Source organism: Thermotoga neapolitana DSM 4359, assembly GCF_000018945.1.
GTDB classification, from domain to species: Bacteria; Thermotogota; Thermotogae; order Thermotogales; family Thermotogaceae; genus Thermotoga; species Thermotoga neapolitana.
On sequence record NC_011978.1, the window covers coordinates 1780175 to 1837845 of the forward strand.

Below are 57671 nucleotides of genomic sequence, written 5' to 3' on the forward strand. Positions count from 1 at the left end.
GTGCAGAAAGGACAATCATGGTCATAGACGCAGCGATTCACAGGGTGAGCACGGCAAGGGCAGCACTCGGTGCTATCCAGAACAGGCTCGAACACACCATCTCCAACCTCGGTGTTGCCGCAGAAAACCTCACAGCCGCAGAATCCAGAATCAGAGATGCAGACATGGCAAAAGAGATGATGGAGTTCACCAAGCAGCAGATCCTGCTCCAGTCCAGTATGGCGATGCTTGCCCAGGCCAACACACTCCCGCAGAACGTCCTCCAGTTGATGAGATAAAGTCTGGAACTCTGACAAAAAGGGGGGCGCACGCCCCCTTTTGTTTTTGTTCAAGGACAAAACGTCGGATGTGTAGAAATATTCCGTTGAGGTGAGAGTGTGAGAAGATGCCTTCTTTCCGTTGCGATGATAGTGAAAGATGAAGAGCACAACATAAGAAGAGCTCTCGAGAGTGTCAAAGGTGTTGCAGACGAGATCGTGGTGGTCGACACTGGCTCCACAGACAGAACGCCCAAGATCGTAAAAGAGTACACCGACAGACTCTACTTCCACGAGTGGAAAAACGACTTTTCTGAAGCAAGGAACTTCTCTTTGAAATTTCCCACCTGTGAGTGGGTTCTCATACTGGACGCAGACGAAGAGGTCTCTGAAGAGTTCAGAAAGAACATAAGGGACTTTCTGAAAAATCTTCCAGACGATGTGAACACCATCTATCTTCCAACGGTGAGTTATCTGGACTGGGATTTCAAAAAAACAGAAGTGGCCTCCACTCCGAGGATATTCAGAAACGGGACGGTGTACTACAAAAACATCGTTCACAACCAGGCTGTCTACAAGCCGAAAGTGGTTCATGCCCCGTTCAAGGTGTACCACTACGGCTACATCTGGACCAGGAAACTGAAGAAGAAAAAATACGAGCGAACTGCAACGCTCATAAGAAAACATCTCGAAACGGTGAAAGATCCTGTGGAAAAGATATACTATTTGATACAGCTTTATAAGACAGAAAAGGTAGGTGGTAAAAAGCACGAAGAAAACAAAATCGCCTGGCAGATTTTACAGGAAATAAAAAAAATTGGAAAAGTACCGGCAATAGGTTTGGAATTTCTCTATATTTTTGGAATGGAACTGATAACAAGAGGATTTCTCGAAAAAGGTGAAGAATTGATAGATACCGCACTGAAGGCCTTCCCGGAGAATCCCGATCCTTACTTCGCAAAACTTGCCATCTACGAGAGGAAAAAAGACTGGGAGAACCTTTACCGATGGGGAAGCAGATTCTTTGAAGTTCTGAACAGGGCAATGTCACAGGTAGAAAAGTACGAGTTCACCATCATGAGTATAAGAGAGATCGGAACAGCACATCTTCTCACGTGTCATGCGTGTCTGAAACTGAAGAAATGGGAAGAAGCCGCTCTTCATCTTTCAAAAGCGATAGAAAGCAATGTTGATAGATCAAAACTTGCAGTCACACTCCGTCACGTCCTGGAAATAGAAGACAGAGAAGACTTTCAAAAAGCACTTGGCCTCGTGGAAAAAATAGCAGAACACTCCGAAAATCTCTTCTTCGACAACGTGGTAGAAAAGATAGCAGAATTTGAGATCGATGTTTCCGAAAATCTTCTGAAGAAACTTCCCGTCTCAAAGAAGATCTCCAGATTCATCGTGAAAAGACTGATTGAGAAAAAAGATTTCCTCTTCGAATACCTCACAGACGAAGACACAAACTCCTTTGTGGAGAGAACAGGCATCCCCGGTCTTCTTTTCATTTTCGATCTTCTGAAACGGAGAGAAACAGAAGGAAAACTCATCAGAATACTCTCAAAGATCGAAGGCGATGAAAAACTAAGCGGCATCATCCAGGCACTCATAGGAGATCTCTATCTGAAACTTGGAAACTTCTCCGAAGCCATTTCAAGATACAGAAAAGCGCTGGAATTGACACCAGAGATGGCAAACTTCATAAAGCCTGTGATCGAAGACCTGAAAACACGCCTTGATCCGGACACAGAAGGTGTCTACGAAGAACTCTACAGGTACTTCTCAGGCTACAGAGAGTTCCCGTTTGATCTTCTTGGCTTTGTAAAAGAAGACGCAGAAAAACTGTACCTCATCTCCGACCACCCGGTGGCACTCTATGCTTCTGCTGTGGCTACCAGAGACAGGGAAAAATCGAAGAAGTTGCTGATGAAAATAACAGACACCACAAAACTTCCGTTCTACTACTACCGGCTTGCAAAGATCCACGAAGAAGAAGACCCAAAAAGGGCCTTCGAACTTCACATGAAGGCAGTGGAGGAAAACGAAAACCTGGGAGACATTGCACTGGGAAGGTATAAATACGACGCTCTCTATCCGAACCAAGTCCTTCCTTTCATGAGAAAAGAAGACGAAACCATCTGGGCTGGAAACATCACGGAAAAGTTCTCAGGTCTTGGCGTGATCCATCCCGTCAGATCCTGGAAGAAAAAAGAAAACTTCTTTTACTCGTCCCCATTTCCATCAGATGAGGCTTTGAAGATTTACAGAGAAAGAGAAAAGGAGATCTACAAAGATCCTCCATTCAAGATCAAAAAAGAGTACGTCGTTGAAGCACTATCAGAGACCGACCTGACGGATTTGAAAGTCAGAGGAGATCTTCCCGGACTGGAATCTGTTCTGGAAGAACTCGGAATAGAGTTGAAAGAGAACTCGAAAAACCTCCTTGTTGTTTCTGGTGTAGAAGAGACTCTAGACCTTGAAAAACTCGTTGAAGATGCTGAAAGAGTCCTTCTTTTCTTCTTCGTTCCGGATTTGAGTGATAGAAACGATCTTGTATGGTACTATCCTCCTTTCAGGGTGCTCAGGACAACGTCTCAGATGAAAAACATCCTGGAGAAGGCAGGATTTTCCACTTTGAAAGTGAAAGCATTTGAGAAGAATTTGAGGTTCATAGAGTCCGCGAGGAGGTAAAGTATGGAAATTTTTGAAAAAATTCAAAAGGCGATAGAACAAAAAGATTTTTCAAAGGCAAAAGAAATGGCAGAAAAAATCGACGATGAAACAGAAAGATACAACACACTGGGGATGGTGCACTACTACGAAGGCAGAAAAGAAGAGGCTCAGGCCTTCTTTGAAAAAGCCTTGAAGATAAACCCTGTTCACGATGACGTACTGTTCAACTATTCGAAGGTTCTACTTGAAAAAGGAGAGTACTTCGAAGCCTGGAGGTATCTGACGAGAATCAATGAGAAAACGTGGGAAGTGTACGACATGCTCGGTGACACTCAACTGCAATTGAACAACCTCGCAATGGCCCTTCATTACTACAGAAAAGCATCAGAACTTTCTGACATTCCAGAGATGAAAGAAAAGTACGAATCACTCAAAAAGCAATTTAAAAAGGATACAAAAGTTGCTTTTCTCTGCCTTCCTGGTCTTGATCATTTCATCAAAGACATAGCAAATATTCTTTCCGAAATGTACGAAGTGAAACTCGTTGTAACAGCAGATGGAAAGCAGATCGTCGACGCTTACAATTGGGCAGATATCGTCTGGATCGAGTGGGCAAACGAACTGGCAGTGGAGATAACAAACAAACTGCCAAAAGGAAACAAAAAAATTCTCTGCAGGCTCCACAGTTATGAAGCCCTTGCAAACTATCCAGAAAAGATAAACTGGAACAACGTGGACACACTTATACTGGTTGCCGACCACATGAAAGATGTGCTGAAAAACTACCATCAGAGTGTCTACGAAAAAATAAAAGACAAAATCAAAGTGGTTCCAAACGGGGTAGATCTGAACAGGTTCAGATTCAAAGTTCGATCTCCTGGTTTCAACATAGCCGTGGTGGCACACATAAATCACAAGAAAGCTCCTGAGATGTGGCTTCAGGTGATCGGGTTTTTGAAGAACATCGATGAAAGATACATTCTCCACGTGGCAGGGGATTTTCAGGAGCTAAGATATGCAAATTACTTCAAGTATTTCATCAAAGAAGCTGACCTGGAGAAAAACGTCAAGCTGTATGGCTTTGTGCGTAACATAGAAGAATTCCTTGAAGACATGAACTACGTACTTTCCACAAGTGTTCATGAAGGTCATCCGTACAACATAATGGAAGCAATGGCAAGAGGTATAAAACCCTTGATACACAATTATCATGGAGCAAAAAAGCAGTGGCCTGAGGATCTCATCTTTAATTTCATCGATGAAATTCCTGATCTTATAAAGAGAAAGTACGAGAGTGAAAGATACAGACGATACATGGAAGACAACTACTCTCTGGAGTCGCAGATCAAAATTATCACAGGTGCGATAGGATCACCGCCTACAAAGATAAATGTGGAAAAAAAGAGCGTATGGGATAATTTATGGAGAAAATACACTGAATATGACATATTATCTCTTGTTAACAACCCTGAAGGAAAAGCTTTCAGATCGGAGTTTGTGAATTTGTTAAATCACTTTTTTGTACTGAAGGGTTCAAGGATACTGGAAGCTGGGTGTGGTTCTGGCACCATTTCCATAGATCTTTCAAAAAGAGGCGCCTATTACACAGGGATAGACATCAGCCAGGATAGCGTAGAACTCTCAAAGAAAGTAGCCAGTTTTTTCGAACTACGAAATGTGAGCTTCAAGAAAATGGATGGTTTCAAAACGATATTTTCCGATAAAGAATTCGATATTGTTTTCAACATCGGTGTAGTGGTACATTTCCAGGATGAGGACATCGTCAAAATGCTCAAAGAGATGGCTCGCGTGGGGAAATTCATTGTGGTAGGTGTCCCGTACAGTGGATCGCAGATTTATAAACTCTCAAAAGAGATATCACAGGAGACCGGAACTTGGGAATATGGTTTTGAAAGAGATTTTTACAGTTTAAAGGATCTGTTCGAAAAAGCTGGAGTAAAATTGCTTCACGAGGAAATCATAGGTTCATTTTCTGAGGCCTTTTATTTGAAAAGGATAAACCCCTCACTGATAAAAAACAACTGGCCCAAAACCTTGAAAGAATGCTTCAGGGTGCGAAAAACATTGGAAGCTGGCTTGTAGCGATAGGTACTAACGACAGGATATGCGAAGAGACCTTCAGAAGAGCAAAAGAAAAAAGTAGTAGAGTGAAATTTTCCCCTCAACTCGAAGTTGTAAAAAATCGGTACCCATCTGTATCCATAGTAATACCTTTCTTGAACGCCAGAAAGTACATCAGCAGAATTGTTGAAAATCTTTGCTTGTTGTCTTATCCCAACTTCGAAGTAGTGTTTGTGAATGATGGCTCCACAGATGGAAGTGATAAGGAAATCGGGAAGCTCTTGTCTAAGGACAAGAGGTTTCCATACAAAATCCTGAACCTTGAAAAGAACGAAGGACCGTTCCTTGCAAGATACAAAGGAACCTTGGCTGCTGATGGCGAGTACGTTGTTTTCCACGATATAGACGACAGGTTGCAGTTGAATGGCATCGACAGACTTGTTCTTGATACTGTAAACTTCGGCAACAATGTGCTCCTAGCTGTTTCCTTGGCTCTGATGAAAAACGCAAAATGCACCGGTGATGTGTGGTTCATTGACACAGAAAAAAAACCCATGGATTACTTTCATAAAACAGTGAAACATTTGAGTGGAAGGATTAACCCGGTAGATTCCTTGTTACCCAAAAAAGTTTTGTTAGAAAGCTACTCTTTGCTCGTTTCTTTGCTGGGAGATTTTGGTAAGAACTTCTCAGTGGGTGAAGACATGCTGCTGGTTTACCACATGTTACTGAATGGCGCTGTGGAGGAGATAGTACCTGTCTACTACATCTTCAGAGGTTATGAAACAGGAAACAATTTCTCTGTTTCGAAAAATCTCGAAAAGCGTGTTCAATCTTTACCTTTAGCTATCTCTTACATTGTTACATCCTTGACAAGAAGACAACTTGCGAACCTCGATCAGTTAGAAGAGATGGAGAACAATATAAGAAGCAGGGCAAAAGTACTTTACGGAGAGACTTTGGGAGAAAGATTCTGGAAAAATTTCTTGAAGTACAAAAATTATTTTGAAAAAACATTTGGAAAAACGTTATAACACAAATATTTCTATTGACGCAATTCCAGATGATTGCTATAATGATTTAGGAACCACTAATTTTCTCCTGGAGGTGTCCTGTATGCCGAAAGTCTGGACTGAAAAGGTCTTCGACGACCCAGAAATTTATATTTTAAGAATAGACGACGATCGGATAAAGTATTTCGAGGCAGTGTGGGAGATATCCGAAGGCATCAGCTACAACGCGTACCTTGTGAAACTGGGCAGTGCAAACGTTCTGATAGACGGCTGGAAGAGAAATTACACAGAGGAGTTCATAGAAACCCTCTCCAGTCTCATCGATCCGAAAAAGATCACCCACATCGTAGTCAACCACACCGAGCCAGATCACAGCGGAACACTGCCTGAAACACTGAAAGTTATAGGACACGATGCGGAGATCCTCGCATCGAACTTTGGAAAAAGACTCCTTGAAGGTTTCTATGGGATAAAGAACGTGTCGGTGGTATCGGACGGTGAAGAAAAAGAGATAGGCGGAAGGACGTTCAAATTCGTCATGGCCCCCTGGCTTCACTGGCCCGACACGATGGTGACCTATCTCGATGGGATCCTCTTTGGATGCGATGTGGGAGGGGGGATACTCCCTTCCTTCCACTCTGGACGACTCGAGCGAAGAAGTGGTGAAAGAATACCTTCCCTACGTCACAAAATACATCGTCACTGTAATAGGACACTACAAAAACTACATTCTGGAGGGAGCAGAGAAACTCTCCGCACTCGACATAAAAGCGATACTTCCGGGACACGGGCTGATATGGAAAAAGGATCCGGGAAAACTTCTTGAGCACTACGTGAACGTTGCGAAGGGTGTTCCAGAGAAAGGAAAAATCACGGTGATCTACGACTCCATGTACGGTTTTGTGGAGAACGTCATGAAGAAGGTGATTGACTCTCTCAAAGAAAAAGGACTAAAACCGGTTGTTTACAGGTTCTCCGACGAAGAAAATCCTGCAATGAGTGAGATCCTGAAGGATATTCCTGACAGCGAGGCGCTGATCTTTGGTATCTCCACCTATGAGGCGGATCTTCATCCACTCATGAGGTATGTCATCTACGAGATCACCGACAAAGCAAATTATGAAAAACCCGTTCTTGTCTTTGGTGTGCACGGCTGGGCTCCGTCTGTCGAGAGAAAGTCAGGAGAATTTCTGAAGGAGTCGAAGTACAGAGTGCTTTCTTTCACAGAGGTGAGGGGTGCTGGCGTGGACGAGAAGAAGGTCGAAGAGGCGATAGATCTTCTCATGAAAGAACTGGAGTGATGAACGTGAAGGTGCTGATAGTCGGAAATGGTCCCGGTGGGGTGGAACTGGCAAAACAACTCTCGGAAGATCACGAAGTCACCATCGTCGAAAAGGAAACGGTTCCCTATTACACAAAACCCATGCTCAGCCACTATGTGGCAGGGGACGTAAAAGAAGAGAACCTCTTTCCCTATTCCCTGGACTGGTACAGAAAAAAGGGCATTGAACTCCTTCTTGGCACGACCGCAAAGAAGATCGACACAAAGAAAAAGACTCTGGAAACAGACAGAGGAACCCTCGAATACGACATCCTCGTTCTTGCAACGGGGGCAGGCCCCAGAAAGCTTCAGATACCGGGTTCTGAAAAAATGCTCACCCTGAGAACAATCGACGACGCAAAAAAACTGAAAGAAGCCATAGAAAAAGAGAGGGAATTGGTCATCATCGGTGGAGGCTTTATCGGTCTGGAACTTGCAGGAAATCTCTCGAAGAAGGGCTTCAAGGTGAGAGTCGTCGAAAAGACAACGTCTCTCATGGGACTCGATGGGGACCTGACGGAGAGGATAAAAAAGGAACTGGAAAAGTACGGTGTGGAGTTCTATCTTGGAAGAGATGTTGAGAGGATAGAAAACGACGTTCTCGTTACAGACAAAGAGGAGATCCCTTCAAAGGTTATTCTATGCTCCATAGGGATAGTACCGGAGACAACTCTTGCAGAAGAGAGCGGTCTTGCAGTGAACAGGGGTGTCCTCGTGGACAGGACTTTCAAGACATCGGAGTCGAACGTCTACGCTATAGGGGACTGCGCAGAGCACAACGGTATCATCTGTGGAACGGCAAAGGCTGCCATGGCGCATGCGAAAGTTCTGGCGAACAACCTGAGAGGCATTCCGGATGAGTACGACTTCCAGTTCAGGTCTTCCTACTTCAAGTTTGGCGACTTTCCCATCGCCGTCCTGGGAACCCTCACGAAGGATGGAAACTGGCTGGACAGTGAAACCAAAGCCTTCTACAGGGATGGGAAGATCGTTGGAGTTGTGGTCTTCGAAGACATGAAAAAGGCAAGGGATTGGGAGGAAAGGCTCAGAAGTTCTCGATGAGACTCTTCGATGAAATAGCAGAAAGGTACGACCTTCTAAACAGGATCATCTCCTTTGGAATGGATCTGAAATGGAGAGAACAGATGGTGACCCTTGTCCTGGAAAAGCATCCGAACAAGGTCCTCGACCTTGCCACGGGAACAGGTGATGTCATCAAACTTTTGAAGGAAAAAGCACCACATCTTGAAGTTACAGGGCTTGATCTTTCGCTGGAGATGATGGAGATAGCAAAAAAGAAAGTGAAAGGTGCAGAGTTCATCACAGGAGACGCCCACGATCTTCCTTTCGAAGATGAAGAGTTCGATGTCATCACAGTGGCGTTTGGATTCAGGAACTTCTCCGACAGAAGAAGAGTTCTGAAAGAATGCCGCAGGGTGCTCAAAAAAGGTGGAAGACTTGTGATTCTTGAACTTCTTCCTCCAAACACCAGAAGGTTCACCGGGAAACTCTACTCTCTCTACCTGAAACTCTTTGTTCCTCTCCTTGGAGGAGTCTTCAGTGGGGATTTTCGTGCCTACAGGTACCTCTCCAGATCCGTTCTCAACTTTCTGACACCTGATCGGATAGTGAAGATGATGGAAGAAGAAGGCTTTGAGGTGAGTTTCAAGCCTCTTCTTTTTTCTGTGGCGGGGATCTTCGCTGGTGATAAAATTTCCTCAGGTAATTAATTCGTCTCAGAAACGAATTTAAAAAGAAGGGGGTAAAAACATGAAGATCTCCATCGTCGGAGCGGGCAGTGTGAGGTTTGCCCTCCAGCTTGTGGAAGACATCGCCCAGACAGATGAACTCTCAAGAGAAGACACACACATCTACCTGATGGACGTTCACGAAAGAAGACTCAACGCTTCCTACATCCTGGCAAGAAAGTACGTGGAAGAACTGAACTCACCCGTGAAAGTGGTGAAAACGGAAAGTCTCGATGAAGCGATAGAGGGTGCGGACTTCATCATAAACACCGCCTACCCTTATGATCCGAGGTATCACGACAGCGGATCTCAAAGGTGGGACGAGGTCACAAAGGTAGGAGAAAAACACGGCTACTACAGAGGAATAGACAGTCAGGAACTGAACATGGTCTCCACCTACACCTACGTCCTCTCCTCCTATCCCGATGTGAAACTCGCCCTTGAGATCGCTGAGAAGATGAAGAAGATGGCGCCAAAAGCATATCTGATGCAGACGGCCAATCCCGTTTTTGAGATCACACAGGCGGTGAGAAGATGGACAGGTGCGAACATTATCGGGTTCTGCCATGGAGTTGCCGGTGTCTACGAGGTCTTTGAAAGACTCGGTCTTGATCCAGAGGAAGTGGACTGGCAGGTTGCCGGGGTGAACCACGGAATCTGGCTGAACAGGTTCAGATACAGAGGAAAGGATGCATACCCACTTCTCGACGAGTGGATAGAAAAAGAACTTTCAAAGTGGGAACCGAAGAACCCCTGGGACACACAGATGTCCCCTGCTGCGATGGACATGTACAGGTTCTACGGGATGCTCCCGATAGGGGACACGGTGAGGAACGGCACCTGGAAGTACCATTACAACCTTGAGACGAAGAAGAAGTGGTTCAGAAGGTTCGGCGGAATAGACAACGAGGTGGAAAGACCGAAGTTCCATGAACACCTCAGAAGGGCAAGAGAGCGCCTCATAAAACTCGCAGAGGAAGTCCAGGAAAATCCACACCTGAAGATCACAGAGAAACACCCCGAGATCTTTCCAAAGGGAAGACTCAGTGGGGAACAGCACATTCCCTTCATAAACGCGATAGCAAACAACAAGCGTGTGAGGCTCTTCTTGAACGTGGAAAATCAGGGAGCACTCAAAGATTTCCCCGACGATCTGGTGATGGAACTTCCGGTCTGGGTGGACAGCAGCGGAATACACAGAGAGAAGGTAGAACCCGATCTCACACACCGAATCAAGATCTTCTATCTCTGGCCAAGGATCTTGAGGATGGAATGGAATCTGGAGGCGTTCATCTCAAGAGACAGAAAGGTACTGGAGGAGATCCTCATCAGAGATCCGAGGACGAAATCTTACGAACAGGTTGTGAAGGTGCTGGACGAGATACTCAGCCTTCCTTTCAACGAAGAGATAAGAAGATACTATGAAAATTGATGATTCAAAACAAGCCCCCTCTTCGGGGGCTTTTTCTCTGGCTGGGGCGGGTGGATTCGAACCACCGATCGCGGATCCAAAGTCCGCCGCCTTACCACTTGGCCACGCCCCAACCTTTTCCGTGCTATAATTTTACCACTGTGGGTGAGCCTTTTCAAGGAGGGAGCAAGCGTGCGAAAAGTCGTTCTTCGCTCCAGACTGGACAACAGAGAGATCGTCCTTGAAGAGGGGGAAGATCTCTTTCATCTGGCCGAAGAATATCAAAAGTACTTCAAATACAGAATACTCGCAGCGAAAGTGAACAACCGCATAGTGGAACTCTTCAGAACACCGGACAGAAGCGGTGAACTGGACTTCATAGATCTCACCGACCCGGACGGACTCAGGATATACCAGAGAGGCCTCGTCTTTCTGGCGAGTCTGGCTGTGAGAAAACTGAACCCAGACTGGAGGTTGAAGGTCCTTCACTCCCTCGGAAAGGGCATCTACTGCGAAATTTACGAAAAGGACAGACTGATCGTTCCTGACTCTCAACAGGTCATCTCCATAAAAGAAAAGATGGAAGAACTCGTGCAGAAGGACCTCCCTATAGAGAAGAGGACGTTCTACAAGGATGAGGCAAGAGAGATTCTTTTAAGGGAAGGACTCGAAAAAACCGTAAGGCTTTTCAAGTACAGAAAGAAGAGAACCGTGAAGCTCTACCACTGCGATGGATTCTGGGCTTACTTCTACGGGTACCTTCCACCCAGCACCGGCAGGATAAACGTCTTCGATGTTCAACCATACAACCAGGGAATCGTCCTCGTTCATCCGGACCCAAAGACGGGAGATCTACCGACGATTCACATGCCAAAACTTTCCCGGGTGTTTCTCGAATACGCACGCTGGCTCAGTGTTCTGGAGATCGAGTACGTCTCGGATCTCAACGATCTCATCGCCCACAGTGAAAGAAAGGTAGCCGAACTCATGCTCCTTTCCGAAGCGCTTCACGAGAAGAAAATATCGGACATAGCAGATGAAATAACGAAAGACAGAAGAAGGCGTCTTGTCCTGATAGCGGGACCATCGTCCTCTGGAAAGACCACCTTCGCAAAGAGACTCTCACTGCAGCTCAGGGTGAACGGGCTGAAACCTGTTGCCATATCCCTCGACGACTATTTCGTGGACAGGGAGAAAACACCCCGTGATGAAAACGGAAACTACGACTTCGACTCGATTGAAGCCCTCGACGTAGATCTCTTCAACAGGCACCTTCAGGATCTTCTCGCAGGGAAAGAGGTGGTGCTTCCGAAGTTCAACTTCAAAACCGGAAAGAGGATGAGGGGCCAGTTCTCAAACTCGAAAAGGACAACATCATAATCGTCGAAGGAATACACGGCCTGAACGAGCGGCTGACGGCTTCGATACCGAAGGAACAGAAGTTCAAGATATACGTGAGTGCCCTGACACAGCTGAACATCGACGATCACAACAGAGTCACAACAACGGACACCCGTCTTCTCAGAAGGATCGTGAGGGACTACAAGTTCCGTGGACACACGGCGTACGACACCCTGAAGATGTGGCCAAATGTCAGAAAAGGGGAAGAAAGAAACATCTTTCCCTATCAGGAAGAGGCAGATGCGATGTTCAACTCGGCTCTGGTGTACGAAATTCCTGTGCTCAGAATCTTTGCTGAACCTCTTCTTGTTCAGGTTCCGGAGGACACCCCAGAGTACTCGGAGGCACTGAGACTTTTGAAACTTCTGGACTTCTTCTTGCCGATCACGAACATAGAGGATATTCCTGACAAATCGATCTTGAGAGAGTTCATAGGAAGGAGTATCTTCAAATACTGATGATGAGGGTGCTCTGGTTGATATCAATCCTTTTTGTCACCGTTTCTCTGGCGGATACTTTAACGCTGGATGCAACCCTGCTGAACTTTGATGAGACTCTGCAGATCCTTCTGGAACACTCAAAGATCTTCGAAATCACACCACCGTCCACGGGAACGGTGGGAAGTCTCAAGTACCTGGAGTACAACGGCCACGTTCTTGCCAATGTGGAAGACCTCTACATCCTCGACAACAACAAGTTGCCAAATCCAGGCGTTCCAGTGGAGACCCTGAAACTGTTCGGTGTGGATTATGTTCAGGCAGATGGAAACATCAAGATAATCACATGCAGAGTGAACTCCATAGAGGAGATCGGAAGAACAATCGTTGTAAACTACGAAGGTGAGAGAAACTTCGATATCGAACAGGCGGAAGACTCTATGAAGATTGTCGCAAAAGACTGGCTCGTCTTCAGGGGAAAACCGGCCGCACCCGGAGATGTGCTCTTTGAAAAAAGAGAAGTTGTGGTAGAAAAAACTGCAGAGAGCGATGGTCAGTTCAGAGTCTTGCTGAAACTCAAAGAATCGGCTGGTTACATCGTGAAACCACTGGGAGAGCGGATCGATCCCTTCGAAAAAGACACGGTCTTCCTGGTGGGATACGGTGATGGAAGGGTGATCGTGAGGAGTTTCTCCAAGGACCTGAACGGGCTCGATCTTCCCGCCTACTCGAATTCTTTGAAGATCGCAAAAAGAATTGCAGATGAGATGAACTACAGAATTGAGATATGTCCCATATACGATATTCCCGTTGGGGTCACGGGGGTTGTGGTTCTTCTGAGAGAAGAGGAAGATATGCCAGAACTTCTGGATGTCATTGAGAGGTTGATGAAGGAATGAAAAGATACGCTTCTTTTATAATCCTTCTGGTGACAGTTGCTGTCTTTTCAACGGAGTTGAAGATATGCTATCTGAGCGAAGACCTTTTGCCTGTTGTCAAGGTGATAGAGGCAAAGGAAAATCCTGTCCTTGAGATCTTCGAGGCGCTCTCATCCCCTCCTTCGGGGTTGAAGAGTTTTGTGCCTCAGGATGTGCTCAGGGCCTACTTCTTCGTTGGAGACTATTTGATTCTTGACCTCTACAGTGAAAGGCTGAAGGGAATGGATTTTGAAGCGGAAAGATACTTTCTACACCAGATGCTCTACACGGTCTTTTTGAACGTGAAGGGGTGAACAACGTGTACATTCTTGTGGATGGAAAAAGACGCAACGTGCTCGTCAAGCACGTGGACATCAGATTCAGTTTTCCAAGAGAGGTGTGGGAGAAGTGGCCGATACACTGAAACCAGGAGACAGAGTGCTTCTTTTGTTCGAGGACGGGAGTGAATTTCTGATCGATCTGGAAAAAGACAAAAAAATGCATACACACCTTGGTGTGATCGATCTCAACGAGGTCCTTGAAAAAGAAACCGGGGACATCATAAGAACGTCATCTGGAAAAAAGGGCTACATCCTGAAACCCCGGCTGATCGATGAAATCATGAACATGAAACGAAGAACTCAGATTGTCTATCCAAAGGATTCTTCCTTCATCGTTATGATGCTCGATGTGAAGGAAGGTGACAGGGTCATCGATACAGGTGTGGGAAGTGGGGCGATGTGTGCAGTTCTCGCACGGGCCGCTGGAAGCTCTGGAAAGGTCTTCGCCTACGAAAGAAGAGAAGAGTTCGCAAAACTTGCACAGAGCAACCTGACGAAGTGGGGACTGGTTGAAAGAGTTACAATAAAGGTGAGGGATATATCCGAAGGGTTCGACGAGAAAGATGTGGATGCGCTGTTTCTGGACGTGCCCGATCCCTGGAACTACCTGGATCGATGCTGGGAAGCCCTGAAAGGTGGTGGAAGGTTCGCAACCGTCTGTCCAACTACGAATCAAGTTCAAGAGACACTGAAGAGATTATACGAACTTCCCTTCGTGAAGGTGGAGGTATGGGAAAGTCTCTTCAGACCTTACAAGCCCGTTCCAGAGAGACTGAGACCGGTGGATAGAATGGTTGCTCACACAACTTACATGATATTCGCCACAAAAGTCTGTAGAAAGGAGGAAATATGATGAAACTCAATCAACTCTCCAGGTTTGTCATCATCAGCGTTCTGGTGCTGGTTTTAACTCTCATCCTCGGTGGTTCATCAAGGACAGACCTCACCATAGAAGAAGTGAACAAGGCGCTGGAGCCGTTCTTCGATTCTCTCTCTTACATACTGAATTACTACTACGAGGCAGACAAACTGGACATCAACAAGCTCATAGATCATGCCATAGATGGACTTGTGAAGGGAACAGGGGATGACTTTTCCTACTATCAGGATCCAGAAACCTACCGTGAAAACCAGATAGAAATGAAGGGAGAGTACGGCGGTCTTGGAATAGAAGTGACTTACGATACAGAACACAGTGCCATAAAGGTGGTAGCACCCATGTATGGAACACCGGCATGGCGAGCTGGATTGAAGGCGGGAGATCTCATCATAACAATAGACGGAACACCGGTCTCCAAGATGACGTACATGGAGGCGGTGAACAATCTGAGAGGTGAGCCGGGAACGTCTGTGACGATAGAGGTTTTGAGAGATGGAGAAAAACTCACTTTCACCATCGTCAGAGAAAAGATAGAGATAAAGATGGTACTCTACTCGTTCATAGAGACGGAGAAGGGAAGAATCGGATACGTGAGAATAACCCGATTCGGTGAGAAGGCCGACTCGGATATGAAGAACGCGCTGGACAAGATCTTCGAAAAGGGTGTCAAGGGATTGATCATCGACGTGAGGGACAACCCTGGAGGATACCTCGATGTTGCGCTGAAGATCGTCAGTATGTTCGTCGACAAGGGCGTGATCCTGAAGGTGAGAAACGGCTTTGGAGAAGAGGACGTTTACGAGTCTTACGGAAACAACTATCCAAACGTTCCGATAGTCGTTCTGGCGAACGAAGGCTCGGCCTCTGCATCCGAGATCCTAACGGGTGCGCTGAAAGATCTTGGTATCGCCACCGTGGTCGGCAGAAAAACCTTCGGCAAAGGTTCTGTCCAGACAGGATTTCCTCTGAGCAACGGCGGAGTACTCTTTTTGACCACGGCACACTATCTCACACCTTCAGGAAAGGACATACACAGAATAGGCATAGAACCAGACGTTGTGGTTGAAGAAGAGGTGGAAGAAGAACTGCACGCAGAGACAAGAGAACAGATAGAGATAGACCCGGAAAAGGATCCGTTCATAAAGAAAGGTCTGGAAGTTCTGCTCGAGAAGATAAAATGACGAGAAACGGCTTTCTTCTGATCCTTCTGGTGGTGGCGCTTTTCTTGTTTCTGACAGATCTGTCCTTCAAATCAGAGAGGAGGGAGTTCACACGGCTTCCTTCCTTTGGTGTTAGCGTGCACACCCCTTGGAAATCCACTGTTGAGCGTATCAAAAATGAACTCAATGGATCTATTCTGGTGAACGAAATCCTAAAGGAAGTGACGGATGTCGATTATTACCCGGAATGGAAGTCGTTCGTCTTCAAAGATCTAGAAAGTTTTGAGAAAGCAATGAAGGTGGTGAAGAGAGAAACAGGAAGGAGCGTATCCGTTGAAAAGACGGAAGAGAACGTTGAGTACTTCTCCGAAGAGGGTATGTACTTCATTCTGAAGGTGAAATGATGTCTGTGAAGCTGGATGAGTCCATGAAGAAGTTCTCCTTTGTGGTACCGATCACGGTGTTCTTTGTGAACGTTCTTGGTTTCTGGAACGAAATAGTGGTGGTGTACAACTCTTTGAGAGTTCCGTTAAAGGTGGCAGAGCTTTTTCTCTGTTTCATGATCTACTCTCTGGTTGTGTCTGGTGTCTACAAAATGACGACCGGCAGATCTCCGGATGAGATGATGGTTTCGTTTTCCCCCTACATATTCTTGCCCCTTCTTTCTGTGTTTTTTGACCCAAGAAAGGCCGTTTTGATACTGTTTCTTGTCTCTGTTTTTTTCTTTCATAGAATGGATAAAAAAACGATCTTCGTCGTTCTGATCAGGGTTTCTGCTCTTTTCTTCTTCATATGGAAGATTTCTTCGTGGATGAGGTGAATGGAGTATGAACATCGGGATGTTCAGCGATACTTACGCACCTCAGGTGAACGGAGTGGCAACGTCCATAAGACTTTACAAGAAAAAGCTCACAGAGCGGGGACACAGGGTGTTTGTGGTTGCACCCTCTGCACCGGAAAATGAAAAAGATGTCCTTGTAGTGAAAAGCATCCCCTTTCCCTCAGAAAGACAGCACAGGATTTCCATTGCCTCAACCAGAAAGATTCTGGATTTTGTGAGAAAAGAAGAAATTCAGGTGGTGCACAGTCATTCACCTTTTTTCATGGGATTCAAAGCGCTCAAGGTTCAGGAGGAACTGAAACTTCCGCATGTTCACACGTACCACACACTCCTTCCTGAGTACAGGCACTACATCCCCAAGCCTTTCACACCCTCGAAAAGGATGGTTGAACACTTCAGTGCGTGGTTCTGCAATCTGGTGAACGTGGTGATTGCACCGACAGAGGACATAAAGGCAGAACTGGAAAGTTACGGGGTGAAGAGGCCCATCAGGGTCCTTCCAACGGGGATAGAGGTCGAAAGGTTCGAATCGGCTGAGGCTGGAGATCTCAGGAAAAAACTGGGACTGGAAGGAAAAAAGGTGCTGCTGTACGTCGGAAGGATAGCGAAGGAAAAGAACGTGGATTTCCTTCTGAGAATCTTCGAGAAATTGAACTCCCCGGATCTGTTTTTCGTGATGGTGGGGGATGGTCCCGAGAGAAAAGAGGTCGAAGAGATCGCAAAAGAAAAAAAACTGAACCTCATCGTGACCGGATACGTTGACCACGAGGAAATACCAGAGTATTACAAACTGGGAGATGTCTTTGTGTTTGCTTCGAAGACGGAAACACAGGGGCTGGTGCTTCTGGAGGCCCTGGCTTCCGGCCTTCCGGTTGTGGCCTTGAAGTGGAAGGGTGTGAAAGATGTCCTCAAGGGTTGCGAGGGAGCGATACTTCTGGACGAAGAGAATGAAGAAGTCTTTGCTAAAACCCTGAGAGAGATCCTCACGAACACCCGCCTCAAAAACGAACTTTCCAGAAAAGGAAGAGAGTTCGTGAAAAGAGAATGGTCTGTGGAGCGCTTTGTAGGAAAACTGGAGGAGATATACATGGAGGCGATAGAAGAGGGACCTCTTGAGATCAACGCCTCCCTTATGATAAAGGAATTTGTGAAGTTCGAGAAGTTGAAAAACTTCTTCTCCAAACTGGAAGAGAGGATCTGGAGGTGATCTGGTTGTTTCCGTTTCATCTTTTTCTCGGTCACGTCGTGGCAGATCATGGTTTCACGAACAACGCGAAGATAAGAGAGTACACTGGTTGGAAATTGATAGGTCATATGATCTGGTCTGTCTTTGCGATTCTGGCTTTCACCTTCGACGTTGTGTTCGAGTCAGTGAGCGGTACGGTTGTCTTCTTTGTGGCAGTGGCGGTTCATCTGATGGGGGATGTCCTCAGGGTGTATCTGCACAGAAGAGGAAAGAAACGGGCGATAGATCTGCTGGAGATTTCTCTTCTTGCCGTGTTTCTGATCCTGAATCTTTACATCAAGGATCTCTTCGCAAACTCCTATCTCACGTCGGAGTTCGTTTTCTATCTTCTCGGGATGAACGCTGTTTCTGTGGCTATAACGTATCTTTTCCGCAACTTCGTGCCCGGTGATCCAAAGATCTCCGATATAGAGGGAATCTCTGAAAGACTTGCTTTCTTCGTTTTTCTCCTTGCTGGAAAGGAGGTTTTCGCTTTTCTTTCTCTTGCCCTCGGTTTTCTCTATAGACTCTGGAAATTCAGAAAACCCGACGTGAGGTGGTGGTTGAGTCCTGCTCTTGGTGTGGCCGTGTCTTTCATCTGGAACTGGATGATGTACGGGAGGATCATCTGATGACGTACGCTGTGGGCGACATACATGGTTGCTTCTTCGCTTTAAAGGCCCTCCTTGAAAAACTCCCACTGGGAAAGGAAGACGAACTCGTTTTCCTCGGAGACTACGTGGACAGAGGACCGAACTCGAAAGAAGTGGTGGAATTCTTGATGGAACTTTCCAAACACCACAGATGTATCTTTTTGAGGGGAAATCATGAGGAGATGCTCCTGAACTGTGTGAAAAATCACTCCGGATGCGATCTATGGTATTTCAACGGAGCAAGAAGCACGGTGGAAAGTTTTGGAGGCATTGATGAGATCAGAAAGTACCTGGATTTTTTCGAAAGCACCGTTTACTATTACGAAAAGGGAAATTTCGTATTCGTCCACGGTGGTGTGAAGCCGGGAATTCCTCTTGAGGAGCAGGATCCTTTCGATCTTGTGTGGATAAGGGAAGAGTTCATCTACAGCGAAAACCCCCTCCCCGGGAAAACGGTGGTGTTCGGCCATACTCCCCTTGAGAAGCCTTACGTTTCGTCGGATAAAATAGGTATAGACACAGGATGCGTCTATGGAGGAAAACTCACAGCCTTCAGGGTAGAGGACAGAACGTTCTTTCAGGTGGAATGCATAGGCAGGAGATGGTAGGATGGTAGCCGTGTATCCCGGTTCCTTCGATCCCATAACACTGGGGCATGTGGACATAATAAAGAGGGCACTGAGCATATTCGACGAACTGGTGGTTCTCATAACCGAAAACCCGCGAAAGAGATGCCTCTTCAGTCTTGAGGAGAGAAGAAAACTTGTAGAATCCGCATTGAAAAACGTGGACAGGGTGAGAATAGACGTTCACAGAGGTTTGCTCGTGAATTATTTGAAGGAACATGGTATAAAAGTTCTGGTGAGGGGCCTCAGGGCTGTGACAGATTACGAGTACGAACTTCAGATGGCCCTTGCCAACAAGAAACTGTACGGTGAACTGGAAACGGTTTTTCTGACGGCGAGTGAAGAGTTCTCCTTCGTTTCATCGAGCCTTGTTAAAGAAGTGGCCATGTACGGAGGCGATGTGACGGAGTGGGTAACCCCCGAAGTCGCCAGGGCACTGTACGAAAAATTGAAGGAGGGAAAGCGATGAAGATAAAAGTGGTCCTTCCGGATGGAAGTGAAAGGGAATACGAAAAGGGAACAAAACCGATGGAAATCGCTCGGGAAGTCGGTATCAAAAAGGTGATAGGTGCTGTCGTGGACGAAGAACTCTGGGATCTCAAAAGGCCCCTGGAGAGGGATTGCAGAATACGTTTTGTAACACTCGAAGACCCCGAAGCACCCGAGTTCTACAGACACACGATGGCACACATCCTCGCCCAGGCCGTCATGAGACTGTACGGAAAAGAAAACGTGAAACTGGGCATAGGTCCCACCATAGAGAACGGTTTCTACTACGACTTCGACATCAGAAACGGAAAGCTCACAGAGGAAGATCTTCCAAGGATAGAACAGGAGATGAAAAAGATAATCAAGGAAAATCTTCCCATAGAGAGAGAAGAGATCAGCAAAGACGAGGCAAAAGAAATCTTCAAAGATCAGCCGTACAAGTTAGAACTGATAGAGGAAATAGAAGGAGACACGGTGACGATCTATCGTCAAGGAGAATTCGTGGACCTGTGTAGAGGACCACATCTTCCTTCGACCGGTGTTGTGAAACACTTCAAGTTGCTTTCGGTGTCCGGAGCTTACTGGAGAGGCAGTGAGAAAAACCCCATGCTCACAAGGGTTTATGGAACCGCTTTTGCGAAAAAAGAAGATCTCGAAAATTATCTGAAGTTCCTCGAAGAGGCCCAGAAAAGAGATCACAGAAAACTGGGACCTCAGCTGGAGCTCTTCATGCTGAACACCGACTACGCTCCCGGAATGCCGTTCTTCCTCCCCAGGGGAGTCATCGTGCTCAACGAACTGATGAACTTTTCAAGGGAACTGCACCGGGAGAGGGGTTACCAGGAGATATTCACCCCGCTCATAATGAATGAACAACTCTGGAGAATCTCAGGACACTGGGATCACTACGCCGAGAACATGTATTTCATTGAAAAAGGTGAGGAAAGGTACGCTGTAAAGCCCATGAACTGTCCCGGACACATCCTCGTGTACAAAAGCAGAGCCGTGTCCTACAGGGATCTTCCTCTGAGATTCTTCGAGTTTGGCCGGGTGCACAGATACGAAAGGAGCGGGGTTCTCCATGGCCTCATGAGGGTGAGATCCTTCACTCAGGATGACGCACACATATTCTGCACACCGGATCAGATCGAAGACGAGATACTCGGTGTTCTGGAACTGATAAACACCATATACAGCCAGTTCGGTTTCACCTACAGGGTCGAACTCAGTACGATGCCAGAAGACCACATGGGCGATGAGGCGATCTGGGAAAAAGCTACGAACGCATTGAAAAAAGCATTGGACAGAGCTGGCCTTCCCTACAGGGTGAACGAGGGAGAGGGTGCTTTCTACGGTCCAAAGATAGACTTTCACATAAAGGACTCTCTGGGAAGAGAATGGCAGTGCGCAACAATACAACTTGATTTCATGATGCCAGAAAAGTTCAACGTAACGTACATCGGACCCGACAACAGAGAACATACAGCGGTGATGATACACAGGGCGATATACGGCTCTTTAGAGAGATTCTTTGGGATCCTCATAGAGCATTTCGCAGGAGCGTTTCCGACCTGGATTGCACCGGTCCAGGTGGCGGTGATTCCGATTTCGGACAAACACAGCGAAGGAGCAAAGAAAGTAGCAACGATGCTTTCCAGGGAGGGATTCAGGGTCTTCCTGGACGACCGAAGAGAAACGCTGGGATACCGAATAAGACAGGCACAGATTCAGAAGATACCCTACATGGTCGTGCTGGGAGACAGAGAGCTGGAAAGCGGAAAACTCTCTGTGAGAACACGCTCAGGAAAAGAGATAAAGGACGTGGAAATGGATCATTTCATAGACACGCTGAAAAAAGAAGTGAGGGATAGAAAGCTGGAGCTCACACTGGAGGGATGAGAATGAAGTGCTTTTTCGAGGAAGAAGACTTTGAAAAAATCGTGGAGAAGATAGACAGGCTTTACACGAGAGTGGATGATCTGGAGGAATCAGATATAGCCTTCTTAAAGAAGAAGATTCCCTTCTCCGGTGTTTCGGTTGTGAGAGAAAAAGATGGTTACGCAATCTACAGGGGAGAGGAAAAACTTCTGGAGACTCCTGGAGACAACAGAGAACTCCCGGCTGTCGTGGCTTATGTTCTTTCAGGTGAGAAAATGCTCGCTGGAAGCTGGGTTCGGAGAATGGTGAGTGGTCTTCTTCAGGCGATGGTGGTTCTGATGGAGATAGAGGATGAGAACGGCTGGAGTCATTCTCAGAGGGTGGCAAGGCTTGCTGAACGCGTTGGGAAAAAACTGGGACTCTCCGAAGAGCGGCTTTCTCTTTTGAAGGAATACGCCATGCTCCACGACGTTGGAAAGATAGGTATCGAACAACTAATGCTCTACACACCAACGAGGATCCGGATATTCGAGCAATACCCCCAGGATCACACGATCATGGGTTCTGTTTTTCTGGCGTCTCTTGAAGTACTCTGGGATGCCGTTCCCATCGTAAGACACCACCACGAAAACTGGGATGGAACGGGTTATCCGGATGGTCTCAAGGGTGAGGAGATACCTCTTGAAGCACGCATCATAGCCGTTTGTGACTATTACGACGTTCTCACCAATTTCGTCTCGTCCGAGTGGGAAGGGCGCGCGAAGACCCACGACGAGGCTGTAGAGATCATCAAAAAGGAATCGGGGAAAAAATTTGATCCGTCGGTGGTGGATGCTTTCCTGAAGGTATTCTCAGACGAGGCTGTCGAGTAACACTCCTACAAGAAGTTCCGGTGTCCTGAGACCTGCTTTCAACACGCTGAGTGCCAGTTTCAGCCTTTCTATATCTTCTTTCAATCTTTCTCTTTCAACTGGATCGGTTTCTTGACTGAGACGCCTTTGAAGTTCCAGGATCTTTCTTTCTATTTCATCCTGTCTGTCCTGAAAATCATTCACTTTCTCTCCATTCTGGGACACCGGAGTGTATATGTAAACCTGCGTTCGCCCTGCGATCGCCGCAAGGAAGGATCCACGCTTTCTCATATCGAGGGCTATGTTGCTGTATACGACGTACCCGCCCTCTCTGAGGGCTTCTTTCTTGAACGCCAGCAGATTCGATATCTCCTGGGAAAGTACCCTGAGCACACTACGACTTGCGGGAGCCGAATACGGAATTCCCGGTTCTCCCGGATCCAGCCTGTAACCAAGAACAGGGTTAGAGATCATGGTCTCCCCCTCAAATCTTTCCAATCATGTTCGTAATCGACGCCTTCACCTCAACCCTGCCGTTCGAAAAGTCCATCGTTATCTTCGGAAGCTCTGCCTTTTTGTGAAAGCCGTGTTTTCTCTTCATCCCGATCTTTTCCAGAACGGGCCTCCAGCTACCACAGTTCACGTACAGTTTTTTTCCATCAGGTGCTGGAACTATCCTGTAGGTGAAGTGGTGAACGTGTCCCATTACAAGTATATCGACTCTGTCAATTTTGTCCAAATCTTCGGCGTAGCCCACCATGAATCTCTTCCACTTTTGACTTCCCTTCAGTACAATCCTGGCCCACTTCTGAAGGTAGTCCACCCTGCGAAGTTTTCTGAACGTGTAGACCGTCCTCACAAGAATTCTGCCCATTTCCAGACCACCGAACCTGTTCACGAACAACCTGGAGATCCAGTGAGTCCTTGGAAAGTTGTTTCTCATCCATCTCTTTGCTTCACTCGTTTTCAACATGGTGAGAAAGCTTTTCAACCAGAGTTCCACCAGGTCGACACCGATGTCGTAGATCTCCGTTACATACTCGAACCAGTGAAAAACATCGAGAAGAGGTCTCACGTTGTCATAGTCTCGTACCACCTCTTCTGGAGCAAAGTTTATGACGTTTTCGTCGAAGTTCACCATCATGTACCTCGCTATGAAATCGCCAAGCGGTGGTATTACTTTTCCGCTTTTTCTGTCCAGTGAGAAGCGATTTATAACGTCGAACTGGTTACCGTGAAGAACTAGGAGCTTTGTTTTTTCATCGTAGTAGTAGGGCAGGATCTCAAGGTGCTCGAATCTTTCCTTCAAAGCCTTTTGCAGGTTTTTGTTTTTGAGAATATGATAATCGTGATTTCCCACCACGTAGTAGATGGTGTGTCTTTTTGCGAACTTCTTGAGTGTTTCGAAGATCTTTTCATGCTTTTTCTCTATCTCGTTTATTACGGTGTCATCGAGGCTCTTCAGTACTTCATCGAAGGAGACAAGCCCCAGTTCTTTCACAACACGGCTTTCGAGAATCTCAAAGCCGTCTCCTACGATGAAGAGTTCCACTTCTTTTTCATTCAGTATGTCTTCCAGAAAATCTGAAAGTTCGCTATCGAAAAAGAAATCATCCTTGGCGGACCCATCTCCTATGTGAAGATCGCTTATGAAGACTCTCTTTATGTTCTCTCACCCCATCCTTCGAAGAAACTGCCAAGTTTTATTTCAAGAGCGAGTGCGTTCAAATAGGCACTCTCTCCCTCTGGAACGATGAACGTTTCAAAGGGTTCTACCCTTCTTCCATCGAGCTCTCCTCTTTCAAGAACAACGATTGCACAAAACCCCTTCAGAGTTTCCTCGCGCGTCTTTCTGATCCTGAAGTATTCACACTCGAACTTTTCGAAGTTCTTTATCAGAAGATCTTCAATCTTTCTTTTTTTCATCACCTTGAAAGCCTTTTCCACGTGGAGCTCTCTGCCCCGGTCCCAGTCGTAGACTCTGTAGGTGAGATCTGAAGACTGCTGAACTTCCACAAGAAAGCCGCTGGGCCCCAGTGCGTGCACCGTTCCTGCGGGAAGAAAGACAAAAGTTCCGGGCTGGACATTCACCTTTTTCAACGCTTCATCCCAGTTTCCACTCGAAAATGCTTCTTTGATTTTTTCAGGATCTTCCCCAATGGCTATCTGTCCGTTTTCCACGAAGTACCATGCTTCCGTCTTCCCCCAGGGTTCCTTTTCCAGTTTCTGTGCTTCTTCGTCGTCTGGATGCACCTGTACCGAGAGCCAGTCTTCGGCGGAGATGAGTTTCACAAGGAGTGGAAAGCGAGGAAAGACCTTCCCCAAGATCTTCTCCATGTCTTTGTTGAGATCCAGGCCTTCCGATGTTTCGGTGATGAACAGAGGATGTCCTGAGAGAAGCCAAACCTCACCTATCTTCTCTTCCGATCCAAACATTCTTCCAAGGCGATGGCTGCCCCAGATCTGTTTCCTCAATTTTGGAAGAACCTTGATCGTCATTCCGAATAACCTCCCACCCTTATTTCGCCGTCTCTGTAGTAGAAAACCGCTTTTGTGAGTTCTTTCTCCACACGAAACACTTTGTTGAACATGACGACCTCAACACCCGGATAAACGACTTCCTTCACAATGACCGCGGCGTTCTTTGCCATCTCCTCAGCTATCTCGTTCAACCTTTTTAGCTCCTGCTCGTTCTTCTGTATGGAATCTCTGAGATTTATCAGTGTGTTGCTCACCTTGTTCAGGAGAGCTTCCTTGTCGGGGGGAAATTTGTCCTTGAGAGTGCTCTGCATCTTTCTGAGCTCAACCAGAACCTTGGTGAGTTTTTGAACGTTTGCCTTATCGAGCGAAACCTGAGCAGAGATGATCTTTATCTTCTCGTTCACTTCCGGATCGACACCCACTTCCACTCTCGTTTTGACTCCTATGGGAGAGCCAAGCTGAAAGGTTTCAACCCTGACTCGAGCGATTGTCACACCACCCCTTATGCTGCCTTTACTTCCCGTCACCGTTACACTACTGGCTTTGACAGTGGAATTTTCTATGTTCTTTTCCACCACCACTTCCTCGGCTTCCACCTCTGCGTTCTCTACGAAGACCGTTTTGATCGTTTTCTTTGCCTTCACGAAAGCCTTTCCTCTTCCCTTTATACCACCTGCTGTGATGCTGCCGTTGAAGGAAACGACCGTTGCCGCTTCTATGACCCCCTTCACTTCGATGTCTTCCTGGGCCCTCACAACGAAATCCGGCTTCACATCACCCTTCACGATCACCCTGCCCGGAAAATCTATGTTCCCGGTGGAATAGTCAACTGATTCCACTTCCAGAGTATCGTTCACATGTATCGTTCCGTTCGGTTCGATGATCAGTATGCCGCTCTTTGTGGCGATGATCTCGTTGTCCTTCATCGTCACGTTGTATCCAAGGTGGTACTCTGGCATCCTTCCCGGTTTTGGTTTTACGGGATTTCCAAAAACATCCCTTCCCTCTTTGCCGGAAGTGGGTGGTATGATGCGAGCAATGGTCTCTCCCCTTTTAACGATGACCCTTTGCTTTGCAGGGATTTCCCTGAGATCGACTCTACCGTCACTCTGAGAAACGCCCTCCACTTTCTTCAGAAGCTCCACTCTTCCATCTTCGCCATCGACGGGTGGAGTGCCCTCTGCGATCAGAACGGGTGTGTTGTAAACTGGAGATTTTATAAGATCATCAATCATCTCCTCCTTTATTCCGTACTTTATCCTGGCAGACTGCAGAGCACTCATGAACTCTTCCTTCGACAGGGGAGGTTCGTCAGGTCTTTCTTTCCTCACGATAGCGTAAGCCTGCATTCTGTCTTCCGATACAGTGAACTCCACCTTCACCCCTACCCCCTCGCTTCACCAGGGATTTTTCTCCAGAAACTCTCTCATCGCCTTCATAGCCCGTTCTGCGAGGCGTTTTCTGCGCTCGAACTTGTTTCGAACCCGGACAGAAAGAGGAGGAAGCAGTCCAAAGTTTGCGTACATCGGCTTCAGATCTCCTTCGACCTTTTCTATTATATAACTGAAGAGCGCTCCCATCATGGTTTCCTCAGGAAGACGAAGCGGAGAAAGACCCCTCAGGATCCTGTACACGTTGTACGCCACGTAGATCCCGGACGCTGCCGATTCCATGTAACCTTCCACACCGGTGATCTGGCCGGCGAAGAAAACGCTGGGATGTTTCTTCAAACGAAAGAAGGGATCGAGAACCCTGGGAGAATTGATGTATATGTTTCTGTGCATCACACCGTAGCGGACGATCTCCGCGTTTCTCAAGCAGGGAATCTTCTGGATGACCTTCTTCTGTTCTCCCCATTTTAACCTGGTCTGAAATCCAACGAGGCTGTAAAATTTTCCTTCTTTGTCTTCACGACGAAGTTGAACCACGGCGTACGGTTCTTTACCGGTTCGAGGATCCACCAGCCCTGTCGGTCTCAAAGGACCGTATCTCAGAGCGTCTTTTCCGCTTCGAGCGATCTCCTCAACGGGCTGGCATCGTTCGAAGAGAAGACTCCTGTCGAAATCCTCCATTTCAATGACCTCTGCCTCAACGAGTGCTTTCCAGAGTTCCTCGTACTCTTCCTGGGTGAGAGGACAGTTTATGTAATCGTTTCCCTTTCCGAATCTATCTCCCCAGAAAGCCCGACTCATGTCTATGGACTCAAAGCTCACAATCGGAGAGACAGCATCGAAGAAGAACAGAAAGTCTTCTCCCAGAAGCTCCTTCAGAAAAGAAAGAAGCCCTTCCGAGGTAGCCGGTCCCGTTGCCACTATCCAGATACCCTCATCGGGATTGAAACTGGTCACTTCCTCCCTCACGATTTCAACGTTTTCCATATCCTCTATGATTTCTGTAACCTTCCTTGCGAAGGCGTTTCTATCCACAGCCAGCGCTTTTCCTGAAGGAACGCGCGTTCTTTCTGCCACTTCGAGCACCACAGATCCCATCATCTTCATCTCGGCCTTCAGAAGACCCTCGGCGTTTGTGACCTCTTCTGATTTGAAAGAATTGCTACAGACAAGTTCTGCAAAGTACCCGGTTTTGTGTACTTCTGTCATCTTTTTTGGACGCATTTCGTAGAGGCGTACCTTCACTCCGCGTTTTCCGAGGTTGTAAACAACTTCCGACCCTGCAAGCCCTGCTCCGATGACGTTCACAACCATCGTGTCACCTCAAATCTTTCCTGACCACGGTGAGATTTCCCCGTTTCAGGGGTCGTATTCTGAACTCGTCAGCGACCTGATGGATTATGTAAAGACCGTACCCTCCCTCTCTGGGGTTTTTCAAATCGGGAGGAATGGGTTTCAACCTGGAGGGATCCACAGGCTCACCAAAATCCCTCACAAGTATGTAGAAGGTTTTATCTTTCACCACATAACTTACAACGATCTTTTTCGTCTCATCCTTCTTGTAGGTGTGCTTGATCACATTGGCGAGGATCTCTCCAAGGACGATCTCCATGTCCACAACCACGCTGTTTGGAAAGTCGTTGAGCAACAAAAAATCACGCATGGCAGAGCGTGCAATCTTTATGTATGAACGCCTGGAAGGAACAATGAGAAACATCAGGTTCTGCAACTTCAGCCCTCCCTTAGCAATAAGAAGGCTTCCAGGGGAATCCTTGGAGAAATGAGAAAATTTCGTTCGAACTCGAGAATTTCCCTGAACACCTCTTCTTCACTTTTTTTCATCGTGTCGGCTGTCTTCGAAACGTCTCCCGTCATCAGGAAAATTCTCACAGCGTCCGAGACGGGTACCTTCATCGTGAAGGTGTACTCGTAGAGTCTCTCGTAAAAGGACACGCTCTGTTCAACATATCTGATCATCATCAGGGCCTTTCTTACTGCTTCCCGGAGTTCTTTTTCCGGATCTGAAAATGCGATCTTTCCCCCCGAAATTGCCTCATGAAAAGAAACGTTCGAAGGAGAAATTCCAGCGTCGAAATCTCCAGCGTTGTAAACAGCATCCACAAACGAAGAAATCTCTTCTCTGAGATGAAGGCGCTTTTCGAAACTTTCTGCCTGTGCCACAAAGACCCTTTTTCCAGGGCGCCAGTTTTCAGAAAGGACCTCCACCACCTTCTCCACTTCTTCATTGTACCACCTTGTTTTGAGGAATTCATGGTTCAAAAGATCGACGATCAGATCACGGGGCTCGATTCTTGTTTCAACAAAAACTGCCATTTTCCCAAGAACCGTCTTTGCAGGAAAACAGTAGACCTTCCCTTTCACGGGAACATTCGACTCCAGAACGGTCTTTGCGGTCTCGAGGATGGAGGAGTCGGAGAGTCCAAGACCGTTCCACAGGATTTTTTCACCGTCACAAACTGTTATTCTCTCTGGAAGCTTCAACATGTGGCTTCCTCCTTTTTCTTTCCAGGAGACTGAACACGCATCCACAGTAGTTCTGTCTGTAAATCCCCAGTTCTCTGGAAAGTCTCACACCTTCCTGATATGCTCCTTTCTTTCTGAAATTCTTGAAATAGAACACCACACCGTACTTTTTCTCCAGAACCCTTCCTATCTCCTCGATCATGGAAAGATCTTTTTTTGGACTTGCAAGGAGGGTGGTGGAAAAGAAATTGTATCCTCTCTTCAAAGCCTCCTGAGCGGTTCGTTCCAGAAGGAAACTGATACATCTTCTGCATCTTTCACTGCCTTCGCCGAGATCTCTGTAATCTCGAACGATGGAATACCACCTTTTCACCTCGTCCACCGAGTATTCCCCGAAAATCACCTTCAGAGAAAAGTAAGACGCCACGATCCTCACGGCGTCTTCTCTCTTTCTGTACTCTAGAGGAGGCTGGATGTTCGGATTGTAAAAGAAGAACTCCGCATCTTTCACATGAAAAAGCGTTGTGAGAAGATCCGGTGCACAGCAAACGTGTATCAGCACCCTCTCACCTCAAAAGAGCCTGGAGGAATCCAGAAGGAGTGTGACGGGTCCATCGTTTACCAGATGAACATGCATGTGTGCTCTGAAGATACCCTTTTCCACTTTCAACCCTTTCTTTTCCAGAAGGTCTACGAACTTCTCGTAAAGTTCCTTTCCTTTCTCGGGAGGAGCGGCTTCTGTGAATGAAGGCCTCTTCCCTCTTCGGCAGTCTCCGTAGAGTGTGAACTGAGAGACGACGAGCACTTCTCCCCCAACATCCATGATCGAGAGGTTCATCTTTCCTTCTTCATCTTCGAATATCCGAAGTCCAGATACCTTCTCGGCGAGCCATTCACAGTCTTTCTCCGTATCGTCCTTTCCAACACCGACAAAAACAAGGAGCCCCTTCCCAATGGCTCCCACCACCTTTTCATCTACGATCACCTTCGCCTCGTTCACTCTCTGAACAACTGCTCTCACTGTATCACCCTTTCTGCGTCCAGAACGTACCTGTAAGCCTTCAACCTGCTCAAAAATTCGTTCAATTCACCGGTGTTGGAGATCCTTATATGGAGCTGGACGAGGATGGGATTTCTGTCTTTCAAAGTCTTCACACCGACAAACTCGGCTCCGAGGTTCGTCACACGGTCTATAAGACTGGGAAGGCTTTTTTCAGAATCGAGAACAACCCTTACATAGGCATCGAACATCTCCGACGCTTCAAGATTCCATTCCGCCGGGAATATCTTCTCCTGAGAAATACCCTTCAGGTTTTTGCAATCACTTCTGTGAATGCTCATTCCCCTTTTGCTCACAACAGCCACAATCGGATCTCCCTTTATTGGATGGCAGCACCTGGCTATATGAAACTCTATGCTTTCTATTCCGTCGACTGTCACGATATTCTGAGATTGCGCCTTTTTCTTCTTTGTTTTTCTCTTTACGACAATTTTCTTTCCCAGGATGGCCTCTATCAGATCCTGCGTCGTGATACTGCCTTCTCCAATTTTCATGAAGAAGTCTCTCTCTGGGTAAGAGTTCAGGTACCTTTTTATTCCATCTGACTGCATCACTTCCTCAAAGGATTTTCCCAGTTTTCTGCATATCCTTCTGAGGGTTTCCTTTCCCTTTTCAACAAGTTCTGGAGCGAGTTTTTCTTTCAGAAACCTTCTGATCTTTGCCCGTGCGTTGTGCGTTCTGGCGTATTTCAACCAGTCGACGCTGGGACCGGAAGAATTCTTGTTCACGATGATCTCCACAACGTCTCCGTTCTTCAACTGATAGTCGATGGGAACGATCTTTCCGTTCACCTTTGCACCGCTGTAGTGATGCCCTACTTCCGTGTGTATAGCGTAAGCAAAGTCAATGGGGGTGGCACCTTTGGGAAGGTGGATGATATCACCCTTGGGTGTGAAGACGAAAACCTCGTCCATTTGGAGTTCCTTCTTTATGTCCTCAAACTCTGTAAACCCCTGAGCGAGTTCTTTTCTCCAGTCAAGGAGCCTTTCTATCCATTCTTTTGCCGTCTTCACGTCGGGCTTTTCTTTGTATATCCAGTGAGCAATGAGACCGTACTCAGCCTCTCTGTGCATCTCCTCGTCTCTGATCTGTATCTCCAGAGGTTCACCATATCCAGTGATGACCGTTGTGTGGAGAGACCTGTAACCGTTCGATTTTGGAGCAGCGATGTAGTCTTTGAACCTACCAGGAAGGGGTTTCCAGATGTTGTGTACTATTCCAAGTACAGTGTAACAGGTGGTAACATCCTTCACCACCACTCTGAGGGCTATGAGATCGTAGATCTCCTCGAACTTTTTTCCCTTTTCTTTCATCTTCCTCCAGATGCTGTAGTAGTGCTTGTACCTTCCTTCAACGGTGGCCTTTATTCTGTGTTCCTCGAGGGCGCTTTTCAGGATTGAGATGTACTCGTTCGTTCTCTTTTCCCTTTCTTTCTTTTTCTCTGCAACGAGTTCTTTTATCCTGTAGTACTCCTCTGGATACAGAACCTTGAAAGCAAGATCCTCGAGTTCCGATTTTATGGAATATATGCCCAGTTTGTGAGCCAGTGGTGCGTACACCTCTAGGGTCTCATAGGCCTTGTATTTTTTCTTCTCCGGGTCCTGAACGTACTGTATGGTACGCATGTTGTGGAGTCTGTCGGCGAGTTTCACGAAGATCACACGCATATCCTCGGCCATCGCGAGAAACATCTTCTGTATGGTCTCCATTCTTTTTCTGGAATCCTGATCCGGTCCGACGGGAGCGTTTATGCTGCTCACCTTGGTGACCCCATCCACTATCCTTGCGATCTCATTTCCAAAGAGTTCCTTTATTTGATCGAGACTGACACCTTCACCGTCCTCGATCGTATCGTGAAGAAGGGCCGCAGCCAGCGTGGTGGAGTCGACCCCAAGTTCGGCCAGGATCTTTGCAACCTCTACAGGATGTGAAATGAACGGATCTCCAGAGAACCTTTTCTGTCCCTCATGAACGATCCATGCGAACTCGTAGGCTTTCATAAGAAGCCTTTTTTCTTCCCTGGAAAAGTTCTTTTTTCTCAGCGATTCCAGTTCTCTGACCACCGCTCTGGCTTCCGATTCGAGTTCAATTCTGTTCAGCATCGTTTCACCACCGATTGAGACCTTGTGAAAAAATTATAGCACGGGAGAGGGGTATAAGCCGGATTCTGTCGTGGGTGGTCATCAATCTGGGGTGTGCGTTACCGCACACCTCAAGCGGCCAACCCGGGGGAATAGGGGGAGCAACCCAACCCCCTGCTTGGCCTTGCTCCAGGTGGGGGTTGCCAAGCCGCCGGGTTGCCCCGACGCTGGTGGGCTCTTACCCCACCGTTCCACCCTTGCCCTCATCGGGCGGTCTTCTTCTCTATGGCCCTGTCCGAGGGTCACCCCTCCCGGGCGTTACCCGGCACCCCGCTCCAGAGTCCGGACTTTCCTCGGGGAACGCGAGTGTGCGTCCCCGCGACCACCTACCCCTCTCCCTATTTATGTAGACCTTTTCTTCCTCACACATGTTCCGGTGAAAAAAGCAAAAGCTGTGATCAGTCCTCCCACAAACTGCAAGACACTCATTTTCTCCCCAAGCAGCAAAATCGAAAGCACCAGGGAGATGAAGGGTTGAGTCATGTAAACCAGGGCAGTTGTGTTGCTTCCAACCTCTTTTTGATAGCGCATCTGCCAGAGTATCCCAAAAGCCGTGGCGAAGACACCACTGTACAGACCAACAGCCAGAGCATCGACTGGAAGATGAAAACTGCCTGCTCCAAATACAAAGTTGATCATCGCAACGACCAGAAACTGCCAGAACATCATATCCTTTTCTCTTTCCACTTTTGAAAATCTGGTGATCAACACCACGTGGAGCGCAAAAAGCACAGCACAGATCAACTGGAAAAGATCTCCGGAGGAAAAACTCCCCATTCCTCCTGTGAGCAGGTAGATTCCGAAAAAACCGAGTGCAAAAGAAAGAAGGTGCATCTTTCTGAGTCTTTCACCTTCCAGAAGGAAAGAAAAGATCGGAACGAAGAAGACAAAACTTGAGACGATGAAGCCACTCTTTGCTGCACTGGTGAACCTCAGTCCCCATATCTGGAAAATGTACGCCCCACAGAGTACAAGTCCCAGCAGAAATCCCCTCTTGAACCTTCCTGGACCGAACATCCACAGAGAAAGCAGTGCGGCGATCCCAAACCTGACCGCGTTGTAGACGAAGGGTGAAATATCACTCACCACGAGTTTTTGCAGTGGAAACGTTGAGCCCTGCAGAGTGGCGGTCAAAAGAAGAAAGATGAGAGCTTTACTTTCCCGCCACATCCAGTACCTCCACCAGGACACTGGGCGCTATCGTGCGGTAGGACACCTTCACGTCGTTTCCAATCAGAACAATCTTCTTCAAAAAGTCAAGGAAGTTCCCTGAAATGGTGAACTCCTCCAGGCCGTGCATGATCTCTCCGTTTTCTGCCCAGTATCCCTTTGCAAAAAGGGAAAATTCACCGGATATGGAGTTTGCACCTGCGTGCATTCCTTCAACTTCCGTTATGACCACGCCCTTTCCCATCTCTTTCAAAAGATCGTTGAAGGATGAATTTCCCGGAACCATCATCAGGTTGACGGGCTGTATTCCGTTTTCAAAACCGTTTCCAGTTGGGTTCACACCCTCTTTCTTCGCTGTCTTCAGGTTGTGAAGGAAGGTTTTCAATACACCGCTTTCCAGAACGTACTTTTCGGTCGTAGGAACTCCCTCATCATCGAAGGGAGTACTCGCAAGTCCTCTGGAATGGTAAGGAAGATCCTTTATGGACACAACAGCGTTTCCCACCTGGTTTCCAAGTTTGCCTTTCAAGGGTGACAGGTTTTTCTGCACGTTCTCTGCCGAAATCATCGGAATGAACATCTCCATGAGATCAAGAAGGGCCGTGTTTCTCACAACAGCAGGGTATTTCCCGGATTCTATCGATTTTGACCCTATGAGGGAAACGGCCTCCTTTGACGCCCGGTTTCCTACCTCTTCGGGGTTGAGATCTTCCGGAACTCTTGCAATTTCGAACCAGAAACCCGATCTTGGGTTTTGGTCCTTTGCAACCGCCATCACGAAGATGTACCCTCCATCTGCCGTTATGCTTGCGTTGAGACCCAGGGTGTTCGAAAGATGCTTTCTTGTGACAAAGTCCCGATACATCACTGTCGGAACCATGATGATCCTCTCATCACTTGAGGCACTTTCATGGGCCCGTTTTGCCATTTCCATCTTTTCTTTCACAGAGAGCCTTTCAAACTTGCCGGCATAGGTTTCCATGGGCTTGTACTCGCCGCCTTCGAAGAAGAACTCTTCTTCCTCACTGTCTTTGACCCGAAGGTTGCCCAGGGCTTCCTCGAGGCAGCGTTCGGGATCTTCGAGAACCTGCGTTCGAAACACACCGGTTTTTCCTTCTTTCAGAACCTTTACCTCGATGCTGGACTTTCCGGCGTCCGTGTACTGATCGAGTTCACCGTTTGCAAGCCGAAGTGAAAATTCCCTTGTTTCCACAAAACTTACCTGTGCCTCCACTCCTTTTCTCTTTGCGATCGCAAACAGTTTATCTTTGAACTCTTCGAGTGTCATCTGTTTCGCCCCCCTACCACTATCTCTTTGACTCTTATGGTGGGTTGTCCCACATCGGCAGGAATCGACCCGGAGAACGAACCGCACATTCCCTGATCGCGTGCCAGATCGTTCCCCACCATGTCTATCTTCTGTATAATCTCATGACCCTTTCCTATCAACGTGGCTCCGCGCACGGGTTTTGTGATCCTTCCTTTTTCTATGAGATAGGCTTCAGAGACAGCGAAATTGAACTCTCCCGTTGCGGGATTCACGGAACCTCCACCCATCGTCTTGGCGTAGAGTCCATATTCTGTGGCGGAGATGATTTCCTCTGGATGGTAATCACCGGGAAGGATGAAGGTGTTACTCATTCTTGAAGTGGGCGGGAAGGTGTAATCCTGTCTTCTACCACTTCCCGTGCTTTTCATCCCCATTCTCCTTGCACCGAGTCTGTCCACGAGGTATCCTACGAGAATCCCTTTGTCTATCAGTAAGGTTCTCTGTGTGGGAGTTCCCTCATCGTCCACGTTCGCAGAACCCCATCCATTTGGAATAGTGGCATCGTCCACTGCAGAAACACATTCTGCCGCCACTTTCTGACCAAGTTTTCCAGCAAAAACAGAGGCCCCTTTGGCCACAGATGTTGCTTCCAGGCCGTGTCCCACCGCCTCGTGGAAGATCACTCCACCGAACCCGTTTGCTATCACGACCGTCATCTTCCCGGCAGGAGCAGGTTCTGCCTCAACCATCCTAGCAGCGATCCTTGCAGCCTTTCTTGCAGCTTCCTCCACGTCTATTCGTTCGAAGAACTCAAAGCCCATCCCGGCCCCAGGACCGTAGAAACCTCTTTCGAGAACCCCATCTTTCTCGGCAACGGCGTTTATCATAAGGCGTGTCCTCACACGCCTGTCTTCGGCCCACACTCCCTCGGAGTTTGCCACCAAGATCTCCTGATCGTAGTCCCAGTACCAGACGACCACCTGCTTTATGAGACTCGAATAGTCTTTCGCCGCCTGGTAGGCCCTTTTCATGACAGCAACTTTCTCTGTTTTTTCCACCCGATCAGGAGGTACGATCACAACGTGCCTTTCCTTTCTCTTTGTCCTGTTGAAGTTGAAGGTGAGATCCTCGATTTTCGTCTCTTCCAGGGCTTCTCCCACTTTCTTTGCCACGTTCAGCAGGTTGTCTCTTGAGAGGTCGTTCGTGTAAGCGTAGACAGCCTTTGTTCCCAGAAATCCCCTGATTCCCACACCGACGATCTCCCCGCTCGTTGCACGCTCCACCTTTCCATCCTTCAGCTCAAAGCGGTTTTCGTATTTTCTCTCGAAAAACACCTCGGCAAAATCTCCTCCGTTTTTCAAAACAGCCGAAAGAACATCTCTGACGACACTTTCACTGAGCACTTTGATCCCTCCTTCCCTGGTTTCCATTATACTACGCTCCAAGTTCGTTTTCCGAACCACATTTGTCTTTTATTTTCAGTGTAAAATAGAGACAGGAGGTGAAATTATGAGAAAACTCCTGCCGATCTTTCTTGTTCTGGCGGCCACCGTGATGGCGGGCAATTACGTTCTCGTAGTGTACTCAGAACCCCTTTCACAGGTCTTCATAAACGGAAACTACGTGGGAACGGTGGACGTGACCGGTCAGATGGTTTTGACGTTGAATTCTTCAGGAAAGTTCGTCATAACTGTGAAGAAGGCCTGGTACGTTCCCTTCGAAGGTGAAGTCATCATCACAAGTCCAGGAGAGTTCGTGGTCTTTGCCAATCTGAGAGAGGCCGGTGCACTGAGGGTCTTTTCGAACGTCTATCCTGTGGAAGTTTTCGCAGAGGGAAGGTACATTGGAAAGGTCTACAGTGTGAAAGACGTTCTTTACGTACCAGCCGGGACGGTGACACTCACCTTTAAAGCAGAGGGATACAGAGAAAAAACTGTGACGGTCCAGATATCTCCACGTGGAGAGAGAACCCTGAATATATATCTGGAAGAGAAGGTGCTTGAGTTGAACCTGAAGATAGAACCACAGAAGTTCTCTCCAAACGGTGACTGGTACGAAGATCAGACGACCTTTTACGTGTACCTGTCCAAACCAGCGAACCTGAGTATAGAGGTACTGGATGATCAGGGAAGAGTTGTCTGGTCGAAAAGACTGATGGGCTCTGAAGGAACAAACAAAATCATCTGGAACGGGAAAGGGGTTCCAGACGGAAGGTACAGGGTCAGAGTCACCGCAACGACGGAAAGCGAAGTTCAGTCTGTGGAACAGGAAGTGATCATCGACAGAAGCGAGTACACCTACTTCAAAGAACTCTTCATAGGTTCCACTCTGCTGGTGGTGCTACTGCTGCTGCTTGTTCACTAACCTCTGCTTACAACAAGGTAGATGTAAAAGGAATAAACGAGCAGAAGAGATACTCCTTCAAGACGAGATATCCTTTTCCTTGAAACCGAAAACACGAACACAAGAATTGATGTGACGAGCAGAAACACCAGGTCCATGGTGTAGTTTGACACGTCCACAGTCAGTCTGTTAAAGAAAGAACTCACACCGAGTATGAGCAGGATGTTGAAGATGTTGCTTCCCACTATGTTGCCAACGAGTATGTCGCTCTCTTTCTTCACCGTCGAAACTACGCTGACCACAAGTTCTGGAAGAGAAGTTCCCACGGCGACGATGGTGAGTCCAACGAACGCCTGAGAAAGGCCGAAATTTCTTGCTATCTTAACGGCGTTTTCAATGGCAAGGTTTCCACCGAACCAGAGTGCCAGAATGCCTCCCGATATCATCGCAACACTCAAAGGAACACTCTTTTGTTCCTTTATCTCTTCCATTTCCTCTTCCACCACATCCCTTGCAGAGGTGACCAGATAGTACATGAAGATCGCCATGAAAGAGAGGAAAACCACTCCATCGTTCCATGAGAGGTAGTTGTTTTTCAAAAAAAGACTGATGAAAGAGAGCGTCGAAAGGATCATGAAAGGTATCTCCGATCTGATCGTGCTTTTCTTGACAGGAATTGCCCTGAAGAGGGCTGCAAGACCAAGACAAAGTCCCACGTTCGCTATGTTGCTTCCGACCACGTTCGAGATGGCGATGCTCGTGTAACCCTTTGAGGCGGAAACGATCGAGGAAACAAGTTCTGGAAGAGAGGTCCCGAAGGCCACAACCGAAAGACCGACTACCAGTTTGGAAATTCCAAGTCTCAAAGCGAGCGAAGATGCGCCCTCTATGAGCCAGTTTGCACCAAGAACCAGTATGGTGATTCCAAGGCCGGTCAGCAAAAATTCCACGATTCCATCACTCTCCGATGATCTTGACCAGAACTCTTTTCGGCCTCATTCCGTCGAATTCTCCGTAGAAGACCTGTTCCCATGGCCCCAGATCCAGTTTCCCATCCGTGATCGCTATGACCACTTCTCTTCCCATGATCGTTCGTTTCAGATGGGCGTCTGCGTTGTCTTCACCGGTGTCGTTGTGCCTGTACTGGGAATAGGGTTTCTCCGGTGCGAGCTTTTCAAGCCATACCTCGAAATCATGGTGAAGACCCGGTTCATCGTCGTTTATGAAAACACTCGCTGTGATGTGCATGGCGTTGCACAGAAGAAGACCTTCCTTTATACCACTCTCCTTCACGCACTCTTCCAGAAGGGGTGTTATGTTGATGAATTCTCTCCTCTTCTTCGTGTGAAACCAGAGCTCTTTCCTGTAGGATTTCATCCTTCTTTCTCCTCCTTCTCTACGAGTTCGAAGTCTATTTCCCCTCTGATCTTGTCTGCCCTCACAACCTTTGCTTTGAGGACATCTCCAAGTCTGAAGATGCGCCCTTTCCTTCTTCCGATCAGCATGTTCTTCGATTCATCGTAGTAATAGTAGTCGTCGAGCGTCGATATGTGTACGAGACCTGAGATGCTCTTTTCTGGAATCTCCACGAAAAGACCGAATTTTGTGATGTTTGTCACCACCACATCGAACACTTCACCTATGTGGCGGGAGATGTACTCGACTTTCTTCATGGCGATGAGGTCCCATTCTGCTTCATCCGCTACTCTTTCTCTCCTACTGCAGTGTTTTGCGATCTTTGGAAGCACTTTGGAGAACTTGTCGATCTGTTCAGGTGTGAAGTATCCATTTTGCTCAAGATACAGTTTCAAAAGCCGGTGAACAACAAGGTCTGGATACCTTCTTATGGGAGAGGTGAAGTGTGTGTAAGCGTAAGAGGCAAGCCCAAAGTGTCCGATGTTCACAGCGGAATACATTGCCCTCTTCATCGATCGGACAAGGAGTCTCTCCACACTGCTTCTTAGGGGATGGTCCTTCACCTTCTCGAGGAGTTTCTGAAGCATGCCGGGATGTATGTTGTGTGAGAACTTTGCCCTTATTCCCATCGCTTCGAGGTAGTTCTTCAACTGAAAGATCGTCTCGGGATCGGGTTCTTCGTGGACCCGGTACATGAAGGGAAGTCCGGCGTGGTCGAAGATCTCCGCGATCGTTTCGTTTGCCCTTATCATGAACTCCTCTATCAACCTCTCTGCGATGCCTCTTTTTCTGGGAACGATGTCCACCACCTGGCCGTTTTCGTCGAGTACAACCTTCACTTCGTCGCTTTCTATGTCTATTATGGCACCTCTTTTCCTCCTTGCCTCTCTCAGGATCTCGGCAAGTTCCACGGCGTTGTGTATCAGTTCACTGAAGGGTTCGTATTCTTTCACCGAAGAGGGATCTTCCAGGAACTCGTTAACCCTTTCGTAGATCATTCTCTTTTTGCTTCTTATCACGCTGGGAAAGACATCGTACTTCACAACGCGGCCTTCCCGGTCTATCTCCATCTCCACACTCATCGTGAGCCTGTCTTTTCCCTCTACAAGGCTGCATATTCCATTGGAGAGTCTGAACGGAAGCATCGGTATGACGGTGTCTATGAGGTAGACACTCGTTCCTCTTCTGAAAGCCTCCTGATCCAGAGCGGATCCTTCTTTCACGTAGTGGGAAACGTCCGCTATGTGAACACCGAGAAGGTAATTCCCGTTCGGTAGTTTTTCCACCGAGATGGCATCGTCGAAATCTTTGGCGTCTTCTCCATCTATGGTGACGATGACCCTGTCCCTCATGTCTTTTCTTCCCACAAGATCTTTTTTTCTCACCCTTGATGGTATCGCATTTGCCTCCTTCAGCACTTCTTCGGGAAACTCTCCTGGTTCTGGAAGGTCGTGCTTCACTATCACACTGGGCAGGTCAATGGATGGGTCGTCCAGATCTCCAAGAACTTTCACAACCCTTGCTTCCGGATTTCTTCCCGGAGAGGGGTACTTCAATATCTCTGCTATCACCTTCTGATTCGGCTTTGCTCCGTCGATGTTTTCAGGGGCAACGTAGAAGTCGTAGGCGATCTTTGGATCGTCAGGCACGACAAATCCGAAGGTCCCCTTGTGATCGAAGACACCAACAACTCTCTTCAAGCCTCTCTCGAGGACCCTCACAACACGTCCCCTTGGAAGTCCTCGCCAGGTACCCACTATTTCGACTACCACTCTGTCCTTGTGCATGGCATATTTTGTATCCTCAACGGGTACTGCTATCTCTTCGAATTCGTCCGTGATGACGAAGGCAACGTATCCACTGCGGGTGAATTCTATGGTCCCAACCTTCAGATCTTCCCCGAGCTTTCTGTACCTTCCCTTGCTGTCCCTGAATATCTTTCCTTCTTTCTCAAGTTTCTTCACAACTTCTCTGATTTTCCTTCTTTTCTCCCTCGTCTTTGCTTTGAATCTTTTGTAGATCTCCTTCAAAACCATCGGTTTGTAATCCTCTGACAAAATGAACCTTTCCACTTCTTTCTTCAAACTCATGCGTTCACCTTCTCCTTCATTTTGTTCTGAAAAGTCTGTCCCCCGCATCCCCAAGCCCCGGTATGATGTAACCATGGTCGTTCAGTCTTTCGTCCAGAGCAGCAACGTATATCTTAACATCACTGTGTTTTTCTTCCACCGCTTCCACTCCCTCCGGTGCAGCGATCAGGGCAACCAGGGTGATCTTCCTGGCACCGTTTTCCTTCAGGATATCGAGTGCTTTTACAGAGGAAACACCGGTTGCAAGCATCGGGTCCAGAAGGAAGACTTCCTTATCACCGTCTAGAGGAGGCAACTTGGCGTAATACTCCACAGCACGAAGCGTCTCAGGATCTCTGTATATTCCGATATGCCCCACCGAAGCGTTCGGAAGCAGTTCCAGTATACCATCTGCCATCACAAGTCCTGCCCTGAGTATGGGAACCACCACGATGTCCTTGTCGTTTATGCGGTATCCTGTGGTCTTTGTGATAGGAGTTTCCACCTCAACCTCTTCGCACTTCAGATGCCTTGTTGCCTCGTAAGCGAGAAGGAGTGTGATCTCCTTCAAAAGCTCTCTGAATTCTTTCGGACCGGTGTTTTTGTCCCTCATGATCGTCAGTTTGTGTTTTATGAGCGGATGGTCCACCACGACCAGGTTCTTCATATTTCCACCCCTTCGATCTTGTCCCTATAGAGCGGGAACATCTCACAAAGCTTTCTCACTCTCCTCGTTACCTCTTCCCGGACCTCTGGTCTCACCGTTCCTTTTTCGTCTGTGATGCTGGAAAGAACATAATCTATCAGTTCCACTATTTCTTCCATCTCTTTTTCCTTCATACCACGTGTGGTGACGGCAGGAGTTCCGATCCTTATACCGCTCGCAACGAAGGGAGATCTCTTCTCGTTCGGAATGGTGTTCTTGTTCACTGTGATGCCGCAGCTTTCGAGGGCCTTTTCTGCGGCTTTTCCTGTTATGTCTTTCGGGGTGAGATCCACGAGGAACAGGTGTGTATCGGTTCCACCGGAGACGATTCTGTATCCTCTTTTCTTCATCTCCTCCGCCATCTTCTTCGCGTTCTTCACGACCTGTTTCTGGTACTCTCTGAACTCTTCGCTCATCGCTTCTTTAAAACACACAGCCTTGGCCGCTATAACGTGCATGAGAGGCCCACCCTGAATTCCAGGAAAGATTGTTTTGTCCACAGCCTTGGCGATCTCCGGATCGTTGGTGAGGATCAGACCTCCCCTTGGCCCCCTGAGGGTTTTGTGTGTGGTGGAAGTCACCACGTGAGCGTACTCAACGGGATTAGGATGAATCCCTGCCGCAACCAGCCCTGCAAAGTGCGCCATATCCACCATCAGGTAGGCTCCCACCTCGTCAGCGATCTCTCTGAACCTTTTGAAATCAATCGTTCGGGCATAAGCACTACCACCCGCGACGATGATCTTTGGTCTGTGTTCCAGGGCCAGTTTTCTCACCTCATCGTAATCTATCGTTTCTGTTTCCAGATTGACTCCGTAGTGGACCACTTTGAAGATCCTGCCGGAGAAGTTCACGGGTGCTCCATGTGTTAAATGACCTCCGTGCGACAGAGACATTCCCATGATCGTATCCCCAGGCTGTGCGAGAGCCAGATAGACCGCCATGTTTGCCTGTGAACCGGAGTGAGGTTGAACGTTTGCAAACTCTGCACCGAACAGTTTCTTTGCCCTCTCTATGGCAAGTTCTTCTGCTCTGTCCACCCATTCACATCCGCCGTAGTATCTCCTTCCAGGGTATCCCTCTGCGTACTTGTTGGTGAGCACACTTCCCATGGTTTCTATGACGGCAAGGGATGCGAAGTTCTCTGAGGCGATCAGCTCAAGACCGTACTCCTGTCTTCTGAGTTCGTTCACCAGTACCTCGTAGATTTCTGGATCCACCTTCTTCACGTGTTCCCACACAAAGGATCACCTCACTCGACACTGTATTCTGTTCCCGAAGGGGTATCCCTCAGGATGATTCCATTCTCTCTCAGACGATCTCTGATCCAGTCGGAAAGGTCGTACCTTTTCTCTTTTCTCAAAGTCTCTCTCACTTCTATCAATATTCCAAGGAGAGACTCACCTGCAACTTCTCTTCTTTCTTCGTTCAGATCGAACAGACCAAGAACGGGACCAAACTCTCTTCTGATGAGGTGATAGAAGAGGAGGGCATTTTCCTGATCGCCTTCTTCCATGGATTTGCTAAGATTTTTTGCAAGTTCAAAGAGAATGGACACGGCCACCGGCGTGTTGAAGTCATCGTCGAGTGCCTCCACAAATCTGTTCACGTACTCTTCATAAACGGTGTTTCTCTTTGGAATGCCGGTCACGCCGTTGCTTTCGTATCTTCTGAGAATCTCCCAGACACGGCGAACTGCCTTCGAGTAATCACTCAGAAGATCCTCCGAGAAATCCATCGGAGAGCGATAGTGTTTTGAGAGGATCATGTACCTCAGACCGTCTCTTCCGTACTTTTTCACAGCCTCACGAACGGTGAATATATTCCCCGTCGACTTGCTCATCTTGTCACCGAGGAATCTCACCATTCCGTTGTGCATCCAGTACTTCGCAAAAATTTTCCCCGTCAGAGCCTCAGCCTGGGCCTTTTCATTCTCGTGGTGGGGAAATACCAGGTCCTCTCCTCCTGCGTGGATGTCGAAACTTTCACCCAGAATTTTCACCGACATGACGGTACACTCTATGTGCCAGCCCGGCCTTCCCTCACCCCATGGAGAATTCCAGCACGGTTCTCCCGGTTTGGCCCTCTTCCACAGCGAAAAGTCGAGTGGAAAATTCTTCGTCTCGTCCACCTCAACCCTGGCACCGGCGATGAGGTCTTCGATCCTCTTCTTTGAGAGTTCGCCGTACTTTTTGAATTTTCTCACGTCGAAGTAAACACCTGTTTTTGTCTGATAGGCGTATCCTCTTTCGACGAGTTTTTCTATGATTTCAACGATGTCATCGACAAAATCGGTGGTTCTGGGGTGAAAGTTCGCAGGTCTTATTCCAAGTGCGTGGGCATCCCTCCAGTACTCCGCTATGAACGTATCTGCCACCATCTTTGGATCAACGCCGAGTTGATTTGCCTTGTTTATGATCTTGTCGTCTATGTCCGTGAAGTTCTGAACCATGATCACCCTGTAACCTCTGTATTCGAGGTACCTTCTGAACACGTCGAATACGACTGCAGGTCGTGCGTTTCCCACGTGTATCAGATCGTAAACGGTGGGACCACACACATACATCCTTACAACACCGGGTTGTAACGGTACAAACTCCTCCTTCTTCCCGGTCAGAGTATTCGTTATCCTCATTCACACACCTCCGGGTTTCACACGTTGATGTTGCTGATCTCCACCAGTTCTTCCGATGTGAGAACCTCCTCTATGTTCAGAATGATCACAATATCGTCTCTCACCTTTGCAAGACCGAGGATATACTCTCTTCCCCTTCCGGCAAGGTTCTGGGGAGGCTGCTCTACATCTTCCTCCGTGAGGGTCAAAACCTCACTCACGTCATCCACCAGAAATCCAACCTGCGTGTCCTTCACCATGGCAACGATGATCTTCGCCCTGGTCTTGTCTTCCATATCCGGCATTTTGAATTTCTTCCTGAGGTTCACCACCGGAATGATCTTTCCTCTCAAGTTCATCACACCTTCAATGAACTCTGCTGTCTCGGGAACAGGCACGATCTTTTCCACCTCAACGATGCTTTCGACCTTCATGATGTCCACACCGAACACCTGATTCCCCAGCTTGAAGGTCACTACCTTCAGCTCCATTTCCTTCCCCCCTTCACACTATCTTCATGAGTACCTGACCGGTTTCTATGTTCTCTCCTTCCTTCACGAGTATCTCCTTCACCGTCCCGGAGAACTCCGACTGGAGTTCGTTTTCCATCTTCATGGCTTCAAAGACGAGCAGTTTGTCTCCCACCTTCACTTGCTGTCCTTCTTTCACCAGAATCTTCAGAACGATTCCTGCCATTGGGGCTTTAACGAGCTTTTCTTCACCACCCGGAATTTCTTCTCTTTCAACGATTTCTGGTTTTGGTTCCTGTACCTGTTTTTTCTCTTCCACTGCAGTGGAAGGAACGGAACTTACAGGATTTGTTTTCGGCTTTTCTTGAACTTTCTGGGGGTTTCCGATCTCTTCTACTTCAACTACGTATTCTTTTCCATTCACCACCACCCGGAATTTTCTGACCATCTTCTCCTCCTCCATCCGCTCTTTTTCCACACCTCAAATCCACGTTCGTTCGTTTTTCGCTTTATGGAAACGATTCTGTACTCTCCTTCGAGAACCTGCGCGATGACCGCCGATATCACCGCAACGACCTCTTCCTCTACCCCACGGGGCCTTTCTTCCACAACAGCGGGGCGATCACGTTTTGAGAAGTATCTCAAAAGCACAGAGAAGAAAAACAGTATCAGAAAGATCAGAAAAACTGCTGTGATGCCGAAAACGAATATCTGAACCATCGGTTCACCTCACAATGGGATGTTCCCGTGTTTTTTCTTCGGTCTGTACTCGACCTTTGTTTCACACACTTCGAGGGCTTTTGCTATGTACTTTCTCGTATCCCGCGGATCTATCACCATGTCCACGTATCCTCTGCTCGCCGCTATGTAGGGATTTGCAAACTGCCCTTTGTACTCCTCGATGAGTTTCCTCCTTGTTTCTTCTGGATTCGAAGAGGACTCGATTTCTTTCTTGAAAATGATGTTCGCCGCTCCCTCTGGCCCCATGACGGCAATCTCGGCGGTGGGCCAGGCGAGTACCATATCGGCTCCGAGGTGTTTGCTACCCATGGCGATGTATGCTCCACCGTAGGCCTTCCTCAGGATCAACGTGATCTTTGGAGACGTTGCCTCACTGTAGGCATAAAGCAGTTTTGCTCCATGTCTGATGATTCCACCGTGTTCCTGTGCAACACCGGGAAGGTACCCGGGTGTATCCACGAAGGTCAATATCGGAATGTTGAAGGCATCGAGAAACCTTATGAAACGTGCAGCCTTATCCGAAGAATCTATGTCCAGAACACCGGCAAGGACCGAAGGCTGATTTGCCACTATCCCCACCACTCTCCCCTGGACTCTTCCAAAACCGATCACGATGTTTCTTGCAAAGTACGGCTGGACCTCGAAGAATTCACCGTGATCGACCACCCTCCTGATGATCTCCCTTACGTCGTAGCCCTTGTTCGGGTTGTCGGGTAGAACATCCAGAATATCATCGGACATGTCGAGTTCTGGATCGGGGTTTTCAATGGGAGGCTCCTCTGCGTTGTTGGAGGGAAGATAAGAAAGGAGCTTTCTTACAAGTTCCATTGCCCTCTCGTCGTCGTTTGCCAGAAAGTGGGCGTTCCCGCTCTTCTGGTTGTGAACCATGGCACCTCCGAGGTCTTCCTGGGAGATCTCTTCACCTGTCACTGCCTTTATCACGTTTGGGCCCGTTATGAACATCCTCGCTGTCTGATCAACCATCACGATGAAATCGGTGAGTGCGGGAGAGTAGACGGCACCTCCGGCACAGGGTCCTGCTATCACGGTGATCTGCGGGATCACTCCCGAGGCGAGGGTGTTCCTGAAGAATATCTCACCGTATCCGGCGAGTGCGTCCACACCTTCCTGTATACGGGCACCACCCGAATCGTTTATTCCCACAACGGGAATTCCCATCTTCAAAGCAAGATCTAGCAGTTTCACTATCTTCTTCGCGTGCATCTCTCCCAGAGATCCACCCATCACGGTGAAGTCCTGTGAGAAAACGGCCACCTTTCTCCCGTTTATTTCTCCTATCCCTGTTATAACCCCGTCCCTTGGAAGTTTCATCTTATCCAGGCCGAAGTAGGTGTTTCTGTGCTCGACGAATTTGTCCATCTCCACGAAGGTTCCAGGATCAAGGAGTAATTCCAGTCTCTCCCACGCGGTGAGTTTTCCCGCTCGATGCTGTTTTTCGACCTTCTCTGGTCCTCCACCCTGTTCTATCTCTTTTTCTCTTCTCTTCAGATCTTCCAGTTTCTCCTTCAAACCCATTCTATCCCTCCGTTTCCAGTGATGCGAGGATTTCTTCCAGTATCTCTTCCTCGTCTCTTGTGTCACCATCGAGTTTTTTCATGAGAATTTTCTCAAGCACCTCTCCAATTATTTTACCGGATTTGATACCCTTTTCGATGAGATAGTTCCCATCTATCTTCTCGAGTTTTGTGTCTCTGATCTTGAGCAGGTGGGCCTTGAATTTCTCTTCTTCCTCACCCTCAAGATAAGCCAGAAAATGGCATATCGTCTCGTTGCTGACGCCTTTCACAAGAGGATATATAAAAGACGTCGGTACACCCTCTTTGAGCATTTCCAAAAGGGCTTGAGCGCTCTTTTCCACATGTTTCACTTCGTTTATCAGGTTTTTCTTGAGAGAGTACCTCTTTTTCACACCCTCCCAACTTTCCTCATCGTAGAACTCAAGAAAAACATGAAGAACCGCATAGAATTTGTTGACTTCACCGAAGTTTTCTTCCACCCAGGGTATGTTCCTGAAGAGGTTTTCCATCTTCCTGTCCATGACGGGTGTGTAGTAGGTTTTCGGAAAAAGGTGCTTTATTACGTCAAATTCAGCCATTCTTCTGATGGATTTCAACGGATTTTTCTCCTCTAGTATCTTCTCTATCTCCTGTCTTATGCGGGCACCCGTTGTCTTTTCGAGGTATCCTTCTTCGACCGCCTGTCTTAACAACCTTTCCGTTGTCTCCTCTATGTGAAAATCGAATCTCTGTTCGAACCTGATGGCACGGAGGATCCTCGTGGGATCATCCACAAAACTGAGGGTGTGCAGAACTCTTATGATGCCTTCTTTCAGATCCCTGTATCCGCCGAAGAAGTCCACGAGCAAACCGAAGTCACCGGGATTGAGTTTTATGGCCATAGCGTTTATCGTAAAATCACGCCTGTAGAGATCTTTTTTTATCGTGCTCATCTCAACGTCCGGCAGTCTGGCGGGAGATTCGTAGTACTCCATTCTGGCGGTGGCGATGTCTATTCTCAGGCCTCCTTTCAAAAAGAGGGAGGCGGTCATGAATTTTTCGTGTTTCACCAGTTTTGCAGGCAAAAACTTTTTTGCGTACTCTGCAAATTCCATGGCGTTTCCTTCCACCACGATGTCTATGTCCAGGTTCTCTATCCCAAGGAGCAGATCCCTCACAAATCCTCCTACGACGTAAACCGGCATGTTCACCTCGTCCCCGAACTTTCCCAGGAGCCTGAAGAGATTGAGCAGCCGTGGCTTTACATGTTTAATCAGAAGATCTGTTACGTTTCTGAAGATCTGACCGTTTTCCCTGAAGACGGGTTTCACGTACTTCTTGAAGGGTTTTCCGAATATTGCTCTCAACACATCACTTCTGGTCACGATACCAACGAGGATCCCATTTTCCAGTATTGGTATTCTGCCTATGGCGTTCTCCACCATGAGTTCTCTCAATTTCGTCACAGGGGTGTCGGGTGTTGCCACCACGAGGTTCGGCGTCATGATGGATTTCACGGGTCTGTCTCCCAGGTTGTGGTTCATCGCCTTGTCAACCGCTTTTTTCGTCACGATTCCCACCAGTTTGTTTCCTTCCACAACGGGAAAACCGTTGTGACCTGTCTGCTCCATCAATCTGTTCACTTCTTTGATTGTCATGTCCGCAAGGACAACCTTCACAGGAGATGACATGATGTCCCTCGCTCTGAGAACGGGCACTACATGATCGTGCAATCTGTTCAAAATTTCACTGAGGACCTCTTCTGGTTCTCTTCCTACGATCGTCGCCGACGCGGCCCTTGTATGACCTCCTCCCCCAAGGCTTCTCATCAACGAACCAAGGTCTACGTCCGGAGAGGACGTCCTTCCAACAACGTACACCTTTTTCCCCATCTTCACTATCGCAATGAACGTCTCGCTACCGCTCATTTCCCAGGCCTTGCTCACAACCAGCCCCAGTCCACCAACGAAACCTTCGTATTCGGCCATCGAGATGGTCACGGGAACACCGTTCACTTCATACTCCCGTGCGTTTTCGAGCAACCTGTCCAGTATCTCCATCTGTTGAGGTGTGAGTTCTTCTTTCGTGTAGAGTGCCACCTCATCAAGTTTTGCTCCGCTTTCCAGCAAAAACTTTGCAACTTCAAGATCGCGAGGAGTGGTCGAGGAAAAAAGGAGGTTTCCCGTGTCATCATAGAGAGCTATCATGAAAAGGGTGGCCTCGGTGGCATCTATGGAGATTCCCTCTTTTCTGAGGCGCTCGACTAGAAGAGTGATGGTGGCACCAACTCTGTCCACCACGCCGTCGAGAGATTTTTCATCGACGTGATGATCGAAGACCGTTATCTTCGCATCCCGGATTCTCTCTCTGATCCTTTCTGGAATTCGATCGAGGGAGGAAGTATCAACGATGACAAGATCCGAAACCTCACCATCGAACTCGTGTTCCCAGAGAAATTCAAATCTATCTGAGTAGATCTTCAGAAACTCGGAAAGGTTCCTTGCGGGATTTCCCGGCAACACGATGAGGTGTTCGGGAAAAAGTTTCTTCGCCGCCACACATGAGGCAAAGGCGTCGAAGTCGGGTGATCTGTGCGTGGTGATGACCTTCATCATTCCACCTCTAGAGTAACGGCAACGGAACTCGCTTCCATCGTGTCGGCTTCAAGGTCCATAACTACCCTGTCAGCCTTCATCTTGAGGTTCTTTTCGGTGTCGTTCAGATCGACGTCTTCGGCAAGTTCTATGATTCCATCACCTCTTCTGTAAACGAACTTTCCACAGGATGCCTCCACCGCTCCCTTTTTTATCTGAACGCTTCCAGAGCCGATGAAGGTGTCCTCTTCCAGGTCGAATACGATCTCATCACAACTGACGAGGATGGTTTCCGTACTGGATCTGTCCAGAAAGTCACCTGTCACGTTTCCAGTGATGGTCCCCTCTCTTGTCTCCACGTCGTACACGAGATGGTCTCCAGAGATTTCACCATTTTCAAGTGTTACAGTCACGGAAGAACTCGCCTCTGTGATTCTCCATTTTCCAGAAAGTTTCCTCACAACAAGACTTTCCGCCTTCAACGTGAATTTTTCCTCTTCTATCTCTAAAAAAACGTTTCCGGAGTACTCTATCTTTTCCTCAAAAGGTCTCACAAAATCTGCCTTTATGTGTATCGTTTTCGAAAACACAAAAAGCCCCACAAAGACCAGAAGCATCACCATAACCTTCTTCATTTCTTCACCCCCCAAAGAGTTCCAGGGCTCTCTCGTAGGCTCGCCGTGCGGTGAACGCAGGTGAGTGAGAAGAACACTCCACTCTCAGAACCTGTTTTGCCCTTTCCATCCTTGTCTTTTCGATCTTCTTTGTTCGTGCAATCGTTGAAAGAAAGAGATAATCAAGGGCGTTCCGGGGAGACTGTGCTTCTTCTTTCAGTTCAAAAGACACGATCACGTCTCCCTCCGGCACACCGGTGACCCATGAGAGTGGAACGTACCTGTCCCTGTATGGTCTATAGAGAATGGGAAAAGAAAGAGATGCCTTCACCGCCTCTCTCAGGTCGTTTCCTTCCCCAAATACTACTTCTTTCCCCTCCAGAAGATCGAAAACCCAGATTTCAAGACCAGCCGGAATCTTCTGTGCAGGAAAGAGTCTGTCCACGTACCTGTAGAGGCGTTCGTGGTTTCGTACCCCGTTCAGGCTGTCTCCCACCCTCATCAGAATCCTGAGGGCATCGAACATGGAGAACCTGTCGATTCCCCTTGAGAAGAACGGGTTCAGAAGCTTTTCCAGATTCCTCCACTCCCTCACCAGAATGGAGTATGTCCTGTTGGGAGAGCGAGTGAGAAAAAACAGCCCACATGGAACTGCGGATAAACCACAGCATCTCACCATCACGTCGTCTTTTCCCATCTCTTTCAGGGCCTTCAACACACCGATGCTTCCAAGGTACGCTCCGTTCTCTCCACCGAAAGAGATCACCAGGGCCATTTCACTCCTTTCAAATCTTCAAGGGCTTTTCTGTAGATTTCATGGTACTTTTCGAACTCGTTCCACGACTCGCTCACGTTGTGCACCACCACAAAATCTGCTCGGGAGAGTTCCTCCTGTTCCAGTATGATCTCCTTCCACCTGTCCATCACAAAAAACATCTCAAAATGATTTTTGAACTTTCCATCCTTTTTCCTGTTAAAGGTGGACGCAACGACAAAGTCTGCTCCCAGTTCCCTGGCCTGTGACACGGGAGTTGGAGAAAGTACACCTCCGTCCAGGACGGGATCTCCTCCCAGCCAGATTGGCTCAAAGTAACCCGGAACGGAACTGCTTGCAACAACGGCGTCTATGAGGAAACCCTCTGTCACCAGGAGAGACTCCATATTCTCCGTGTCGAAGACCACAACCCCTAGTTTTTTCCTGCAATCGGAGAATTTCTTTTTGCCAAACACCTCTTTGAGGACAGAGAACAGAAGATCCGCTTTGAAAAGCGACCGTTGAAACATTCCTCTCCACGTACCTTCGCTTTCGGTCTTTTTCAAATCTTGAAGGTGCCTTTTCATGATGGAGAAGGTGATCTCCCTGACCATGCGAGGATCGCTGTACAGGGCGTACAGGGCTCCAACGATCGAGCCGATGGAAGACCCTGTCACCACATCGAAGACGTCCCCTGTTTTTTCAAGGAGCGCAAGATGAGCCGCCCCTTTGACACCTCCAGCAGCAAGGGCAATTCCCCTCATCATCCTCTCACCTTGACAGCAGTAAAATTCCCAGCACGATCGCAAGTGCTCCCACACCGATCATCAGCAGCAAGTTTGTGTCGACAGGAATTTTCTGGACTTCCTCCTTTTCTGCGAGTTTCTGAGCCAGCGCCTTCACATCAGACGAAACACTCTGCAATCTGTCCGAAAGAGCGGCAACCTGCCGTTTGAGATCCTTCACTTCTCTTTCCAGATTGGATTCCGCCGACTGGTAGTCTATCTGTGCCCTTTCCAGGTTTGAGGTGCGAGAAGACAGCGTTTCCAGATCTTTTTCAACCTCTGTTATTTTGCCTTCAAGATCGAGTATTTTCCCAGAAACTTGAGAGATCTTGTTTTCAAGATCGGTCAATTTTGTTTCCAGACTGGATGCTTTGCCAGAAACATTTGAGATGTCTTGAAGAAGTTCCTCTCTCAGTTTCACAAGATCAGAGGAAAGTGATTTCACATTCTCTGTAGTCTCGTTAAGGCGCTCCGTCAGGCTTTCTACCTTTCCTTTCAGAAGAAGAATGTCACCACCTGCGTCCTTCTTCCAAGCAAGAAGATTCTGCGTTTCAGTCCCGAGTTTTGTGACCGTCTCTTCCAGATTCGAGAGTCTGTCCTCTGCGTTTTTCAGATTGCTTTCCACAACTTCCAGTCTGGAAGAATGTTCACCGGTGATTTTCTCCAGTTCCTGCAACTTCTTTTCGACGGTGTCTATCCTCCTCAATATCTCCGTGTCGAATCCTCCCGTTTCCTGCTTGAAACTGGCAAAAGCAAGAGAAAGGTTCCTGTAGGCATCTTCGAGGGAACTGACCTTTGTTCCAAGTTCAGAAATGTCACTTGCCGCAGATGTTAACTTCGATATCACATCTTCAATTCTGGAGTTCAGCGATTTATGATCTTCTTCCAGTTTCGTTGTTCTTTCGTCCAGCGCGATGGTCGCCGCCTTGATGATGTCGAGTTCGTCTAGAAGGGAGATCTTTTCTCTGATCTTTTCCAGTTCAAACCTCATCACGAGTCTGTATATGTACTGTGCTATATCGTACCTTGTGACCAGAAGAGCCCCCCGAAAGTTCCCGTTTTCATCGAGTTCCATGAGTTTTGAATCCACAACGTATTTCACGGCTTCAAAAAACGGTGAGTCTGGTTCCACATCCTTTATGTTCTGTCCAATTAAGGAAAGGGCGATGATCAACAACCCTGCAAAAAAGATCCTTTTCAACATCTTCACCTCCCTCTTCAACCTTAAAGCATCCTTGAAAACACCGCATGAAGATAGAGTTTACTGTTTGGAAAAATTCTTTTCCATGATGTCTTTCAGTTCTTTGAGAATCTTCAGAATGTTTTCAGCTTTTTCCTGGCCGAGTTCACTCGTGATCTTTTCTATGAAGCTTTCTCTTCTTTCTATGACCTTTTCTATGACACTTTCTCCTTTTCTGGTTATGGCAAGAAGGTAAGCCCTTCCATCCGCAGCATCCGGTCTTCTCGTGAGATAGCCATCCGTTTCCAGTCTTTTGACAAGACCGCTTATGGTGCTTTTTGCAACTCCCAGAAGGAGGCTGAGTTCTCCCGGCCTTTTCGGGCCTTCGAAGTATATCTTCTGTAAGATGTCAAACTGTGCAGGGGTGATTCCAAAATCCCTCAGCACCTTTCTTCCTTCCACCTTCACCATAAAACAGATCTCCCTCAGCACTCTCTCGAACGGTTGTTTCATTCTTTCACCTCTTTCCAGAGAGTATCACCGTGATCTCCCCGAGGATTTCCTTCTTTCCAAAGTGCTCGAGTGCCTCGCTCACTTTCCCCCTGAAAAACTCCTGGTGCATCTTGGTCATTTCCCTGGCGATGAATACTTCTCTGTCTCCCAGTATCTCCAGAATATCCTTCAGGGTAGAGATGAGTCTTTCTGGAGATTCAAAAAAGACGATGGGTCTTTTCTCCTCCTTCAGCGCTCTGAGAAGTCTCCTTCGGTTCTTCCCGCGTGGAAGAAAACCCTCAAAGATGAATTTGGATCCGGGAAAACCACTCACGGCAACGGCACTGGTCAGCGCACTGGGACCCGGCACCACGTCCACTTCTATCCCGTTTTTCCAGCACTCCTCTATGAGATTGTACCCGGGATCCGAGATCACCGGCATACCTGCATCACTCACAAGTGCCACGATCTTTCCTTCTTTCAGAAGTGGAAGGACTTCTTTTATCCTTCTTTTCGAGTTCTTCTCTGTGAAGGAAAGAAGGGGTTTTTTTATTCGATACTTGTTCAAAAGAACCATTGTTCTTCTGGTATCTTCTGCGAGTATCAGATCCACACTCCTGAGTGTTTTCAAAGCCCTGATGGTGATGTCCTCCAGATTCCCTATGGGTGTTCCCACAACGATGAGTTTTCCCAAACTATCTCCTCCTCAACTCGAAGAATCTGGAAAGATCTTTTGCTTCTTTCAGCATATCATCATTCAACTGTGTTCGAACGAAAGAACCAAACACTTTCTCGAATCTTCTCAGCAGTGTTTCTTCCAGAAGTTTCACGTCCACGTCGTAGAGCTCCAGAAGACCCTTCACCTGGGGAACGTCCTCTCCAAAGATCTCTCTCAAAAGTTCTCTGTTTTGTCTCAGAACGATCGAGCCGTGTTCAACGATGGCACCCTTTGTTCTGAACTGGGCACTTCCCACGATCTTCATCCCATCGACCACAACCTCGTACTTCGAAGACGCATCGAAACAGAAGGCGGTGTTTCCACGTCTTCCATCCGAAAGCTCGGCGGGAACGCCCACCTCACACAGAGCCTCCTTTATCACGTTGTGAACCAGTCTGTGAAACTCAAGAACGGATAGGTCACCAAAAGAACTTTCTCTTGGAACGGCAAGACAGTAGGTGATTTCCATATGGTGAAGTACTGCACGACCACCAGATGGCCTCCTCACAAAATCCACACCTTTTGGTATCTTCAAGTTGTTTTCTTTCTGAAACCTTCCCAGAGAGACCGTCGGATTTTCCCAGCCATACAGTCTGAAAAACGACTTTTTCTCAAGCCAGGCCCACTTTGCCATCAAACTGTCTATGGCCATGTTCAGAGAACCGGGAAAAACTTCCTTTTCGATCACAACAAGGGCCTCTTGAATGGTATCCCCACCCTCCTCGGGTACTTCTCAGGTGATCGATCCGTCTTTCTGAGTACTAGAAGACACCTCTGTTCACCCGTTTTCAGGGTGTACCTTCTCACCTCCTCCAGTTCGACCTTCAGTTCATCGAGGGCTTTTCTTGCTTCCTTCAGTTCCTCTTCAAAAGAAGGCCCTTTGTAAAAGAGCAGTTTCCCCCCTATCCTGACGGCCGGTGCGCATATTTCCACGAGAGTGTTCAAGCGTGCTACCGCTCTTGCCGTTGCGTAGTCGTATTCTTCCCGGTGCTCTCTTGAGAAGTTTTCGGCTCTTTCTTTTACCACTGCAGCGTTTTCGAGATTGAGTTTCCTGACAACATGTTCCAGAAATTGCACAGCCTTTTCCTTGGAATCCAGAAGTGTCACCTTGAGTTCCGGGAAAAATATCGCTAAAATAAGCCCTGGGACACCGTTACCCGATCCTACATCGAGGAGTGATCCCCTCAGGTTTTCATGCTTCAAAGGAATGAGTATCTCTGCAACGTTTTTGTGAACAGCGGAGTCTAATGACCTGAGGGCAGTGAGGTTGTGTGGTGAATTCAGGAGTTCGTTGAGGTAACGAAAGGTTTTTTCTATTTGTGATTCTTCAAAGCGAACGCCGTACTCCTGAAGTACATCTCTCAGAAAGTCCATTCAGAGCACCTCCGAAAAGAATTCTAACATTTCATGCTGGAGGGAACGTGTGTGGTTCTCAAGATCGCCCTGAGAAACTTCACAAAAAATCTGAAGACCTCACTTGTCGTTGTTCTGGGATTGGCCATCAGTCTTTCACTGGTGATTGGATCGCTCACTCTTTCTGACTCCATAAGTGCATGGAAACGTGAAAGAATAGAGGAAAATTTCGGAGTAGCAGATGCTGTTGCAGAACCGAAAAGTCCTTCATTTCTCTTCTTCAACTTTTTGACAACCAAAATTGAAGATCAGGAGATAGAACTTCTGAGAGAACAGGTGAAAGGAGTCCTTCCCGTCTCAGAGGGATCCGCCAGGCTGGATGGACTGGACGTCCTTGTGATCGGGGTGAAACCCGATGAACTTGGCCGTTTTGTGGGAAAGGACATACAGCTGAACCCCGGTGAGGCGATAGTTGGTAAATCAGTGGCAGATGCTCTGAACATAAAAGAAGGAGACAGAATCACCCTCATCTTCTCCGCAGGTAGCAAAGAATTCATCGTAAAAGAAATAGGAGAGAAGGGTTTTTTGAATTTCAAAGGAGAGATGGCAAGTCTTCCAGGGACCGTTTTTATCCACTTGAAAGATTTCCCGGACAATAATTATCCCACCAGATGCTATCTTCACTACGGACTTCCTCCAGAGGAGCACGAAAAGATATCCCTTGAAACCAGTCTGAGGGTGAGAAACATAAAGTACAGCTTTCTGAAATCGCCCGTCAACAGATCCCTCGCCTACGTGACGCTTGCGTTTTCTGGAATGTCCATATTCGTCGGTTTTCTGGTTTTTTACATGTTCTGTGAGGATGTGATGAGGGACAGAAACTTCACCCTTGTTACGCTGAGGAAGATAGGTATTCAAAAGAAGAAAGAGTGGGGTATATTGCTTCTGGAGGGTCTCCTGTACTCGTCCCTGGCGGCTTTCTTTGGTCTGATCTTCGGAGTCTTCGTGGGAAAGTTCCTTTTGAATCGGTTTCAGACGGTGATCGAGGCGGTGTCCACCACGTTTCTTCACATCGACAGGGTGAAGTTCCACATTTCTTTAGAGACGGTACTGCTCGGTCTTGGACTGGGCGTGGTCTTTCCAATGATCCTTTTTGCCCTCAAAGCAAGAGAGATCACCAGAAAGCCTCCCGTCTACCACGAACTTGAGGATCGGCTGGACGTATCCACAAAGAAATTTGCCCTGATGATAATCATCAGTCTGCTATTTCTTCCCTTTTCGGATCTTCGTATTTTCTCTTTGATACTTCTTTCCCTTTCATTCTCTCTGAAATTCAAAAACGCTTTTCTGATGATGATAATGGGCGCTCTGAACCTTGCCACCGGTGTTCTGGTGAACGTAAATTCCCAGTCGGAAAGGCTCTTTCTTCTTTCTTCGATGAGTAAGGGAGCCTCCATTTTCGCTGGAGTTTCACTTCTGGTATTTTCACTGGTTCTTCTTGCAAAAAGCGTTCTGGATCACATGGTATCGGAAGGCACCCTTCCTTTTCTAATCGGTGTGTCCTACGTTCAGCGATTTCCAAAAAAGGGCATGGTGATCTCTCTGACCTTTGCCCTTCTGATATTCACCTCGACCGTGTTCAACATCCTTTCTGCCAGCGCGGACAGATTCGTCGAGGATAAAGTGCGAAACGGTCTTTTTGGGTACAATTTCCTCGTTCTGGAAAACCCGTTCAGATCTTTTCTTTCCAGGTCCTCCATACCTGTTCATGAGAAACTCGAATTTCCCTCTCGAGCGTATCTCTACACTCTAAAAGCAGAAGGAACAGACAGGTTCATAGCCTACGTCGATGAGTCTTTTCTGGAACATTCGACCCTGAAGGTGACGGACGTGGAGGATCTCAAAGCGCCCGGTGCTGCGCTGGTTGGTTATGAAACAGATTCTGAAACCATCATGGGAACCCTGAAATCCATTCTTCCCTTTGGGGGAAGGGAGGATGTGAGTTTCAAAGTGGTTGGTAGATACAATAAAAACGATTATCTGGTTCCCATCGATGTGATCACACTAAAGGAAAACAGAGCAGAAAATGTGAAAGGCTTCGAGGTTTTACTGGGAAAGACCGATGAAGAAAACGCCAGCGAAATAAAGCAGTTCTACCTTTCCAGATTCCTCTATCCGTTCTTCCTGGACGAGGAACTCGGGAAACTGTACAGTGGAATAGATGGGCTCGTCAGCGTGATAAAGTTCATCTTTCTTTTCGGATTTCTGTCGGCCACGTCCGGTCTTGTTCTCTTCGTTTTGAAATCGTACTTTTCCAGGTTGAGAATTCTGGGAACACTCCGGGCGGTCGGATTGAAATCGACACAGTTGATCCTTGCCTTCCTTGTGGAACACTTCTCCTTCCTCGGCGGAGGAATAATCATAGGAATCACCTCTGGCATCATTATGGGACTTTCCATAGCGAAAACGATGGCGGAAAATCTGGGCACCTTCGTGGCCTTTCTGCCGATAAAGTCCATCGTTCTTTCCATACTGTTCGTCGTTGTGCTCGCGGCGATCGCCATGGTCGTTCCGAGCTACATGATATCCAGGGTGTCACCACTTGAAGCCATGAGGGAAGGAGAGTGAACGGCGTTGATCGAGGTACGAAACCTCTGGAAAGAGTACAACGGAAGAGACAGAGTAACCGCCCTCAAGGGAATAAATCTGAAGATAAACAGCGGAGAGTTCGTTGTGATACTGGGACCTTCTGGATCTGGAAAGACCACCCTTCTGAACTGTCTTTCCGGTGTAGATCGCCCAACGAAGGGAACTGTGATCATCGATGGAACAGATCTTTACGCCCTCTCCGAGGAAGAGAGAACAGGATTTAGAGCAAAGAACATGGGATTCGTCTTTCAGTTCTTCAACCTTGTACCCGTTCTCACCGCACTCGAAAACGTAGAACTTCCTCTTCTGATCTTAGGTGTGAACAGACGAGAAGCGAAAGAACGCGCGTTCGACATGCTGAGAAGAGTGGGACTTGCTCACAAGTGGAACAGGTTCCCAGAAGAACTCTCCGGTGGTGAAAAACAGCGCGTTGCCATAGCGAGGGCCCTCGT

At 47.7% G+C, this 57671-nt stretch carries 56 protein-coding genes, 1 tRNA gene, 1 other RNA gene and 1 pseudogene (2 of these 59 running past the window's edge); 25 read left to right on the forward strand and 34 right to left on the reverse strand.

Annotation, left to right across the window (positions count from 1 at the left end; all coding sequences use genetic code 11):
- The 9 genes from flgL to aglA form a co-directional block, all read left to right on the forward strand.
- Window positions 1-278, forward strand: the 3' end of a protein-coding gene (gene flgL / locus CTN_RS09085; RefSeq protein WP_015920234.1) for a flagellar hook-associated protein FlgL. The gene continues 886 nt to the left of window position 1, outside the view; only the last 278 of its 1164 coding nucleotides appear in the window; its start codon lies beyond the left edge, outside the window; its stop codon occupies window positions 276-278.
- A 99-nt stretch (window positions 279-377) separates the two neighbouring features.
- A complete protein-coding gene (locus tag CTN_RS09090; RefSeq protein ID WP_015920235.1) occupies window positions 378-2951 on the forward strand; it encodes a tetratricopeptide repeat-containing glycosyltransferase family 2 protein in 2574 nt (857 codons plus the stop codon).
- A 3-nt stretch (window positions 2952-2954) separates the two neighbouring features.
- The gene (locus tag CTN_RS09095; RefSeq protein ID WP_015920236.1) at window positions 2955-5036 is read left to right on the forward strand and encodes a methyltransferase domain-containing protein; all 2082 of its coding nucleotides are present in this window, start codon (window positions 2955-2957) and stop codon (window positions 5034-5036) included.
- Window positions 4997-6049: a glycosyltransferase family 2 protein gene (locus tag CTN_RS09995; protein ID WP_145971581.1), complete on the forward strand. Its 1053-nt coding sequence runs from the start codon at window positions 4997-4999 to the stop codon at window positions 6047-6049. Before CTN_RS09095 ends, CTN_RS09995 begins: the two co-directional genes overlap by 40 nt.
- A gap of 82 nt (window positions 6050-6131) precedes the next feature.
- Entirely contained in the window at window positions 6132-6854 is a 723-nt protein-coding gene (locus tag CTN_RS10165; protein ID WP_015920238.1) for an FprA family A-type flavoprotein, read from the forward strand.
- Window positions 6855-6861: 7 nt separating this feature from the next.
- Window positions 6862-7329 (forward strand): flavodoxin domain-containing protein, encoded by a 468-nt coding sequence (locus CTN_RS10170; protein ID WP_015920239.1) that lies wholly within the window; start codon window positions 6862-6864, stop codon window positions 7327-7329.
- The gene (locus CTN_RS09105; protein ID WP_015920240.1) at window positions 7329-8411 is read left to right on the forward strand and encodes an NAD(P)/FAD-dependent oxidoreductase; all 1083 of its coding nucleotides are present in this window, start codon (window positions 7329-7331) and stop codon (window positions 8409-8411) included. Before CTN_RS10170 ends, CTN_RS09105 begins: the two co-directional genes overlap by 1 nt.
- Window positions 8408-9079: a bifunctional demethylmenaquinone methyltransferase/2-methoxy-6-polyprenyl-1,4-benzoquinol methylase UbiE gene (gene ubiE / locus CTN_RS09110; protein WP_015920241.1), complete on the forward strand. Its 672-nt coding sequence runs from the start codon at window positions 8408-8410 to the stop codon at window positions 9077-9079. Before CTN_RS09105 ends, ubiE begins: the two co-directional genes overlap by 4 nt.
- A 40-nt stretch (window positions 9080-9119) precedes the next feature.
- Window positions 9120-10529: an alpha-glucosidase AglA gene (gene aglA, locus CTN_RS09115; RefSeq protein ID WP_015920242.1), complete on the forward strand. Its 1410-nt coding sequence runs from the start codon at window positions 9120-9122 to the stop codon at window positions 10527-10529.
- 38 nt (window positions 10530-10567) lie between these two features.
- Here the strand turns inward: aglA and CTN_RS09120 are convergent.
- Window positions 10568-10641: transfer RNA gene (locus tag CTN_RS09120), tRNA-Gln, on the reverse strand.
- A gap of 59 nt (window positions 10642-10700) precedes the next feature.
- Here CTN_RS09120 and CTN_RS10235 point away from each other — a divergent pair.
- The 13 genes and pseudogenes from CTN_RS10235 to CTN_RS09185 all read left to right on the forward strand — a co-directional run bounded on the left by CTN_RS10235 (window position 10701) and on the right by CTN_RS09185 (window position 22228).
- Window positions 10701-12367: pseudogene (locus tag CTN_RS10235) on the forward strand (nucleoside kinase).
- The gene (locus tag CTN_RS09130; RefSeq protein WP_015920245.1) at window positions 12367-13245 is read left to right on the forward strand and encodes a DUF4941 domain-containing protein; all 879 of its coding nucleotides are present in this window, start codon (window positions 12367-12369) and stop codon (window positions 13243-13245) included. The pseudogene CTN_RS10235 and the gene CTN_RS09130 overlap by 1 nt, the downstream one beginning before the upstream one ends.
- On the forward strand, window positions 13242-13577 hold the full coding sequence (locus CTN_RS09135; protein ID WP_015920246.1) for a GerMN domain-containing protein: 336 nt from the start codon (window positions 13242-13244) through the stop codon (window positions 13575-13577). Before CTN_RS09130 ends, CTN_RS09135 begins: the two co-directional genes overlap by 4 nt.
- 94 nt (window positions 13578-13671) lie before the next feature.
- Window positions 13672-14457: a tRNA (adenine-N1)-methyltransferase gene (locus tag CTN_RS09140; RefSeq protein WP_038068114.1), complete on the forward strand. Its 786-nt coding sequence runs from the start codon at window positions 13672-13674 to the stop codon at window positions 14455-14457.
- Window positions 14457-15665, forward strand: coding sequence for a S41 family peptidase (locus tag CTN_RS09145; protein ID WP_038068116.1), 1209 nt, complete (start codon window positions 14457-14459; stop codon window positions 15663-15665). The genes CTN_RS09140 and CTN_RS09145 overlap by 1 nt, the downstream gene beginning before the upstream one ends.
- Complete coding sequence (locus CTN_RS09150) at window positions 15662-16048, forward strand: hypothetical protein (protein WP_015920250.1); 387 nt, start codon at window positions 15662-15664, stop codon at window positions 16046-16048. The genes CTN_RS09145 and CTN_RS09150 overlap by 4 nt, the downstream gene beginning before the upstream one ends.
- Window positions 16048-16464, forward strand: a complete 417-nt coding sequence (locus tag CTN_RS09155; protein WP_231556119.1) for a hypothetical protein — start codon at window positions 16048-16050, stop codon at window positions 16462-16464. The genes CTN_RS09150 and CTN_RS09155 overlap by 1 nt, the downstream gene beginning before the upstream one ends.
- A gap of 7 nt (window positions 16465-16471) precedes the next feature.
- A complete protein-coding gene (locus tag CTN_RS09160; protein ID WP_015920252.1) occupies window positions 16472-17692 on the forward strand; it encodes a glycosyltransferase family 4 protein in 1221 nt (406 codons plus the stop codon).
- A 5-nt stretch (window positions 17693-17697) separates the two neighbouring features.
- Window positions 17698-18342 carry a hypothetical protein gene (locus CTN_RS09165; protein WP_038068118.1) on the forward strand — a complete coding sequence of 215 codons (645 nt, stop codon included), beginning with the start codon at window positions 17698-17700 and terminating at the stop codon, window positions 18340-18342.
- Complete coding sequence (locus CTN_RS09170; protein WP_015920254.1) at window positions 18342-18971, forward strand: metallophosphoesterase family protein; 630 nt, start codon at window positions 18342-18344, stop codon at window positions 18969-18971. The genes CTN_RS09165 and CTN_RS09170 overlap by 1 nt, the downstream gene beginning before the upstream one ends.
- Window position 18972: 1 nt before the next feature.
- Window positions 18973-19458, forward strand: coding sequence for a pantetheine-phosphate adenylyltransferase (gene coaD, locus CTN_RS09175; protein WP_015920255.1), 486 nt, complete (start codon window positions 18973-18975; stop codon window positions 19456-19458).
- A complete protein-coding gene (gene thrS / locus CTN_RS09180; RefSeq protein ID WP_015920256.1) occupies window positions 19455-21377 on the forward strand; it encodes a threonine--tRNA ligase in 1923 nt (640 codons plus the stop codon). Before coaD ends, thrS begins: the two co-directional genes overlap by 4 nt.
- Window positions 21378-21379: 2 nt before the next feature.
- Window positions 21380-22228, forward strand: coding sequence for an HD-GYP domain-containing protein (locus CTN_RS09185; protein WP_038068120.1), 849 nt, complete (start codon window positions 21380-21382; stop codon window positions 22226-22228).
- On the opposite strand, the gene CTN_RS09190 is transcribed toward CTN_RS09185, so the two are convergent.
- From CTN_RS09190 to CTN_RS09250, 14 genes are all read right to left on the reverse strand, one after another.
- Window positions 22208-22681: a hypothetical protein gene (locus CTN_RS09190; protein WP_038068222.1), complete on the reverse strand. Its 474-nt coding sequence runs from the start codon at window positions 22679-22681 to the stop codon at window positions 22208-22210. The genes CTN_RS09185 and CTN_RS09190 overlap by 21 nt on opposite strands.
- 10 nt (window positions 22682-22691) lie before the next feature.
- Window positions 22692-23873 carry a metallophosphoesterase gene (locus CTN_RS09195; protein WP_038068123.1) on the reverse strand — a complete coding sequence of 394 codons (1182 nt, stop codon included), beginning with the start codon at window positions 23871-23873 and terminating at the stop codon, window positions 22692-22694.
- Entirely contained in the window at window positions 23870-24706 is an 837-nt protein-coding gene (locus CTN_RS09200; RefSeq protein ID WP_015920260.1) for a type I phosphomannose isomerase catalytic subunit, read from the reverse strand. The genes CTN_RS09195 and CTN_RS09200 overlap by 4 nt, the downstream gene beginning before the upstream one ends.
- Window positions 24703-26070 (reverse strand): flagellar assembly protein A, encoded by a 1368-nt coding sequence (locus tag CTN_RS09205; protein WP_015920261.1) that lies wholly within the window; start codon window positions 26068-26070, stop codon window positions 24703-24705. The genes CTN_RS09200 and CTN_RS09205 overlap by 4 nt, the downstream gene beginning before the upstream one ends.
- Before the next feature lie 15 nt (window positions 26071-26085).
- Window positions 26086-27393, reverse strand: coding sequence for a methylenetetrahydrofolate--tRNA-(uracil(54)-C(5))-methyltransferase (FADH(2)-oxidizing) TrmFO (trmFO, locus tag CTN_RS09210; RefSeq protein ID WP_015920262.1), 1308 nt, complete (start codon window positions 27391-27393; stop codon window positions 26086-26088).
- Between the two features lie 4 nt (window positions 27394-27397).
- Window positions 27398-27808 carry an ATP-binding protein gene (locus tag CTN_RS09215; protein WP_015920263.1) on the reverse strand — a complete coding sequence of 137 codons (411 nt, stop codon included), beginning with the start codon at window positions 27806-27808 and terminating at the stop codon, window positions 27398-27400.
- 2 nt (window positions 27809-27810) lie between these two features.
- Entirely contained in the window at window positions 27811-28584 is a 774-nt protein-coding gene (locus tag CTN_RS09220) for a DUF4940 domain-containing protein (protein WP_038068125.1), read from the reverse strand.
- Window positions 28550-29125: an epoxyqueuosine reductase QueH gene (locus tag CTN_RS09225; RefSeq protein WP_015920265.1), complete on the reverse strand. Its 576-nt coding sequence runs from the start codon at window positions 29123-29125 to the stop codon at window positions 28550-28552. Before CTN_RS09225 ends, CTN_RS09220 begins: the two co-directional genes overlap by 35 nt.
- A 9-nt stretch (window positions 29126-29134) precedes the next feature.
- Complete coding sequence (gene dtd / locus CTN_RS09230; protein ID WP_015920266.1) at window positions 29135-29584, reverse strand: D-aminoacyl-tRNA deacylase; 450 nt, start codon at window positions 29582-29584, stop codon at window positions 29135-29137.
- Window positions 29581-31725: a RelA/SpoT family protein gene (locus CTN_RS09235; protein WP_015920267.1), complete on the reverse strand. Its 2145-nt coding sequence runs from the start codon at window positions 31723-31725 to the stop codon at window positions 29581-29583. Before CTN_RS09235 ends, dtd begins: the two co-directional genes overlap by 4 nt.
- Before the next feature lie 39 nt (window positions 31726-31764).
- Window positions 31765-32102: RNase P RNA component class A (gene rnpB / locus CTN_RS09675), an RNA gene on the reverse strand.
- Between the two features lie 4 nt (window positions 32103-32106).
- Window positions 32107-32934, reverse strand: a complete 828-nt coding sequence (locus CTN_RS09240; protein WP_038068127.1) for a DMT family transporter — start codon at window positions 32932-32934, stop codon at window positions 32107-32109.
- Window positions 32918-34222 (reverse strand): TldD/PmbA family protein, encoded by a 1305-nt coding sequence (locus tag CTN_RS09245; RefSeq protein WP_015920269.1) that lies wholly within the window; start codon window positions 34220-34222, stop codon window positions 32918-32920. The genes CTN_RS09240 and CTN_RS09245 overlap by 17 nt, the downstream gene beginning before the upstream one ends.
- Window positions 34219-35607 (reverse strand): TldD/PmbA family protein, encoded by a 1389-nt coding sequence (locus CTN_RS09250; protein WP_038068129.1) that lies wholly within the window; start codon window positions 35605-35607, stop codon window positions 34219-34221. The genes CTN_RS09245 and CTN_RS09250 overlap by 4 nt, the downstream gene beginning before the upstream one ends.
- 106 nt (window positions 35608-35713) lie before the next feature.
- Here CTN_RS09250 and CTN_RS09255 point away from each other — a divergent pair, with 106 nt between their 5' ends.
- Window positions 35714-36568 carry a FlgD immunoglobulin-like domain containing protein gene (locus tag CTN_RS09255; RefSeq protein ID WP_038068131.1) on the forward strand — a complete coding sequence of 285 codons (855 nt, stop codon included), beginning with the start codon at window positions 35714-35716 and terminating at the stop codon, window positions 36566-36568.
- Here the strand turns inward: CTN_RS09255 and CTN_RS09260 are convergent.
- Genes CTN_RS09260 through rsmG form a run of 19 tightly spaced genes read right to left on the reverse strand, consistent with a single transcriptional unit; the run spans window position 36565 to window position 54591 of the window.
- Entirely contained in the window at window positions 36565-37497 is a 933-nt protein-coding gene (locus CTN_RS09260) for a calcium/sodium antiporter (RefSeq protein ID WP_015920272.1), read from the reverse strand. The genes CTN_RS09255 and CTN_RS09260 overlap by 4 nt on opposite strands.
- Before the next feature lie 7 nt (window positions 37498-37504).
- Window positions 37505-37924, reverse strand: coding sequence for a secondary thiamine-phosphate synthase enzyme YjbQ (locus CTN_RS09265; protein ID WP_015920273.1), 420 nt, complete (start codon window positions 37922-37924; stop codon window positions 37505-37507).
- Window positions 37921-40053, reverse strand: coding sequence for a ribonuclease R (gene rnr, locus CTN_RS09270; protein WP_015920274.1), 2133 nt, complete (start codon window positions 40051-40053; stop codon window positions 37921-37923). Before rnr ends, CTN_RS09265 begins: the two co-directional genes overlap by 4 nt.
- 16 nt (window positions 40054-40069) lie before the next feature.
- Window positions 40070-40699 carry a uracil phosphoribosyltransferase gene (gene upp / locus CTN_RS09275; RefSeq protein WP_015920275.1) on the reverse strand — a complete coding sequence of 210 codons (630 nt, stop codon included), beginning with the start codon at window positions 40697-40699 and terminating at the stop codon, window positions 40070-40072.
- Entirely contained in the window at window positions 40696-41979 is a 1284-nt protein-coding gene (gene glyA, locus CTN_RS09280; protein ID WP_015920276.1) for a serine hydroxymethyltransferase, read from the reverse strand. Before glyA ends, upp begins: the two co-directional genes overlap by 4 nt.
- Before the next feature lie 11 nt (window positions 41980-41990).
- Window positions 41991-43373, reverse strand: a complete 1383-nt coding sequence (gene cysS / locus CTN_RS09285; RefSeq protein ID WP_015920277.1) for a cysteine--tRNA ligase — start codon at window positions 43371-43373, stop codon at window positions 41991-41993.
- A 17-nt stretch (window positions 43374-43390) separates the two neighbouring features.
- Window positions 43391-43843, reverse strand: coding sequence for a chemotaxis protein CheW (locus CTN_RS09290; protein WP_015920278.1), 453 nt, complete (start codon window positions 43841-43843; stop codon window positions 43391-43393).
- Window positions 43844-43856: 13 nt separating this feature from the next.
- On the reverse strand, window positions 43857-44270 hold the full coding sequence (locus CTN_RS09295) for a biotin/lipoyl-containing protein (RefSeq protein ID WP_015920279.1): 414 nt from the start codon (window positions 44268-44270) through the stop codon (window positions 43857-43859).
- Complete coding sequence (locus tag CTN_RS09300) at window positions 44243-44542, reverse strand: hypothetical protein (protein WP_015920280.1); 300 nt, start codon at window positions 44540-44542, stop codon at window positions 44243-44245. The genes CTN_RS09295 and CTN_RS09300 overlap by 28 nt, the downstream gene beginning before the upstream one ends.
- A 9-nt stretch (window positions 44543-44551) precedes the next feature.
- Window positions 44552-46099: an acyl-CoA carboxylase subunit beta gene (locus tag CTN_RS09305; RefSeq protein ID WP_015920281.1), complete on the reverse strand. Its 1548-nt coding sequence runs from the start codon at window positions 46097-46099 to the stop codon at window positions 44552-44554.
- Between the two features lies 1 nt (window position 46100).
- The gene (locus CTN_RS09310; RefSeq protein WP_038068133.1) at window positions 46101-48692 is read right to left on the reverse strand and encodes a CBS domain-containing protein; all 2592 of its coding nucleotides are present in this window, start codon (window positions 48690-48692) and stop codon (window positions 46101-46103) included.
- The gene (locus CTN_RS09315; protein WP_038068135.1) at window positions 48692-49309 is read right to left on the reverse strand and encodes a hypothetical protein; all 618 of its coding nucleotides are present in this window, start codon (window positions 49307-49309) and stop codon (window positions 48692-48694) included. The genes CTN_RS09310 and CTN_RS09315 overlap by 1 nt, the downstream gene beginning before the upstream one ends.
- 4 nt (window positions 49310-49313) lie before the next feature.
- Window positions 49314-50063: a patatin-like phospholipase family protein gene (locus CTN_RS09320; RefSeq protein WP_015920284.1), complete on the reverse strand. Its 750-nt coding sequence runs from the start codon at window positions 50061-50063 to the stop codon at window positions 49314-49316.
- A complete protein-coding gene (locus CTN_RS09325; protein WP_015920285.1) occupies window positions 50051-50809 on the reverse strand; it encodes a patatin-like phospholipase family protein in 759 nt (252 codons plus the stop codon). The genes CTN_RS09320 and CTN_RS09325 overlap by 13 nt, the downstream gene beginning before the upstream one ends.
- 4 nt (window positions 50810-50813) lie before the next feature.
- Window positions 50814-52031 (reverse strand): S-layer homology domain-containing protein, encoded by a 1218-nt coding sequence (locus tag CTN_RS09330; RefSeq protein ID WP_231556120.1) that lies wholly within the window; start codon window positions 52029-52031, stop codon window positions 50814-50816.
- A gap of 57 nt (window positions 52032-52088) precedes the next feature.
- Window positions 52089-52520: a MarR family winged helix-turn-helix transcriptional regulator gene (locus tag CTN_RS09335; protein WP_015920287.1), complete on the reverse strand. Its 432-nt coding sequence runs from the start codon at window positions 52518-52520 to the stop codon at window positions 52089-52091.
- 4 nt (window positions 52521-52524) lie between these two features.
- Entirely contained in the window at window positions 52525-53193 is a 669-nt protein-coding gene (gene rsmI / locus CTN_RS09340; protein ID WP_015920288.1) for a 16S rRNA (cytidine(1402)-2'-O)-methyltransferase, read from the reverse strand.
- A gap of 1 nt (window position 53194) precedes the next feature.
- Window positions 53195-53905: a lipoate--protein ligase family protein gene (locus CTN_RS09345; RefSeq protein ID WP_015920289.1), complete on the reverse strand. Its 711-nt coding sequence runs from the start codon at window positions 53903-53905 to the stop codon at window positions 53195-53197.
- Window positions 53902-54591: a 16S rRNA (guanine(527)-N(7))-methyltransferase RsmG gene (rsmG, locus tag CTN_RS09350; protein ID WP_015920290.1), complete on the reverse strand. Its 690-nt coding sequence runs from the start codon at window positions 54589-54591 to the stop codon at window positions 53902-53904. Before rsmG ends, CTN_RS09345 begins: the two co-directional genes overlap by 4 nt.
- A gap of 51 nt (window positions 54592-54642) precedes the next feature.
- Between rsmG and CTN_RS09355 the strand changes: the two genes are divergently transcribed.
- Window positions 54643-57198 (forward strand): ABC transporter permease, encoded by a 2556-nt coding sequence (locus CTN_RS09355; RefSeq protein ID WP_041437840.1) that lies wholly within the window; start codon window positions 54643-54645, stop codon window positions 57196-57198.
- 6 nt (window positions 57199-57204) lie between these two features.
- Window positions 57205-57671: the 5' portion of an ABC transporter ATP-binding protein gene (locus tag CTN_RS09360; protein ID WP_015920292.1), read on the forward strand. Its footprint extends 211 nt past the window's final position; only the first 467 of its 678 coding nucleotides appear in the window; it begins with the start codon at window positions 57205-57207; its stop codon lies beyond the right edge, outside the window.

Bases quoted from the DNA above. Each gene is read 5' to 3' on its own strand.
- CTN_RS09095 (WP_015920236.1), top strand. From the start codon at position 2,955: ATGGAAATTTTTGAAAAAATTCAAAAGGCGATAGAACAAAAAGATTTT.
- CTN_RS09995 (WP_145971581.1), top strand. From the start codon at position 4,997: ATGCTTCAGGGTGCGAAAAACATTGGAAGCTGGCTTGTAGCGATAGGT.
- CTN_RS10165 (WP_015920238.1), top strand. From the start codon at position 6,132: ATGCCGAAAGTCTGGACTGAAAAGGTCTTCGACGACCCAGAAATTTAT.
- CTN_RS09105 (WP_015920240.1), top strand. From the start codon at position 7,329: ATGAACGTGAAGGTGCTGATAGTCGGAAATGGTCCCGGTGGGGTGGAA.
- ubiE (WP_015920241.1), top strand. From the start codon at position 8,408: ATGAGACTCTTCGATGAAATAGCAGAAAGGTACGACCTTCTAAACAGG.
- aglA (WP_015920242.1), top strand. From the start codon at position 9,120: ATGAAGATCTCCATCGTCGGAGCGGGCAGTGTGAGGTTTGCCCTCCAG.
- CTN_RS09130 (WP_015920245.1), top strand. From the start codon at position 12,367: ATGATGAGGGTGCTCTGGTTGATATCAATCCTTTTTGTCACCGTTTCT.
- CTN_RS09135 (WP_015920246.1), top strand. From the start codon at position 13,242: ATGAAAAGATACGCTTCTTTTATAATCCTTCTGGTGACAGTTGCTGTC.
- CTN_RS09145 (WP_038068116.1), top strand. From the start codon at position 14,457: ATGAAACTCAATCAACTCTCCAGGTTTGTCATCATCAGCGTTCTGGTG.
- CTN_RS09150 (WP_015920250.1), top strand. From the start codon at position 15,662: ATGACGAGAAACGGCTTTCTTCTGATCCTTCTGGTGGTGGCGCTTTTC.
- CTN_RS09155 (WP_231556119.1), top strand. From the start codon at position 16,048: ATGTCTGTGAAGCTGGATGAGTCCATGAAGAAGTTCTCCTTTGTGGTA.
- CTN_RS09160 (WP_015920252.1), top strand. From the start codon at position 16,472: ATGAACATCGGGATGTTCAGCGATACTTACGCACCTCAGGTGAACGGA.
- CTN_RS09170 (WP_015920254.1), top strand. From the start codon at position 18,342: ATGACGTACGCTGTGGGCGACATACATGGTTGCTTCTTCGCTTTAAAG.
- coaD (WP_015920255.1), top strand. From the start codon at position 18,973: ATGGTAGCCGTGTATCCCGGTTCCTTCGATCCCATAACACTGGGGCAT.
- thrS (WP_015920256.1), top strand. From the start codon at position 19,455: ATGAAGATAAAAGTGGTCCTTCCGGATGGAAGTGAAAGGGAATACGAA.
- CTN_RS09185 (WP_038068120.1), top strand. From the start codon at position 21,380: ATGAAGTGCTTTTTCGAGGAAGAAGACTTTGAAAAAATCGTGGAGAAG.
- CTN_RS09190 (WP_038068222.1), bottom strand. From the start codon at position 22,681: ATGATCTCTAACCCTGTTCTTGGTTACAGGCTGGATCCGGGAGAACCG.
- CTN_RS09200 (WP_015920260.1), bottom strand. From the start codon at position 24,706: ATGACGATCAAGGTTCTTCCAAAATTGAGGAAACAGATCTGGGGCAGC.
- trmFO (WP_015920262.1), bottom strand. From the start codon at position 27,393: ATGGTTGTGAACGTCATCGGAGCAGGGCTTGCAGGGTCGGAAGTTGTT.
- CTN_RS09220 (WP_038068125.1), bottom strand. From the start codon at position 28,584: ATGTTGAAGCTTCCAGAGAGAATAACAGTTTGTGACGGTGAAAAAATC.
- CTN_RS09235 (WP_015920267.1), bottom strand. From the start codon at position 31,725: ATGCTGAACAGAATTGAACTCGAATCGGAAGCCAGAGCGGTGGTCAGA.
- CTN_RS09240 (WP_038068127.1), bottom strand. From the start codon at position 32,934: ATGTGGCGGGAAAGTAAAGCTCTCATCTTTCTTCTTTTGACCGCCACT.
- CTN_RS09245 (WP_015920269.1), bottom strand. From the start codon at position 34,222: ATGACACTCGAAGAGTTCAAAGATAAACTGTTTGCGATCGCAAAGAGA.
- CTN_RS09255 (WP_038068131.1), top strand. From the start codon at position 35,714: ATGAGAAAACTCCTGCCGATCTTTCTTGTTCTGGCGGCCACCGTGATG.
- CTN_RS09265 (WP_015920273.1), bottom strand. From the start codon at position 37,924: ATGAAATCCTACAGGAAAGAGCTCTGGTTTCACACGAAGAAGAGGAGA.
- rnr (WP_015920274.1), bottom strand. From the start codon at position 40,053: ATGAGTTTGAAGAAAGAAGTGGAAAGGTTCATTTTGTCAGAGGATTAC.
- upp (WP_015920275.1), bottom strand. From the start codon at position 40,699: ATGAAGAACCTGGTCGTGGTGGACCATCCGCTCATAAAACACAAACTG.
- cysS (WP_015920277.1), bottom strand. From the start codon at position 43,373: ATGAGGATAACGAATACTCTGACCGGGAAGAAGGAGGAGTTTGTACCG.
- CTN_RS09290 (WP_015920278.1), bottom strand. From the start codon at position 43,843: ATGGAGCTGAAGGTAGTGACCTTCAAGCTGGGGAATCAGGTGTTCGGT.
- CTN_RS09295 (WP_015920279.1), bottom strand. From the start codon at position 44,270: ATGGTCAGAAAATTCCGGGTGGTGGTGAATGGAAAAGAATACGTAGTT.
- CTN_RS09300 (WP_015920280.1), bottom strand. From the start codon at position 44,542: ATGGTTCAGATATTCGTTTTCGGCATCACAGCAGTTTTTCTGATCTTT.
- CTN_RS09305 (WP_015920281.1), bottom strand. From the start codon at position 46,099: ATGGGTTTGAAGGAGAAACTGGAAGATCTGAAGAGAAGAGAAAAAGAG.
- CTN_RS09310 (WP_038068133.1), bottom strand. From the start codon at position 48,692: ATGAAGGTCATCACCACGCACAGATCACCCGACTTCGACGCCTTTGCC.
- CTN_RS09315 (WP_038068135.1), bottom strand. From the start codon at position 49,309: ATGAAGAAGGTTATGGTGATGCTTCTGGTCTTTGTGGGGCTTTTTGTG.
- CTN_RS09320 (WP_015920284.1), bottom strand. From the start codon at position 50,063: ATGGCCCTGGTGATCTCTTTCGGTGGAGAGAACGGAGCGTACCTTGGA.
- CTN_RS09325 (WP_015920285.1), bottom strand. From the start codon at position 50,809: ATGATGAGGGGAATTGCCCTTGCTGCTGGAGGTGTCAAAGGGGCGGCT.
- CTN_RS09330 (WP_231556120.1), bottom strand. From the start codon at position 52,031: ATGTTGAAAAGGATCTTTTTTGCAGGGTTGTTGATCATCGCCCTTTCC.
- CTN_RS09335 (WP_015920287.1), bottom strand. From the start codon at position 52,520: ATGAAACAACCGTTCGAGAGAGTGCTGAGGGAGATCTGTTTTATGGTG.
- rsmG (WP_015920290.1), bottom strand. From the start codon at position 54,591: ATGGACTTTCTGAGAGATGTACTTCAGGAGTACGGCGTTCGCTTTGAA.